This window comes from Ectothiorhodospira variabilis (assembly GCF_022227625.1).
Taxonomy (GTDB): Bacteria; Pseudomonadota; Gammaproteobacteria; order Ectothiorhodospirales; family Ectothiorhodospiraceae; genus Ectothiorhodospira; species Ectothiorhodospira haloalkaliphila.
The window spans coordinates 113,327-170,997 of the sequence record NZ_JAJNAO010000003.1; the positions used below are offsets into that span (position 1 = coordinate 113,327).

Genomic DNA, 57,671 nt, shown 5'->3' on the forward strand with positions numbered 1-57,671 from the left:
GCTGAGCGAAGCCGGGCGGGCATGGATGGACGCGGGCGCCCCCGGTATCGGCCCGCAGATTTACATAGTAATCTTCCGGGCATCTTTAGTCGACCAGGGGGGATCACCTTGACCCAATCACTCAACGCATTGATCTGGGACGTGGATGGAACGCTGGCGGATACGGAGCGCGACGGGCATCGCGTCGCCTTCAACGAGGCCTTCGCCGAGGCCGGCCTGGACTGGCACTGGTCGGAAGAACGCTACGCGGGGCTGCTGGCCGTGACCGGTGGCAAGGAGCGTATCCGGTATTTCCTGCAACAGGATGCCCCCACATTCGAGCCACCCGAGGACATGGATGCCTTCGTGGCGGATCTGCATGCCCGCAAGACGGCCCGGTTCGCGGCCATGCTGGCCGAGGGCCGCATCCCGTTGCGTCCGGGTGTGGAGCGGTTGCTCCAGGAGGCGCGTTCATCGGGGGTGAGGCTGGCCATTGCCACGACCACTTCGCCGGCCAATGTGGAGGGCTTGTTGCGGGCCAATCTCGGTGAGGCCGCCATTGGCTGGTTTCAGGTGATCGGCGCCGGGGATGTGGTGCCGGACAAGAAGCCGGCCCCGGATATCTATCATCATGTGCTGGAGGGGCTGGATCTGTCGCCTGCCGAATGCCTGGCCATCGAGGATTCGGGGCATGGCATCGCCGCTGCCCGGGGGGCCGGTATCGGGACGGTGGTGACGGTCAATGGGTATACGGCCGATGAGGATTTTACCGGCGCGCTGGCGGTGCTGGATCATCTGGGCGAGCCAGGGCAGCCGTGTCGGGTGTTGCGGGGGGAGGGCCCTGATCAGGGCACGGTCACCCTGGCCTGGCTCCAGGCCCTGCATGCGCGGGGAGCAGGCCAGGGGTGAGGTCGGCTGTTCCCTGTCGTAGTGCCCGTGGGGGCGGCCCTCGGCTGCGAAGGGCGGGGTCACCGGCCATGCGTCCAGGCCAGAGACCGGAGTGGACCTCGGGGGGAGCGGATTCCTTACAGCGGGACGCCGTGAATACGTCCATGTAGGCTCTGCAGCCGCTTCCTGCGGCTGAAGCCCGCTTACAGGAACCCGCTCCCCCCGAGGTCCGGACACAGCGGCGTTCTTTTCGAAAAAAAACCTGAGTAACTCACACTCCCTGTGGGAGCGGCCCTCGGCCGCGAAGGGCGCCCCAAAACAGACGCCACCAATGCATCCGGACCTCGGTGGGGCCGTGCTCCTGTCGGCGGGTGTGCGCCGCAGGGAAGCGGCGCTCAAGTCTACAGGGAGGTATTCACGACGTCCCGCGGACAGGAGTACGGCCTCACCGAGGTCCACCACGATGCCAAACCCCGGGAGGGTGCCGCTCGGCGAAGCCCTTCGCGGCCGAGGGTCGCTCCCACGGAGACTATGTTTCCTGGACTGTCTCCACACGGCACTGGATTTCGCCTTGGCTCAGCCGGGCCCGCAGGCGCTGGTCGGGCTGGACCTGGGTGGACGACCGGATCACCTGGCCGGATTCATCCGTCAGGATGCTGTAGCCCCGGGCCAGGGTGGCCAGGGGGCTGACGGTGTGCAGGGTGCGGGCGTTGCCGGTCAGGCGGGTGTTCAGGCGTTCCAGGCGCAGGTCCATGGCACGGTGCAGGCGCTGCGAGAGCTGCGCGCAGCGCTCCTGTCCGGCCAGCACGCGGGCCGCCGGCGAGGTGCGTTGCAGGCGCGACCAGAGCACACGCAGCCGGGTTCGATGATCCCGCTGCCGGCGCACCATGGCGTGGTGCAGCCGCTGTTCCAGCTCATCCAGGCGCTGGCTGCGATCCTGCAGGCGGCGCTCCGGATGCTGCTGGCGCAGGTGGCGATCCAGGCCCTGCAGTTGCAGGCGCAGTGCATGGAGTCGACGCCCCATGCGCTCCTGCAGCAGGGCCCGGGCATGGGCCACCCGTCGCAGCAGATCATCGCCATTGGGGCTGACCAGTTCGGCGGCCGCCGAGGGGGTGGCCGCCCGCAGGTCGGCGGCAAAATCGGCAATGGTCACGTCGGTCTCGTGCCCCACGCCGCTGACCACCGGCAGGGGGCAGGCGCGGATGGCGCGGGCCACCGATTCCTCGTTGAAGGCCCACAGGTCCTCCAGGGAGCCGCCGCCCCGGGCCAGGATGAGTACATCGCAATCTCCCTGGCAAGCCGCCTGTTCCAGGGCCCGGACGATGGCCGGCGCGGCCTCGGTGCCCTGCACCGGCACGGGGAACACCAGCACAGGCAGGGCCGGGAAGCGGCGCCTGAGCACCGAGAGGATGTCGCGGATGGCGGCGCCGGAAGGGGAGGTGATCACGCCCACGCGCCGGGGAAAGGTGGGGATGGGCCGGCGGGTGGCCGGGTCGAACAGGCCTTCGGCCTCGAGTTTCCGGCGCAGTGCCTCGAAGGCGCGGCGCAGGGCGCCATCCCCGGATTCCTCCATGTGCTCGACGATGAGCTGGTAGTCCCCCCGGGGTGCGTACAGGCTCACCCGTGCCCGGGCCAGCACCTGGGTGCCATCGGCGGGACGAAACCCCAGCAGACGGGCGCGATTGCGAAACAGGGCGCAGCGGACCTGGGCGCCACTGTCCTTCAGCGAGAAGTAAAGGTGCCCCGAGGCGGGGCGGGCCAGGTTGGAGAGTTCCCCTTCCACCCAGACCAGCGGAAAGCCGCTCTCCAGTTGCTGGCGGACGGCTTCGTTCAGATCCGAGACGGTGAGGATTTCAGGCATGGCGGGAAAGATACAAGAGTGGTGCTCAGGTTTACCACCCCTGGCCGCGTCCTTATAATGGGAAGATTAACCACCGCGTCCCCTCCCGAGAATCATCATGCGCATCGTCCAGGAAGCCCTCACCTTCGACGACGTCCTTCTGCTACCCGCTCACTCAAGGGTATTGCCCAAGGAAGTCGATCTCAGCACGCGGTTAACCCGCGGCATCACCCTGAACATTCCCCTGGTATCGGCCGCCATGGACACGGTCACCGAGGCCCGACTGGCCATCGCCATTGCCCAGGAAGGCGGCATCGGCATCGTTCACAAGAACATGAGCATCCAGGCCCAGGCGCATCAGGTGCGCATCGTCAAGAAATACGAGAGTGGCGTGATCGTCGATCCCATTATCGTGGCGCCGGATACCAGCATCCGCGACGTGCTGGCCATTACCCGTGCCAATGACATCTCCGGTGTGCCGGTGGTCAGTGGCAAGGACCTGGTGGGCATTGTCACCAGCCGCGACCTGCGTTTTGAAACCCGCATGGATGCCCCCGTCTCCCAGATCATGACCCCCAAGGAACGCCTGGTCACCGTGCGCGAGGGTGCCGATCGGGAGGAAGTCCAGCATCTGCTGCACGAGCACCGTATCGAGAAGGTACTGGTGGTGAACGACGACTTCCACCTGCGCGGCATGATCACCGTGAAGGATATCCAGAAATCCACCGACTTCCCCATTGCCTGCAAGGACGAACAGGGGCGTCTGCGGGTGGGGGCTGCCCTGGGCGTGGGGGCCGGCACCGAGGAGCGCTGCGAGGCGCTGGTGGATGCGGGCGTGGACGTGGTGATCGTGGACACGGCTCACGGCCATTCTCAGGGTGTGCTGGATCGTGTGGCCTGGGTCAAGAAGCACTTCCCGCATGTGCAGGTGGTGGGCGGCAACATCGCCACCGGTGAGGCTGCCCTGGCGCTGGTGGATGCGGGTGCCGATGCCGTCAAGGTGGGCATTGGCCCCGGCTCCATCTGCACCACGCGTATCGTTGCGGGTGTGGGGGTGCCCCAGGTTACGGCCATCGACAACGTTCGCCAGGCCCTCAAGGATACGGATGTGCCGCTCATTGCCGACGGCGGCGTGCGCTTCTCCGGCGACTTTGCCAAGGCCATGGCCGCCGGCGCCCACTCGGTGATGCTGGGCAGCCTGTTTGCCGGCACGGAGGAGGCCCCTGGCGAAGTGGAGCTCTACCAGGGCCGTTCCTACAAGTCTTACCGGGGCATGGGGTCTCTGGGTGCCATGCAGCAGGGGTCCTCGGATCGTTATTTCCAGGACAACGAGGGCAACGCCAACGTGGACAAGCTGGTGCCGGAGGGGATCGAGGGCCGGGTGCCCTACAAGGGCAGCATTGTGGCCATCATTCATCAACTGGTGGGTGGGTTGCGTTCTTCCATGGGCTATGTGGGTTGCACCAGCATCGACGAGATGCGCACGCGCCCCGGCTTTGTGCGGGTGACTGCTGCGGGGATGCGTGAGAGCCATGTGCACGACGTGGCGATCACCAAGGAAGCCCCCAACTACCGGATGGATTGATTCATGACCGCTGCCGATATCCACGCCTACCGCATTCTCATTATTGATTTTGGTTCCCAGTACACCCAGCTCATCGCGCGACGCATTCGCGAGGCTGGGGTGTATTCCGAGATCCACCCCTGGGACATGGACGAGGCGGCCATCCGGGACTTCGCCCCCACGGGCATCATCCTCTCCGGCGGCCCCGAGTCGGTGCACGAGAGCGATCCGCCCGGGGTGCCTCAATGCGTGTTCGAGCTGGGGGTGCCGGTGCTGGGCATCTGCTATGGCATGCAGACCATGGCCGCCCAGCTGGGCGGATGCGTGGAAGGGTCGGACCACCGGGAGTTTGGTTATGCCCAGGTGCGCGCCCACGGCCATACCCCCCTGCTCACCGATATCGAGGATCACACCACCCCGGAAGGCTTCGGGATGCTGGATGTGTGGATGTCCCATGGCGACCGGGTCACGCAGATGCCCGAGGGCTTCAAGCTCATGGCCTCCACCGAGGCGGCTCCCATTGCCGGCATGGCCGATGAGGTCCGGGGCTTCTATGGCGTGCAGTTCCACCCGGAGGTCACCCATACCACCCAAGGGCCGCGCATCCTGTCGCGCTTCGTGCACGACATCTGCGGCTGCGAGAACCTCTGGACTGCCGGCAACATCATCGAGGACATGACCGCCCGCGTGCGTGAGCAGGTGGGCGATGATCATGTGGTGCTGGGTCTCTCCGGCGGCGTGGACTCCTCGGTGGTGGGGGCCCTGTTGCACAAGGCCATTGGCGATCAGCTCACCTGCGTATTCGTGGATACGGGCCTGCTCCGTCATCAGGAGGGTGACCAGGTGATGGCCACCTTCGCCCGGCACATGGGCGTGCGTGTGATCCGCGTCGATGCAGAAGATCGATTCCTCTCCGCCCTGGAAGGCGAGGCGGATCCGGAAGAAAAGCGCCGCATCATCGGCCGCCTGTTTGTGGAGGTCTTCGACGAGGAGGCCAGCAAGCTCACCAACGCCCGCTGGCTGGCCCAGGGCACCATCTACCCGGATGTGATCGAGTCTGCCGGCTCCAAGACCGGCAAGGCCCATGTGATCAAGTCCCACCACAATGTGGGCGGACTGCCCGAGACCATGAAGATGGGGCTGGTGGAGCCCCTGCGCGAACTGTTCAAGGACGAGGTGCGTCGCATCGGCGTGGAACTGGGTCTGCCCACGGAGATGGTCTACCGTCACCCCTTCCCGGGGCCTGGGCTTGGGGTACGTATCCTGGGGCAGGTGAAAAAGGAATATGCCGACCTGCTGCGCCGGGCCGATCACATCTTCATCGAGGAACTGCGCGCCGCCGGCCTGTACGACAAGGTGTCCCAGGCCTTTGCCGTGTTCCTGCCGGTGAAGTCGGTGGGCGTGATGGGCGACGGTCGCCGCTACGACTACGTGGTGGCCCTGCGTGCCGTGGAGACCATCGATTTCATGACCGCCCGCTGGGCCCATCTGCCCTACGATTTCCTGGACAAGGTCTCGCGCCGCATCATCAACGAGATCAAGGGCATCTCCCGGGTCACCTACGACATCTCCGGCAAGCCGCCGGCGACCATCGAGTGGGAGTGATCACCCGCCATTCCTTGCACCATCCGCCTACGGGACGTGCTGGAGCGCATGACCGATGCCGAGCTAGCATTGCAGCCGGGCGAGATCGCCGACCAGGAGCGTGAACGCCGACGACGCAAGCCGTGTTCAACCTCATGGCCATGGCAGTTTTCGTGGTATTGGTTCTGATTGTTTTAGTAAAAATTTGTAGATAAAGGAGTTTATGTGCTTGTTTTCAATCGAGGCTCAAGGGACTACGCTGGTAGCCTCAGCCAAGCGTGAACTGCCTGATGGGTCCTGGTGGCAGCGGCAGATCCACCCATCCTCGACGCTATAGGCCTGTGTTTGTCTTGAACCACGAGACCTGTTGCCAACGGGGTTTCCCGGGGTGGGATTTGGATTTCCGGGTGGTTTTGACCCTCAATCCGTGTCAAAATTGACGAATACGGTGCGAATCTATTGGCTGCCGTTTGTCGGAGAGGCACGAGTTTAGATGGCGCGTAGCGACCTGATCATCAATCTTGTTAAGGCGAGCGTACGAGGTGACGTCGCCGATGCACGCGCTGTCGCGGAGGCGATTGCAGCTGACGAGCGGTCCAAGAAGCATTCCGGCGTAGCGGATCGCATTTCACGTGCGCTCGACACGCCTCAGCCTCCCCAGCGAAATGGCCAGGCTCATACGCCCGGCATCCGGGTCCGTGACGGTTCCGGTGGCGTCCAGCGCAGCGAACCTCGCCGGCCCTTGTCCTCCCTCTATTTGGACGAGTCCATCTATAAGGCTTGTGACGAACTGATCGAAGAGCAGCGCCGGGCAGATGTATTACGGGCATACGGTCTTGAGCCCCGGCATCGACTGCTTCTGGCGGGGCCGCCCGGAAACGGCAAGACATCGCTGGCTGAGGCGATAGCTTACGAGTTGGCTCTGCCGCTTTTTACGGTTCGCTATGACGCGGTTGTTACGAGCTATCTAGGCGAAACGGCACAGCGCTTGCGACGACTGTTTGACTTCGTGCGAACGGAGCCGTGCGTGCTCTTCTTCGATGAGTTTGACGCCATCGGCAAGGAACGTGGCGATATTCATGAGACTGGCGAGATCAAGCGGGTTATCACGACACTCCTGCTTCAAATCGATGATCTGCCATCGTATTGCGTGCTTGTGGGCGCAACGAACCACCCAGAACTTTTGGACCGCGCCACATGGCGTCGATTTGAACTCCGCCTGAGCCTGAACGCCCCCTCATCCAAGCAAATGATCAAATATTTCCATGATCAGCTCAATGAGTTTGAAGGGCAGCCCGGATATACAGCCAAGCGCTTGTGCGAGTCTGTTGCTCCTGTCAGTTTTTCAGAAGCTGAGGCGTTTTTCCTGGATGTCAGGCGAAGAATAGCCTTAGCGCAGGGGGCGCGGGAGCTTCGATCGATCTTGGACGATCGTGTCAAAGCATTTCGATCCCACTCCAGGGCAAGAATTGAAGGGGCCATAGATGGCGGAAAGACCGATCCTTCGGTTTCCTGATCCGGTCAATGCCGTTCGCCCTACAGGGAGCCCCCGCACCCTGCCGAAGCCGGCCGGCCCCGGCAGGGTGCGGCAAGGGGAGCGATTTCAGGCCACGTTTGACAGGTTAAGCGTCGCGCTCAGAAGCGACGACCCTCTTGTTGCCCTGCGACAAGACCCCGCTGGCATTGCTCCCGAGCGTGCGCTCGTTTTCGTGACGGCTGGCAGCGTCTCAAATTTCGCCAAGGTGGCACGGGAGGCCGGGCTGGAAGTCTTCTCCGAGGAAAAGTTAGAGGACATTGAAGATTACCCGGAAGGCTTCCATCCGGCAGGCGATTCGACAACGCTTGCGCGCACATTGTATGCGACCATCCCGACCGTTGAGTCATTCCAGCAGATGTTGTCGTTGTGGAGAGCCCATCAGCGTGGGGAAGATGCACCCTACGGCGCAGCGCCTTGGTGGAATGTGTTCAACTTGCTCCTCGAATTGCGCCCCTGGGGGCCGCAAGACCGACTTGGCGGCGACTCAAGGGCCATCATCGAAGATCGTCTTGCCTTCAGACCGGACGACGATCTGATCTCGATCGAGTTTGAAATCTGGCCAACTGCGAGCAACGCAAAACGAGCCAGCTGGCGCGGAGAATTGGAACAGCGCGTCACCGCGCGGGCAGGATCGATCCTGGATCGCAGTTCCATTGCCGAAGACGGCTTCGTCTATGAGGCGCTTCTTGTCGAATTGCCCTGTCACGTAGTGCGGGAAATGCTGGCCAATCCTGCTGATTTCAACGGGCTGGCGACCCTTGAAGGCGTCCAGTTCATCCTGCCGCAGACGATCGGCCAAGCGCTACCGGACGGCTCAGACACTGTAGGAGAGGACCGCGTCATCCAGGGCGCTTTCGATCCAGATGCGCCAATACGCGCAGCGCTTTTGGACGGTACGCCCGTGGCTGCTCATCGCGCACTAGACGGCGGCGTTGTCATTGAAGACATGCACGAATTGGTCAGGCTCTCGCCGGTGGCGCAGCGCTACCACGCTACTGCGATGGCTTCGCTGATCTTGCGCGGGGATCTTCAAGCAGATGGTGCGCCTCTGACAGATACGCGGCTGATCAGCGTACCCGTATTGATCGATCAGCAGAAGGGCGCCGAGACTGCGAGCAATCGCCTCTTTGTTGATGTGGTACACACGACACTGATGCGGTTGATTGGCACCGACGAGCCCGCTGCCCCTGACGTTTTTGTCGTCAATTTCTCCATCGGTGTCTGTGACAGTCACTTCTCCGGTCGCATCAGCGCGCTCGCGCGGCTGATGGACTGGTGGGCCGCTAAAGAAGGGCTCTTGTTTGTGATTTCGGCGGGTAATGTCGGTCACCTTACCCTTCCAGGAACTAGGATGATGGACGTCGAAAATGCTGCCGTTGCCGTCCGGCGCGCAGCAGCCCGAGGCGCAATGCGCGACGGCATTTTCGATCGCACCCTTCTGGCCCCGGCAGAATCCCTGAACGCTCTTACAGTCGGCGCATTGTCGCTTGATTTCGCCAATGACGTGCCGCCGCAGCAAGCCGGCATTTTGAAGCTGGAGGAGGACGGTGAGTTCGTGCCGCAGATGACCAGCGCACTCGGGCTGGGTTCCCTGCGGTCTATAAAACCCGATCTCTTAGAGGCGGGTGGCTGCCTGGAGTTGCGCGCCATGCCTCAAGGGGCCGATGTCAGCTTGCGGGCGGTAGAGCGATCTCGGCGCACCGGGTTAGTCGCAGCATCACCGCCAGGGCAAAATGCCACGCAGAAGTCGCGCGGCACGAGCCCTGCTGCTGCCTTGGTTACCCGTTCCCTTTTGCGTGCCGCCGAGGCCCTCACGGGAGAAGGTGGCCCCTATCAGGGGTTAGAACTGACTCGCCGCCAGAACGCACTGCTGACCCGTGCGTTGGCTGTCAATGCGGCCAAATGGCCTCAGGATGCGCACGATCTCTATAACGAGGAGAGGGCCCGGCTTGGCAATGGCCAACACGCCCGGGCAAAAGAGGAGGTTTGTCGCCACTTCGGTCATGGCTATCTCGACAATGCCATGATGTGGGGATCGCCGGAAACTGGCGTGACGATGGTCGGCTTGGGATTGATCCGCAAGGATCGTGCACAGATCTTCAGGATGCCCGTACCGCCATCGTTGTCGGGAGAGAGGCTTCCACGCTCCATGCGCGTTACCTTAGCTTGGTTCTCACCGGTCAATCCTTCGCGCGCTCAGTACCGGCTTGCTGCGTTGGAAGCCGCAGCGTTCAACGAGGCCGATGAAGACGACGGCAGATGGGGCTTCGATATGACCTCCGATGGTCTTGATGCAAACATAATCAAACGTGGGTCTGTGTGGTCCAGGCGGCTGAAAAACAGAATCCAGACTATCCCGGAGTTCGACGAAGACGTTGATATCCCGATCCGTGTGCAGTGTCGTGATGCATCCGGTGGCGGGTTGAGTCAAGATGAGGACATCATGTTCGCGATAGTAGTGACCCTTCAGGTAGAAGCCGAAATCCAGTTCGACATCCATCAGGAAGTCGAGCAGGCGTTGCGGGTCCGCCTCGGCCAGGCACGGGCCTGACTCGCGCCCGTCGTACAGTGCTATTGGCGCGTCCGGCATTGCCTTTCCGTTAGCTGAGTGGGCGACCTTTGCGAATGAAGTGCCTTAAGTAGATCGTGGTAGTTTTCATGGTATCGCAGGTTCGATCGCTCGCAATGTTCTGATATGGAATGTGTTTTTATTATTATCGATAATCGAGTGGGGAAAATACGTCTTTCAGGGACTATCGGTAGCAATCGGAAGAATGTGTCCCTATCGGCTGTTTGGAAAAGTTGCGGGATGGTCAGGGGAGCGTTTTCTGTAACCCAAGGTTGTCACTTGACAACCTTGGGTGTCATCCCCATATTGGAGACAAGGAATGCCTCGCTCATCACATCCGAAGAAGGAAATTGAAGCCGCGCTCAAGTATGCAGAAGAGGAGGGCTGGCGAGTCGAGGTGGGTGGTAGTCATGCTTGGGGCAAGATCTACTGCCCCTACAATGACGATGAATGCCGCTGTGGTGAGTTCTGTATCACCAGTGTGTGGAGTACGCCGAGAAATACCGGCAGTCACGCACGGGCGCTGCGCAGGGTGGTGGACAAGTGCTCCACTCACCAGCGCCGGGGTGATATGGAGTCGGAGGAGTGAGCTATGGAATATATTTTTACGCTGAAATACCAATTGGCTGACCACGACAGCGATTTGGACGCACTCGTCGAACGGTTGGGCGCTGCTGGTTGTGATGATGCCCTCGTCGGTGTGGGGCAGCCTGGCCGCTTGGCGCTGGAATTCTCCCGCGAGGCAGATAGCGCCGAGGAGGCGGTGCGCACTGCCCTGGCCGATGTCAAAAACGCCGTTCCTTCCGCGCGTCTGATTGAGGCTTCCCCGGACCTTGTCGGTTTGACGGATGTGGCCGATATTGTGGGAGTTTCCCGGCAGGCGATGCGCAAGCTCATGGTTGCCCACCGGGGGGCGTTCCCCATACCGGTTCACGAAGGTAGCGCCTCAATCTGGCATCTGGCGGAGGTGCTGAATTGGCTGAAGGCGCGAGGGGGCTACCAGATTGATACTGGCATACTGGAAGTTGCGCGAGTGGCGTTGGAAGTGAACATCACCAAGGAGGCAATCCGGCACCCGACGATGATCACACGAAGATCCGGCTGATCTGCTGCATGGCGGTCGGGTCTTCGTCCCAGGGTAGGGTGGGGTCTTCCGGGGTGGCGCCCAGGCGGCGCAGGGAGGCCACCTTCATGCGGTCCACCGAGGCCAGCCGGTGGCGGGTGGACTGGTAGCTCTCGATGTTGGCGGCCTGGACGATATCCACGTAGTCGATGGGTTTGTCATCCCCCGGGTCACGCCCCAGGTTGTCGTGCTCTGCGGCCACGTCGATCAGTTCCTGCTCGAAGTTCCAGGCCTTGAGCACCGCCTTGCCTACCGCCATGTGCAGCGAGGCGATGATCAGGTTTAGATGCTTCTCGTTCTCCACGATCACATCCACATTCTTGGCCTTGTTCAGGATGGGGATCACGCCCACGTCGTGGATCAGGCCGGCCAGCATGGCCTCTTCCTGGTCCAGGTGCCGGTAGCGACGAGCCAGCAGGGTACTGACCACGGCCACTTCCACGCTATGCTCCCAGAGGGTTTCCATGCGCTGACGAATACCCCGGTGACCGGTGCTGAACACATCCCGCATGGCCAGTGACAACAGTACGTTCTTGGTCTTCTCCAGCCCCAGCCGGGTGATGGAAGACTTGATGGTGGCGCAGCGGGTCAGCCCCCGGTAAAGGGGGCTGTTGGCATAGCGGATCAGGCGCGCCGCCATGGCGGTATCCCGGGCCACCACCGAGGTGACGTCGTCAATGGAACTGTCGTCGCGGTTGATCGTGAACAGCGCCTGGATGGATACATCCGGCAGGGTGGGAATCTGGATACCATTTCCCTGGAGATCTGCGCGAAGATCCGCCACGAATTCGTCGACGATCTCTTTGGAATCGAGATTTCTTTTCACGGGGCGTGTGGACGAGTGAGTGAGTGGATGCAGTATGACATATCAGACCGAGACTAAGGAGCGCAGGCATGGATCCCGATGATGCCCACTGGATGCATCAGGCCCTGGAACTGGCACGGCGGGCGGCCGACAACGGCGAGGTGCCGGTGGGGGCCCTGGTGGTTCGTGGCGGCGAATGCCTCGGTCGTGGTGGCAACCAGCCCATCGGCCTGGCCGATCCCACAGCCCATGCGGAGATCCTGGCCCTGCGCGAGGCCGCCCGGCGGGAAGGGAACTATCGCCTGCCCGGTAGCACGCTCTATGTCACCCTGGAACCCTGCGGCATGTGCATTGGTGCCATGATCCATGCCCGTGTGGAGCGGGTGGTCTTCGGGGCCCATGACCCCAAGACCGGGGCTGCCGGCAGTGCTGCCGATCTGGTCAACCTGCCCATGCACAATCATCGTTTGCAGGTGACCGGCGGTGTGCTCTCCCAGGCCTGCGGCGACCTGTTGCGGGATTTCTTTCGCTCGCGACGCGGGCGGCGCCTATAGCGCCGGGGGCAGGATCTCCAGAGGTGCAACGCCCCGGCGCGGTGGCAGTGGTGCCGGCTCCCCCGGCGCGTCATCCCGGGTGTCCAGCCAGGTGAGGATGTCGTAGAAGCTGCGCACATTCTGCACGTACTGCACCGGCTCCCAGCCACGGGCATACCCGTAGCGGGTCTGCCGGTACCAATCGGGCTGACTGAGCAGAGGCAGGTGCTCCATCACGTCCATCCAGCGATTCGGGTCCCGCCCCTGGGAGCGGGTGATCCGTCGGGCATCGTGCAGATGTCCCAGGCCCACGTTATAGGCAGCCAGGGCCATCCAGGTGCGATCCGGTTCATGAATGTCATCGGGCAGGCGCCCGCGCAGGCTGGTGAAATACTCCGCGCCCCCGAAGACCGAGTCGCGGGGGTCGGTGCGGTCCTGTATCCCCAGCTGACCGGCGGTGGCACGCGTCAGCATCATCAGACCGCGCACGCCGGTGTAGGAAACTGCCCGTGGGTCCCAGTGGGATTCCTGGTAACTGATGGCGGCCAGCAGCCGCCAGTCCATATCATGGACCTCGGCGGCCTCACGGAAGAGAGGCTCGAAACGCTCCAGTCGATTCCGGATGCGACGCATGAAGGTCAGCACGCCGGCATAATCCAGCATCTCCACGTGCCCGAAATACCGTTCCAGTATCTGCTCCAGGCGCCCATCCTCCGTGATCTGTTCGAAGAAGACCTCGGCCTCCCTGAGCAGTGTGGAGTCCGCGTCGCGCTTGAAGGCCCAGGCCAGTGGCCTGGGTTCCGACAGTTCCAGCGCTACCCTCAGTTCCGGGAAGAAGCGTAATGTGGCCGCCAGTTCCATGGAGTCCACCACCGTGAGCTCAGCCTCGCCCTCCCACACCTGGCGCAGGAGATCTTCCGGAGTGGTGTCCGCCACCTCTTCCCACTCAAGCCACGGGTAGGACTGCTGCAACTGCGCCAGCGTGGTTACGTGACTGCTGCCGGCCACCACCAGGATGGTTCGCCCTTCCAGATCGGCCAGGGATTGGGGGCGATCGGTGCCGCTGCGGTAGATCAGCTGTTCTGTCACCTGCATGTAGCTGGGCCCGAAGCGTACCTGGCTCAGGCGCGGGCGGGTGATGGTGATCCCGGCCGCGGCCATGTCGGCGCGCCCGGCGTTCACCATGGGCAGGATGGACTCGAAGCGATCCGGCACCAGGATGCGCAGCTCCACCCCCAGATGCTCGGCAAACGCCGAGGCCAGGTCATATTCGAAGCCGCTGGTGCCGTTGGCCCAGGGTTGATAGGTGGTATTGCCCAGGCGCGTGGCCACCACCAGTTCGCCCCTGGCCAGCACACGGTCCAGCTCGGTCACGGGCCGCGCCAGGACAAACAGCAGGGTGAGGGTCACCAGCAGCAGGAAGGCGACAATCTCCATGCGCTGTGCCAGGGTCAATGCGGGGCGTCGGCGTCTCAAGGGCTTAAAAAGACATGGGCGGATGGGCTATAATGCCTGACTTCGCCAAGACCGTCAGGAGAGGTGCCGGAGCGGTCGAACGGGGCGGTCTCGAAAACCGTTGTACGCGCGAGCGTACCGAGGGTTCGAATCCCTCCCTCTCCGCCATAAGTTGTGCCCAAGCCCCTGTCCCAGGGGCTTTTTGCTTTCCATCACCGGAAGTACACGATGACCTCGCCCACTCCCTTTACCTCCCGGGTGACCCGCGTCAGCTGTCGCGCTAGGGCCCGCGCCCCTTCCAGGGTTTCGAAGTTCTCGGGGGAGAGGTGCAGTTCCAGATGGATGCGACCATCCAGATAGTGCAGCACCACGTTTTCCATGGGCAGTGCGCCGGGGACGGATTGCCACTGCAGGTTCAGCTGTCGCATCAATTCGGATCGGCAGGGCAGGTGGCTGCTGGGGGCGTGTGTCCGGTCATCCTCCGGGTCCACATGCACCAGCACCTCGCGCAATTCGGGACGTGACTGCCGCAGGGTCTTGGCCACGGATTCGCTGATGCGATGGCCCTCGGAGACGCTGATCCTTGGGCCCACCATGATGTGCACATCGGCCAGTAGCGCACTGCCCATACGCCGGGTTCGCAGTTCATGAACGCCATGGATACCGTCCAGGTGCCTGACCGAATCCAGCATCTGTTGTTGTTCTTCCGGCCCGACGCCGGTGTCGATCAACTCGCTCACGCTGTTCCAGATCAGCTTGGCGCCCATCAAGCTGATCAGCAGGGCCACCAGCACGGCGGCCACGGCATCCATGAAGGCGAAGCCTGCCAGGGTGGCCCCAATGCCCACCAGCACCACCAGTGACGAGACCACGTCGGAGCGGTGGTGCCAGGCATTGGCATGGAGCAGGCTGGAGTCGATGCGCCGCGCCGCCCGCACGGTGTAATGGTAAAGCCCCTCCTTGGAGATGATGGCCAGGGCCGCCAGGGCCAGGGCCGCAGGGGCCGGGCTGAGCAACTCCTCCGGCGATTGCAGGCGCCGGAAGGCATCCAGGGCGATGCCCAGGGCGACACCGATGAGGGCCAACCCCACAATCACGGTGGCCAGTGTCTCGATGCGGGCATGTCCGTAGGGGTGGTTGTCGTCCGCCGGGGCATTGGCCTTGCGGGCGGCAAACAGTACCATGAAGTCACTGAGCAGGTCCGACAGGGTATGTACGCCATCGGCGATCAATGCCTGAGACTGTGCAAGAAAACCGCCCACCACCTGAGCCGTAGCCAGGGAGGCATTGGTGGCGGCCCCCACGAGGGTCACGCGGCGCGTGGTGCGGTACCTTTCCTCGCTGGGATGGGTATCTGACATGGGGCTCCGTGGGACATCATGGGCCATGGCTGGCGGGAGCCGCTGGCCCGCATCGCCCCGGTGGATCTCCCGGGAAGTGTATCCCCCATGATAACCCGATTATATCGGGCGATGGTATTCCGGGGGATTCTTGGATGCCGTAGAGTGATGGGATGCGTAAAAGACTCCACCCAAGCGCCGGCAACGTGGTACTGGTTTACGCCCTGATCGCGGGACTATGGATCATCACCTCAGGCTGGCTACTGGATCTGGCCCTTGATGACGGGACAGTGCAGGTTCGTCTGGAGATCGCCAAGGGCCTGCTCTTCGTGCTGGTCACGTCCGTACTGCTGTATGGATTGTTGCGTTCCTGGGCCCATCGCCTTGAGGATAGCGAGCGTCTCATGAACATGGCCGCCGGCCTGGCCCATGTGGGCGGCTGGCAGGTGGACCTGCAAACCGGCGTGGTGCACTGGTCGCGGGAGGTCTGCCGCATCCACGATATGCCCCCTGGCACCCGGGTCAAAGTGGAAGACGGTATCGCGTTCTATGCCCCGGCCTACCGGGACAGGATTCGCCAGGTATTCCGGGCATGCGCCGAGGAAGGCATCCCTTACGACGAGGAGATGCAGATCCTCACCCGCGAGGGCAAGCCCGTCTGGGTGCGCACCATTGGCCGGGCCGTGCGCGACGAGCAGGGGCGGATCACTCGGGTTCAAGGAGCCTTTCAGGACATCAGCGCCCGCAAGCGCGATGAGGCGAAACTGCGCCAATGGGCCACGGTGTTCGAATCCAGTGACGAGGGCATGATCATCACCGATGATCGCGCCCGCATCCTGATGGTGAACGCTTCCTTTACCCGGATCACCGGTTATGGCCCCAAGGAGGTGGTGGGGCGCAATCCCAACATGCTCAGTTCCGGTCGCCATACCCGGCTTTTCTTCCGTCGCATGTGGGATACCATCAGCCTGACGGGCGGGTGGCGGGGCGAGTTGTGGAATCGTCGCAAGAACGGCGAGCTTTATCCCCAATGGTCCACCATCAATGCCGTTCGCGATGCCGAGGGTCGGTTGACCCATTTCGTGAGCGTCTTTTCCGATATTTCCGACCTCAAGAGCTCTCAGGAGCAGATCGAACGGCTGGCCCACCGGGATGCCCTGACCAACCTGCCCAATCGACTGTTGTTCCGCACCCGCCTGGAACAGGCCCTTATCCGCGCCCGCTCCCATGCCTCGCAGGTGTCGGTGTTGCTGCTTGATCTGGATGGCTTCAAGCACATCAATGATAGCCTGGGCATCCGCATGGGCGATCAACTGCTCTCCAGCCTGGCCGAACGTTTCACCGCTATTTTGCAGCGTGGCGAGACCCTGGCGCGCATGGGCAGTGATGAATTCGCCATCCTGGTGGAGCAGGGGGCGGATGAGGAAGCCCGGGTGGAGCAGGTGGCCGAGGCGATCATTCAGGCGGTGCAGCGCCCCGTGAAGATTCGCAACAACGATGTCTTCATCACTGCCAGCATTGGTATCGCCAGCTTCCCTCGGGACGGCCGCGAACAGGATCAACTGCTGCAGCACAGCGATGCGGCCATGCATCATGCCAAGCAGGCGGGCGGTAATACCTATGCCCAATACAGTCGGGATTTCACCGATTACGCTCGGGATCGCGTGCTTCTGGCAGCCGATCTGCGTCAGGCGCTGGAGCGCAACGAGCTGGTATTGCACTATCAGCCCCAGGTGGATCTGATCAGCGGGGAGGTGGTGGGCCTTGAGGCCCTGGTCCGCTGGGAGCACCCGACCCAGGGCATGATTTCGCCGGGTCGCTTCATCCCCATGGCCGAGGATACCGGCCTGATCCTGCCCCTTGGGCGCTGGGTGCTGCGCCAGGCCTGTGTGCAGGCCAGGGCTTGGCGGGAGGCCGGGCTCGATTTTGGCACCGTGGCCGTGAACGTGTCGGGAGTGCAGGTGCAGCGCAGCGATTTCGTGGAGACCGTGGGTGCGGTGTTGCGGGAGACCGGGGTGGACCCGGCGCTGCTGGAACTGGAAATCACGGAAAGCTTCGTGATGGACCGCCGTCAGGGCTCCGAGGAGTTATTGCGCCAACTCAAGTCCCTGGGCGTCTTCCTGGCAGTGGATGACTTTGGCACCGGCTATTCCTCATTGTCCTACCTCAAGTCACTGCCGTTCGATGCCCTGAAAATCGATCAGAGCTTCATTTGCGGCATTTCCCTGAACCCCCACGATGCAGCCATTGCCAGTGCCATCACCACGTTGGGTGGGCACCTGAACATGGAAGTGCTGGCCGAGGGGGTGGAAACGCGGGAGCAGCAGGAGGCCCTGCTGGCCCTCGGCTGCCACCGGGCGCAGGGGTATCGCTTCAGTCACCCGGTGGCCGCCAAGGCCATTCCGGAGATACTGCGCCGTGCAACGCTGATGCCGGACGACGCAAAGATCCCCCATCACTGACGAGCCAGGAACCCGGGGTCGGGAGGGCTTCTGGCGGTCAGTCCGTGATGGCCTTATAGTGGGGGAGTCCATCCACTTCGGCCCATGGGGTCAGTCCACCATGCCATCCGATCAGACCCCAGACGAGACCCACGAGACCCAAGAGCCCCAGGATGCCCCCCAGGAGGATGCTGGGGAGGTGCTTGAGGGCGCTGGGCCAACGCAGGATTTCGCTGGCCATGTGGTGGGTATTGGTGCCTCTGCCGGAGGGCTCGAGGCTCTGGAGCGTTTGTTCGAGTCCATGCCTGACGGAACGGGCGCGGCCTTTGTGGTGGTTCAGCACCTCTCCCCCGACCACAAGAGCCTGATGGCCAACCTGCTGGCCCGCCATACCAGCATGCCGGTGATCACGGTTCGTGATGCCATGGAACTGGAACCGGAGACCATCTACCTGATCCCGCCCGGCAATCTGATGACCATTGCCGAGGGCCACTTGCGCCTCAGCCCCAAGAACCCCCGGGCCCTGTCCCTGCCCATTGATCTGTTCTTTTCCTCCCTGGCCAAGGAGTTCGGTCACCGCTCCATCGGTGTCATCCTGTCGGGTACCGGGTCTGACGGTACCCGGGGCTCCGTGGCCATCAACGACGCCGGTGGACTGCTGCTGGCCCAGGATCCGGAGAGTGCCAAGTTCGACGGCATGCCACGCAGCATCATCGCCACGGGTCTGGTGGACGAGGTGCTGCCCCCGGACACCCTGGGCGAACGGATCCGCGATCATATCGAGCAAAAGCCCGACACCCAGGTGACGCCGCCTCCCAAGACCACCTCCGACCTGGATTCGGGTTCGGCCCTGGAGGGAATCTTCCATTTGCTGCACAACCACGGCGGGGTCAACTTCCGGGACTACAAGCCGGCCACGGTGCTGCGCCGGATAGAGCGGCGCATGCAGGTACGCCATGTGCCGGATTTCGAACACTACCTGGAATTGCTGGAGGGGGATTCGGGAGAGGTGTCGGTATTGCGGCGGGAGATCCTCATCCCGGTGACCAATTTCTTCCGCGACCCGGAGGCCTTCGACACCCTGGCCAGCAAAGCGGTGGAGAATATTGTCAGCCAGTCCGGCAACAACCATTCCATCCGTGTGTGGGTGGCGGGTACGTCCACCGGCGAGGAGGCCTATTCCATTGCCATCCTGTTTGCCGAGGCCTTCGAGCGGGCCCACCGCTGGCCGGACCTGAAGATCTTCGCCACCGACGTGGAGCAAAAAAACGTGGATGCCGCCAGTGCTGGCACGTTTTCCGAGGCCATCATGGCAGAGGTGTCCCCGGAGCGGCTGGAGCGCTTCTTCATCAAGCGGGGCAGCCACTTCGTGGTCAAGCCGGAACTGCGTCAGACCCTGGTCTTTGCCCGCCATAACCTGGTGGAGGATCCCCCCTTCACGCGCATGGACATGGTGTCCTGCCGCAACGTGCTGATCTACTTCCTGCCCGCCACCCAGGAGCGGGCCCTGCGGCGGTTGCAGTATGCCCTCGCACCAGGCGGTTACATGTTTCTGGGCAGCAGTGAATCCCTGGGCGAACTCAGCCCGGATTTCACGCCGGTCAGCAGCAAGTACAAGCTGTTTCAGATGCTGCGCAGCGCCCCGCTGCCCATGGAGTCACACCATGCCAGCATCCCGCCGATCAAGAGGGGCACGCATGCGCCCGTGGGGCGCCAAAGCAAGGCGTTTCGCTCCCGGGATGCCTCGGCCATTGAGTCCGCGCAGCAGGTCTTGCTGCAGGAGCACGCCCCGCCCAGCATCCTGCTGTCGGAGTCGCTGGAACTCATCCATGTGTTTGGGGAGGCTCAGCAATTCCTGCATTTCCCCTCCGGTAGCATCACCCTGGAGATCTCCAAGCTACTGCCCTCGGGAATCGTTCCCGTGGCCCAGGCCCTGCTGCGTCGGGCATCCAAGAGCGGCGAGGTGATCCGCTCCGAGGCCAGCACCTTCAAGATGCCCGATGGCAGCACCGAGCGCCTGCGCCTGAATGTGCGCCGTCTGGACGGGGATGAGCGCAGCAGTACCTTCCTGTTGCTGTCCTTCGAATCCCAGGATGCCGTGATCCCGGAGGGGAGCGACAACGAAACCCAGTCCCTGGACATGAGCGTGGAGGCTGTGGATCGTATCAACTCCCTGGAGCAGGAACTGGGGGCCACCCGGGAGAGCCTGCAGGCCACCATTGAGGAACTGGAGGCCTCCAACGAGGAACTGCAGGCCACCAACGAAGAAATGATGGCGGCCAACGAAGAGTTGCAAAGCTCCAATGAGGAGCTGCAATCGGTGAACGAGGAGCTGTACACCGTCAATGCGGAGAATCAGGAGAAAATCCAGATCCTCAATCGCCTCAACGCGGACATGGACAGCATGGCCAAGGCAGCCTCCATCGCCACCTTGTTCCTGGATGAATCCATGCACATCACCCGTTTCACCCCCGAGGCGCAGCAGATCTTCAAGATCCGTGACGGGGATGTGGGGCGACGCATCGACGACTTTACCCACAACTTGATGTACCCCGGGCTCATGGATGACTTGCGCGAAAGCCTGCGGGAAGGGCGCATGAACGAACATGAGGTGTGTTCGGAATCGGGCAATTACTATCTGGTGCGCATCCTGCCTTACACCCTGCAGGGAGCCGCCTCCCGGGGGGCAGTGATCACCCTGGTGGACATCACCTCGGTACGGGATGTGGTGCGCCTGCAGGCAGTACTGGATTCTCAGACCCATCAGGTGGCGGTGCTGGACAGCAGTGGCATGATCCAGATCGTCAACAAGGCCTGGCGAGAGGCCTCCAGGGCACAGGCGAAGGATCCCATGGTGGCGGCTGGTCCGGGGGATAATTTCCTCGAGTCCTGCTATGCGCGCAGCGCCCAGTCGAGTGAGAAAGAGGAGTACGCCGTGAAGGCAGAGCGGGGCCTGCGCCAGGTGCTCAAGGGAGCTAGCGAGGGGTTTGGCCTGGAGTATCGTTATCCGGGTTCGGATCCTGCCCGCTGGTTCCTGTTGCAGGTGGGCAAGGTGCACCACCCGGAGGGTGGAGCCATCGTCAGCCGTCTGGAGATCACTGACTGGATGGCTGGTCCGAAGTGATGGTTGGGCAGTCCCAGTGGAAAACGAGTTGATTCGGGGGCACGGGGCGGCTGAAGAGAAAGCCCTGGGCCAGGTCGCAGCCTTCCTTGAGGAGGAACTGGACCTGCTCCTTCTGCTCCACCCCCTCGGCCAGGGTTTCCAGGCCCAGGCTGCGCCCCAGGCCGATGATGGCGCGTGTGATGGCCTCGCCATTGGTGTCCAGACCGATGTCCTGGATAAAGGAGCGGTCGATTTTCAGCCGGTCCAGGGGCAGGCGCTTGAGGTAGGACAGGGACGAGTATCCGGTGCCGAAGTCGTCCACCGAGAGCTTGACCCCCATCATCTTGAGTTTCTGTAATACGGACTGCGCCTTCTCCGGTGCCCGCATGATCAGGGATTCGGTCACCTCCAGTTCCAGGCACTCCGCAGGCAGGTTGTATTCCGCCAGGCAGTCGCGCACCGTGCTCACCAGCATGTCCCGCTCCAGTTGTTGCACGGAGAGGTTCACTGCCACGCAACTGACGTCCCGGCCTTCGTCTCGCCAGACCCGCATCTGCCGGCAGGCCTCACGTAGCACCCAGGCGCTGATCTCGCCGATCACACCCATCTCTTCGGCCAGCGGGATGAAATGTCCGGGTGACACCAGCCCCAGCGTGGGGTGTTCCCAGCGGGCGAGGGCCTCCACCCCAAGCAATGACCCATCCTTCAGCCTGACCTGGGGCTGATAATGCACCCGTAGTTCATTCCGCGCCGCGGCACCACGCAGGGCGGATTCCATCTTCAGTCGATCCATGACGCCTTCCGAAAGGCTCGGGGCAAAAAACTCATAGGCGTTACGCCCCTGAGTCTTGGCCTCGTACATGGCCAGGTCAGCATTCTTGAGCAGTGCGTCGGCGTCCACCCCGTCGTCCGGATAGGTGGCCACGCCGATGCTGGCGGTAATCACCAGTTCATGGCCCTCCAGCAACATGGGGGCCTCCAGCACATTCAGTAACTTTTCACACAGGGTGTTGATTTCCTGAACGTTGATCTCATCTTCCAGCAGCAGCACAAACTCATCCCCGCCCAGCCGGCTCAGGGTGTCCGAGGCACGCACGGTGTTCTTCATGCGCTGGGCCACAGTCTGCAGGAGCAGATCCCCCAGGTTATGGCCCAGGGTGTCGTTGATGGTCTTGAAGCGGTCCAGGTCCAGGAAGAGCAGGGTGAGTGTGGACTTTTTGCGCTCTGCCCGACGCAGGGCATGCTTCAGGCGGTCCCGCAGCAGGGCCCGGTTGGCCAGTCCGGTGAGTGGGTCGTAATGGGCCATGAACTCCAGTTGCTGCTGAGCCTCCTTGATCTGGCCAATGTCGCTGAATACCCCCACATAGTGGATGATTTCGCCATCATCGTTGCGCACGGCGCTGATGGTGAGCCATTCCGGGTAGATCTCGCCGTTCTTGCGTCGATTCCATATCTCGCCACGCCAATGGCCCAGTTGCAGCAGGTTGCGCCACAAACGCTGGTAGAAGCTGGCATCCTGTCGCCCCGAATGCAGCAGGGCTGGTGTCTGGCCCAGGGCGTCCTCTTCCGTGTAGCCGGAGATGCGTGTGAAGGCCGGGTTCACAGCCACGATGCGCCCCTGCATGTCCGTGACCATGATGCCTTCATCGGCAGCCTGAAAGACCCGGTCGGCCAGCCGCAGGCGTTCTTCGGCGCGGTTGCGTTCGGTGATGTCATGCACCACCGAGTGCAGCAGTTCCCGTCCTTCCACCTGAATCCTGCCGCTGTATACCTCCACCTGGCGTCTTTCGCCCGTGGCCAGACGATGCACGAAACGGAAATGCCTATGCCCGCCGCGCTGGACCCGGGCCATTTCTGCCTGAGTTTCCTTGTCTGACAGGGCGTTGATGTCGCTGATGCGGTGGTTACGCATCTCCTCGCGGGTCCAGCCATAGAACTGGCAGGCCCCAGGATTGGCGTCCACGATTTGCCCATCCTCCGGGTCCACCAGGAGCATGATGGAATGAGTGTTCTCGAACAGACTGCGGTACCGGGCCTCGCTCTCGCTCAGGGCTGCCTCCGTGGCACGGCGCTTCTTTTCCAACTCCAGGTGTTGCAGGGCGTAGGAGAAGTCCTCGGTGATGTCCTGGACCAGCCGGTCTATTTGGGGGGTGAAGCCTGCCTGGGTGTCGGAGAAGAAGCTGGCCACGCCCACCAGACGATGGTCGCGGATCAGCGGGTAATGCCCGAAGGTCTGGATCCGGTTGGCCTGTGCCCACTGGCGCCATTGGGGCGGCGTGTCCGGATCTTCCCGGTTGGCGTAAACGTAAGGCTGCCGGTTGATCAGTTCCCAGGCCTCGTCAAGGGGCATGGTCTCTATCTGTTCGGGCTTGAGGCCCTTGCAGGCACGGGGCTGGGGAGGGTTCTCGCCGTTGCGCAGGCTGATGACGCAGGCGGTGAAGCCACCGTGTTCCACGGCAATGCGCGCCAGGTTGTCCAGCAAGGGTTGTTCGTCCTCGATGCGAACGATGGCCTGATTGACCGCACTGAGGGTGGCATACAGCAAGCTGACCTGAGCCACCTCCAATTCTGCGCGCTTGCGGTCGGTGATGTCCCGGTTGATGCCCCGGCGCCCCTGATAGCTGCCATCTTCGGCGATGACAGGCTGGCATTCGTGTTCGATCCAGCGGATTTCGCCATCCAGATGGCGCAGCCGGAACTCCATGAGCTCATGGGGCAGCTGATCCCGGCACTCCTGGATGTCTTGCTCATGCTGCTGCCAGCGTTGCCGGTCCTCGGGCTCAAGGAGGCGGGCAAACAGCCCCGGGTCCTCCATGAAGGCCTCGGGAGGATGACCGCTGACGGCCAGACACCCGGGGGAGACATAGCGATACCGCTCTTCGGGGCCATACCAGTAGTCCCACACCGGTGAGTAATCGGCCAGGACGCGGTACCGGGCCTCGCTCTCGCTCAGTTCCTGGTGAGCATGCCGCAGTTCCGCCTCGTGACGCAGGTGCTCGGTGAGATCCACCACGGCACATACGAATTCATTCTCCCCTCCCTGACGCCCCGGCAGGCGGGCTACATGCAACTCGCCGCGAAAGGTATCGCCCTCGGTGCGCACGAAGGTGAAGCCTTCGCAGAAGGCCTTGCCCTGTTCCCCAGCCTGGATGAGGATCCGGCTCAGATCCCCCTCGTTATCATGATGGACCAGCCGGCGCAGAAAGTGGTGCCGCAGATGGGAGTGGCGCAGCCCGAACAGGTGGGCCGCCTGGTGGTTGGACTCCAGGATCAATCCGGTCCGATCCACCACCAGGGCCGCCACGGGGATGCCGGAGAAGAAGGCGGAGTAGCGCCCCATGGAACGCTCGGCCAGCAGCTGGGCCTCACGCAACTCGGCGTTTTGCACCTCCAGTTCGGCCTGGTAGATGCGCAGGTGCTCGGTGACCTCGGCCAGGTCGATATGGCCCTTGTCAAAAAGATCCTGGGAAAGATCAAAGTCGCCGGCGCGCAGGGCCTGCTCGGCCCGGGCGCGAATCGCCGCGTCAATCTTCTTGGTGGGTTTGTTGCGGGACATAGGCGCCGGTCACGGGTTCACCGGTGTTGAGTGTGCTACCGTTAGGCCCTGTGAATACACTGGCAAGGCCACTGTTTTGTGAGCTGGTTCACGTCTTGCTGATCCGCATGATACTTCATTTGTGAAATCCTCGCCCATCCCCGGGCCTCAGGCCGATCCAACAGTATGAACAACACTCAGTCTGAAATAATCGATTCCTTGCCGGTGATTGATCCACGTCGGTTTCGGGATGCTCTGGGTCGCTTTGCCACCGGCATCACGGTGATCACCTGTCTCGATCCACAGGGAGAGGTGCCCAACGGGTTCACGGCCAATTCCTTCAGTTCCCTGTCGCTGGATCCGCCGCTGGTGCTGTTCAGCCTGCGCCGCGATGCGGGATGTCTGGCCGCCTTCGAGCGTGCCAGGGCCTTTGCCGTGAATGTGCTCGCGGAGGATCATCAGGGCCTCTCGAACCGGTTTGCGGGCAAGGAGGCAGGACGCTGGGAGGGCCTGGAGTTCGAGGCCGGGCAAACCGGCGCACCGCTGCTGCCGGGAATGCTGGCGCAGTTTGAATGCCGCACCGAGATGATTCATGACGGCGGCGATCACCGTATCTTCGTGGGCCGGGTGTTGCGACTGACCATGCCCCGCGAGGGTGAGCCGCTGGTCTACTATCAGGGCGATTACCGTTTTTTGGCCAGGGATTAACCGGGTCCGGAAGGATGTGCCCGTCGCATGGGCGCGGGCCGTTTCGGGAGGCTCTCCAGCATGACCACCACTGGCCCCGGGCGACCGAAATAGTAACCCTGGTGGGTGTGGCAGCCATGCCGGCTCAGCCATTCCCAATGCTCCCGGGTTTCCACCCCCTCGGCGATCACCCTCAGGCCCAGCGTGCCTGCCAGGGCCACAATGGTGCGGGCAATGGCGGCATCGTTGGGGTCGGTGAGCACGTCACGAACGAATGACTGGTCGATCTTCACATCGTCCAGGGGCAGCTGCTTGAGATAGCTCAGGGAGGAATAGCCGGTGCCGAAGTCGTCCAGGGCGAACGAGATGCCCCGGGCCCGCAGTTGCCGCATCTTGCTGATCACGTCCTCCACGTCTTCCACCAGCAGGCTTTCGGTGATCTCCAGCTTGAGGCGACGCGGGTCTGCACCGGTCGTGTTCAGGGCGCGCAATACTCCGGGCACGAATTCCGGATGCCGGAACTGGCGGGCGCTCACATTGGCCGCGAGCTTCAGGTGCTTCAGGCGAGGGTCCCGGGCCCATTCGGCCAGTTGGGCGCAGGCCGCCTCCAGCACCCACTGTCCGATGGGCAGGATCAGCCCGGTATCCTCCGCCAGGGCGATGAACTCGCCGGGCGGCACCAGACCCCGCTGCGGGTGTTGCCAGCGCAGCAGGGCCTCGGCGCCCGTCAGTGTACCGTCGTCGTCCACCAGTGCCTGGTAATGCAGTACGAACTGTTCCTCCGCGAGTGCCCGGCGCAGATCAGCCTCCAGGGCGGCCCGGGCCGTCACCGACGCCTGCATGCCCGGGTCGAACAGCCGCTGCGTGTTACGACCTGCCGCCTTGGCCTGGTACATGGCCAGATCAGCCCGTTTCATGAGTTCGTCCGCGCTCATCAGCTCCCGATGGAACAGTGTGATGCCCACACTGGCCGTACTGTGATGCTCCTGCCCATCCAGCAGATAAGGATGGTTCAGGGTGGCCAGAATCTTGTCGGCGACGATCTCCGCCTGTTGCGTGGCCTCATGAGGGTGGTGGCTGAGCCTGCGCAGCATGACCACGAACTCATCACCCCCAAGACGGGCCACGGTGTCGCTCTCGTGCACGCAGCCGCTGATGCGCCTGGCCGCCTGCATGAGCAACAGATCTCCCTGGTCATGGCCCAGGGTATCGTTGAGGATCTTGAAGTTATCCAGGTCAATGAACAGCAGGGCCCCGTGATGGTGCCCCTGGTGGCAGTGCTGCACCGCCTCCTGAAGATGCTGGGCGAGCAGGCGACGGTTGGGCAACTGGGTCAGTGGATCGAAAAAGGCCAGCGTCTTGATCTCGTCCTCGGCCTGCTTGCGGGCGGTGATGTCCCGAGCGATCCCCTGAAAACCGACAATCTGCCCGGTTTCATCCCGGGAGGGCAGGGCGCTGGAGTTATGCCATCGCCAACTCCCGTCCTGATGCCTGACCCGGTACTCGATGTCCTGGGCATGATGACCGTGGCGCATGACATGGCTGAACGCCTGGTGGCAGATGGAGAGATCCTCGGGATGAACGAACTCCGAGAAATGGCGCTCCACGACACTCTGCGGGTCGTGCCCCATGAGCGTCTTCCAGCTGGGAGAGACAAACTCGATGTGGCCGTCGGGTGAGAACAGGTAGAGGATGTCGTAGCTGTTTTCCACCAGAAAGCGGTATTTTTCCTCGGAGCGCCGCAGGTCCGTCTCCGTGCGCTTACGCGCCGTGATCTCCTCACTCAGGGCCTGATTGGCCTGTTTCAACGAGCGATGGCTGTGCTGGAGTTGCGTGTCGTAACGAACGGTGCTCAGATAGCCACGCAGGACCAGCAGACCGAGGCCGGCAACGGTCAGCCAGGCGATGCCCAGGGTCCACAGCTTTTGCCACCAGGCGGCCATGAGGGTCTGCTTCGCCTCGCCCACCACCACCAGGAAGGGCAGGTCCCGCACCAGCTGCGCCGTGTAGGAACGATGCACTCCGTCCACCGGAGAGACGATGCTGAAATGGACAGTATCCGTGGCCTGGTGGAGCAGGGGTCGGAGTGCTCCAGCTTCCACGGGCTGACCCAGTTGGGCATCGAAGTCAGGAACCGTATCCCGGGGACGACGTGCCAGTAATCTTCCCTCGTGATCGAGAATCGTCAGGCTGCTGCCGCGCGTGAGTTCGGTGCGCTCCAGCCAGTGGTCGAAAAATCCCAGGTCCAGGCGCACCCCCAGGAGTCCGGCAAATCCGCCGTTGGCGTCACGCAGGGCCTGGGCATGGGCAACCAGAAAGCCATTGGCCTCGCTGGAGAAGAAGGCCTGGGATACCTGGCGCTCAAGGCTCGGATCATCGCGAAGGGCCTGGAAATGGGCCTGATCACTGATGTCATGGCCCACCCCCCGGGCAGCGCGGGAGGTATGCGTCATCACACCCTCACGGTCGAACAGGGCAATGGCATGGGCGTGAGGGAGGAGTTGCAAATGCCGGTCGAGCCACTGATTCGTCCGCGCATGGGCTTCCGGATCGTTGTCCTCGCTTGCCAGGCTTTCGGGACGAATCTCGCCTGCCATGCTGCGCAGCAGCGCCCCGCTGGTCTCAAAGGCCGCATACAACCACTCGCTCACCAGGATGCTGGTGGCGTGGGTGCGTTGTTGGGCGGCTGCCATCTCCTTCTCCCGGGAGGTGGTGAGATCCCAGGTGATGGCCAGGGCCAGCACCAGACACAAGCCCAGGTACGCGGCCCAGGCCTTGAGGCTGATGCGTGGCGGAAGACCATTGCTGGGTGACGGGCCTTGATTCATCGGGGGTCTTGGCGGAGGCATCGGGATGGGGCCCGAGCATCATTCCAGGGTCAGCTCGGCGGGCGCGTGTCTTCGCCATTTATATCATTTACCATGCAGGCACACTCACGATCAGGATGGAAACATGCAGATCTTCCGACCGATGGCGATTGCCGCCTTCACCTTGATGATGCCCCTGAGCAGCCTGGCGGACCAGCCCAACCTGCAACCGGGAGAGTGGGAATTCACCTCCATCAGCAGCACCATGGGGCATGAGGCCCCGGAGGAGGATGCTCATACGGAACGAGGTTGTATCACGGAAAACGATATCGCCGAGGGTGCTCGTTTCCTGATCGCCGATCAGGGGTGCGAAATCACGGATATGGAGTCGACACCTGCCAACCTGGCCTACAGCATGATCTGCGAGGAGGATGGCGATGTGGTGGAGATGCGAGCCACCTTCGAGTTCATGAGCGACAGCCTCACCGGTCGTATCACCTCCTATCTGGATACGTCCATCGGCAAGATCCCCATGCACACGGAGGTGAAGGGGCAGCGTCTCGGGGAGTGTGACTGAATCTCGGCTCATGCATCACGGGTGCATCACGGCGGTCAATCACCCAGATGATCAAAGACGCGTAACAAGCCCTTCTCCCCCCCGTGGGGGAGAAGGTGGCGTCTGTAGCTGACAGGGTTCTTTCGCGTCAAACCTCGTCCCGGTGACCCGTCTCCCCATACACCCGCTGCGCCGCCCGGATGGCATGGCCCCGCTCGATGGGTGCATTCATCTCCGTGAGCACGGCCTCCAGGGCGTGCAGGCACAGCAGCACGTTTCGCTGGTTGCAACCAAAGCCCATCAGGCCGATGCGCCAGATCTTCCCGGCCAGTGGCCCCAGGCCTGCACCGATTTCCAGACCGTAGCGCTCCAGTAGTTGAGTGCGCACAGCGGCCTCGTCCACGCCTTCGGGCACCTTCACGGCATTGAGCTGGGGCAGGCGGTGGGGCTCGTCCACCAGCAGGCTCAGGCCCATGGCCTCCAGGCCGGCCTTCAGCGCCTCGTGATGATGGCGATGACGCGCCCAGGCCTCTTCCAGGCCTTCCTCGCGCAACAGCACCAGGCACTCGTGCAGGGCATACAGGGCATTGATGGGGGCGGTGTGGTGATAGGCCCGCTTGGCGTTGCCCGAGCCCCAGTAGCCCATGATCAGGTTCAGGTCCAGGAACCAGCTCTGCACCGGGTGCTTGCGGTTACGGATGCGCTCCACGGCACGGGGGCTGAAGCTCACCGGTGACAGGCCGGGGGTGCAGGAGAGGCATTTCTGGGTGCCGGAGTAGATGGCGTCCACGCCCCAGTCGTCCACCCGCACCTCGCTGCCGCCCAGGCCGGTCACGGTATCCACGATCACCAGGCAATTCCGGGCATGGGCCACCTGGGAGAGGGTTTTCACATCGGAGCACACCCCGGTGGAGGTCTCGGCGTGGACAAAGGCCACCAGGCGGGCGTCCGGGTGGGCGGCCAGGGTGTTTTCCAGCTTCTGCGGATCCACCGGTTGGCCCCATTCCTCTTCCACCACGATGGGGGTGCCGCCGCAGCGGATCACGTTTTCCTTCATGCGCATGCCGAACACGCCGTTGATGCACACCACCACCTCATCACCCGGCTCCACCAGGTTGGCAAAGCAGGTTTCCATGCCGGCCGAACCCGGGGCGGAAACAGGCAGGGTAAGCTCGTTTTCCGTCTGGAAGGCGTACTGCAGCAGCACCTTCATCTGATCCATCATGCCCACGAAAGCGGGGTCCAGATGGCCGATGATCGGCCGGCTCATGGCGGCCAGGACCCGGGGATTGATATCGGAGGGACCGGGGCCCATCAAGGTGCGCACGGGGGGGTGGAAGGAGGGATAGGTCATCATGGTTAGGGTCTGCTGAATGGGTGGATTTCTTTAAGCGTATGAAAAAATTATGGAAGTATAAGGCGGTGAACCGGATGAGAGAAGGGTGCGCGGATCTCAGCCTTGCGTGATTCCATCCATCAACTGAACCCAGTGTCGCACCGGCGTGCCCGTCCCCGACTGCAGATGCATGTGACACCCGATATTCGCCGTGGCAATCACCTCCGGAGCCTCCCGCTCCAGATTCGTCAGCTTGCGCTGCTGCAGCTGCCGTGACAATGCCCGCTGCAGAATGGAATAGGTCCCGGCCGACCCACAGCACAGATGCACATCCCGCACTGCCACCAACTCAAAACCTGCCGCCCGCAGCAGCGCCTCCACCCGACCGCTCAGCTTCATGCCATGCTGCAAAGAGCAGGGCGGATGAAAGGCCACCCGCCGGCCATCGGCGTCCACCCCCAGGCGCCGAACATCCTCCGGCGTCACCACCTCGCAGGGATCACGTGCCAGTTCCGCCACCCGCCGGGCCCTGTCCCGATACGCCGGATCCGCCGCCAGCAGATGGCCGTAATCCTTCACCTGCACGCCGCAACCGCTGGCAGTGACCAGGATGGCCTCCAGGCCCGCCTCAATCTGTGGCCACCAGGCATCGATGTTGCGCCGTGCCCGTTCCCGGGCGGCCTGCTCGTCATTCAGGTGCATCTCCACGGCCCCGCAACACCCCCCGCCGCCACGGACAACACTCACCCCCAGGCGATCCAGCACCCGGGCCAGGGCCGCGTCGATATCCGGCTGCAGGCCGGGCTGCACGCACCCCTCCAGGGTGAGCATGCGTCGCTCGTGCCGCGTCTCCGGCCAGGGGCCCTGGACGGCCCGCGGGGGCACCCAGTGACGGAAGGGAGGCGGCAGCACGGGCCGCAGGCCCTGACCGGCACGCAGCAACCCATTGAACAGGCGGCGCCGGGGCAGCACATGGCGCAGGGTGGCTCGCTGCAGGCGTTCATGCCAGGGGCGAGAGACCTGCTGTTCCACCTGGGCACGGCCCACCTCCACCAGATGCCGGTAATCCACCCCGGAGGGGCAGGTGGTCATGCAGTTGAGGCAGGTGAGGCAGCGATCCAGATGGGTCTGGGTGCGACGGCTGGGTGTCTGCCCTTCCAGTACCTGCTTGATCAGGTAGATGCGCCCCCGGGGGCCGTCCCGCTCATCCCCCAGCAACTGATAGGTAGGGCAGGTGGCATTGCAAAAGCCGCAGTGCACGCAGTTGCGCAGGATGCCGTCCACTTCCTCGCCGGTCGGCGTTTCCTTGATGAAGTCCACCAGTCGGGTCTGCATGTCACACCTCCGGGTACAGGCGGCCGGGGTTGAGGATTCCGTGCGGATCAAAGGCAGCCTTGAGTTGTCGATGCAATTGCAGCAACGGCGGCGCCAGGGGGTGGAATGGCTCGATGCGACCGCCATGGCCGCGGAATACGGTGGCATGCCCGCCCTGTGCCTGGGTGGCCTGGCGGATGGCATCGGCCGGGCCCTGGGACCGGAACCAGCGCAGGGCACCCCCCCAGTCCAGCAGACACTGCTCCGGCACCAGATCGGCCGGCGCCCCCGGGGGCAGGCTCAGACGCCACAGGGGAGCGCCCGATCCCTGGAAGAACGGATGGGTCTGCTCGCGAATGCCCTCCCAGAAGGCCTCCGCATTCTCCATCGCATCCCCGCCGATCGCCTGCGCGGCCTGCTCCACGCCCTGGCGAGCGCCGCACAGGCGTACATGGAGGGTATCGTCCAGATGGCAGGCGGCGGAGAGGGGGAGTGGACGGTTGCCCCAGCCGAGCAGGGAGTCCAGGGCCCGGATAGCGCTGGCGGGCTGTACGATGGTGAGGCTGTGGGCGGGCCGCGGCAACACCTTGACCGAAACCTCCAGCAGCACCCCCAGGGTGCCCAGGCTGCCGGCCATCACCCGGGAGACGTCGTAACCAGCCACGTTCTTCATCACCTGCCCGCCAAAATGCAGGACCTCGCCCAGGCCGTTGATCATGCGCACACCCAGTACAGCGTCACGCACGGCGCCGGCGTAGGGGCGTCGTGGCCCCGACAGTCCGCTGGCCACCGTGCCCCCCAGGGTGGCTTCCGGGCCAAAGGCGGGTGGTTCGAAGGGCAGCATCTGGCCATTGGCCTGCAGAAGTTGCTGGATCTCGCTCAAGGGCGTGCCAGCACGGGCCGTGAGTACCAGTTCAGTGGGCTCGTAGTCGATGATGCCACGGTGTGGGGTCATATCCAGAGGGTCGCCGGATACGGCGCGCCCGTAGAAGGATTTGGTCATGCCGCCCCGGATCTCCAGGGGTCGCCCCTGCCGGGCTGCGTCGGCAATCAATTCACTGAGGGTTTGCGTCAAATCCTGATCGGTCATGTGCTCCCCTGAGAGGTGGGCCTGGATGCGGTGGGAAAGCTGTTCAACGCCCATTGCGGGTGGATCTGCAGGATACTGAGCTTGGCGTGGGGCATCTGTTTACCATAGGCGGCGCCGGTATCCAGATAATAGATGTTCTCCCGACGCATGGCCTCCTGGACGGGGGTATGCCCCACCACCAGCAGGGCCAGGCCCTCCACGGGCGTGATGGCTTCATCCTTGAGTACCTGGCCGATACGCTTGCGGGACCAGGTGGCGTATTCACGGGTTCGCTGGTCCCGCTCCAGCTGTTCCAGGAACGCCATCCAGTTGAGCCGGGGCGGGACGTCGGCATGCACAATTCCCACCTGGCCGGGTTCGGTATCCGCCTCCAGGGCGAAGGGCAGGGCGCGCAGCCGGCGGCGGAAGCGGTCCTGGGTGATGGGGTCCACATCCATCCACCACTCGCCACCATTGAGCGTCACCCAGCTGGTGGCCAGATCCCGGTCGACTTCCGATTCCAGCAGCAGGCGCTCGTGATTGCCCTGCACGGCGAAGAACCAGGGCTGCTCGAGAAACTCCAGGGCCCGGTGGGATTCGGGACCCCGGTCGATCAGATCCCCTACCGAGATCATCCGGTCCTGGTGCCGATCGAAGCCCAGTTCGTCCATGGCCCGCTCCAGTGCGGAGAACATGCCATGCAGATCCCCCACCACGAAATCCCGTCCTCCGGTGTTCCTTTCCAGCCGCTTGAACGCACTTCCCATGCCGTCAGACCCCTGATTTTGTATGGCTTTGCCCCGCTGGCCAGGGGTGGCCGTGGGCGGGGGCGCGGGTTATGATCATCGACCTAGCAAGGGGGCTTTGCCAAGCATTTTCATGTCAATCGACTTCACTCACAGCACATTGCCCTGTTTTCTGGACTTCGAGGCCTCATCCCTCACCCGGGGCAGTTATCCTGTCCAGGTGGCCTGGTCTGACGGGGCAGGGCGCCTGGAGTGCTGGCTGATCCGTCCTGCCCCCGAGTGGAACGATTGGTGCGATCAGGCGGAGGAGATGCATGGCATCAGCCGCGACATGATCGAGGAGGGCGGCTGTGACATCACCTGGCTGTGTCGGCGCATGAACCGTGCCCTGGCCGGCAAGGTGGTCTTCACCGATGGTGTGCATCTGGACCGATTCTGGTTGCAGCGCCTGTTTGTGGCCGGCAGCTTCATGCCCCGTTTTCGACTGGGGGATGTGTTCAAGTTGCTGGAACCCCGCCTGCCAGCCCCCGAGTACCGGGCCCCGGATCTGCTGCAGTGCCTGATGACCCAGGCCCGGCGGGATACCCCGGGTTTCGCCCATCAGGCCGACAGCGATGTACGCTATCTGCTCAACCTGTGGCGGCGGGTGCGCAATCACCATCCCGCTGTTTCCTGCCCGAATCCCGGGCGGCGCGTCCTTCCCGCTGTGCCCACCGAGGGCTTCAATGCACATCAGCAGACCGTCGGCTCTTCCCTGGCTGGCGAGCCGCGCTGAATCAGCCCCGGGCGCGTCGGCGCTGCAGGGCGATGATCCCCCCCAGAAGCAATAGCGCGGGGAGGTAGAACCACTCCGGTGCAGGACGGTCCGCCGGTACCATCACTTCAGTCACGTTCCAGCCGGATTCCAGGCGCATGCGCTCGGCCGGGCTGCCGAAGGATACGAAGCTGATGCTCACCTGATCCCCCAGGGTCATCAGCCCCAGGCCCGCATCGGCCAGGCGCTCATCACCCGGCCCGGGATCCCCCATGGGCAGCATCACCACCCGTTGCACCTCCCTGCCATCCATGTCCATGCCCTCCACAGCGAAGCGCAACTGTCCGCCCTGGGGCGTCGCCTTGGCGATCTCCTGGATTTCTCCGGGGGGCAGGCGGTCATAGCGCGGCTCGATACGGTCCATGAGCAGGTTGGGAGCGAACAGTACCAGGGAGATGCCCAGCAGCAGGATGGATTCGTGAATCCGGCTGCGGGTGACCAGCCAGCCCTGGGTGGCGGCAGCGAAGACCAGGATGCCCACCAACGCCCCGAAGACCGTGAGCAGCAGTTGCCACAGGCTGTCCACGCCGATGAGCAGCAACTGGGTGTTGAAGACGAACAGGAACGGCAGGGTCACCGTGCGCAGGCTGTAGATGAAGGCCTGCACCCCGGTGCGGATCGGGTCGGCCCGGGAGACGGCCGCCGCCGCAAAGGAGGCCAGGCCCACCGGGGGCGTCACGTCGGCCATGATGCCGAAGTAGAAGACGAACAGATGCGCGGCGATCAATGGGATCAGCAGCCCGTGCTGGGAGCCCAGCTCCACGATCACCGGGGCCATGAGGGTGGCGACAATGATGTAGTTGGCGGTGGTGGGCAGGCCCAGTCCCAGCACCAGGCAGATCAGGCCGGTGAGCAGCAGCATGAGCAGCAGATTGCCGCCGGAGAGGAACTCCACCATGTCGGTCATGGCCAGCCCGATCCCGGTCATGGCCACGGTACCCACGATGATGCCGGCGGCCGCTGTGGCCACGCCGATGCCCACCATGTTGCGGGCACCTTTCACCATGCCGTCGGCCAGTTCGTGGCCGCCACGCAGCAGGGCCCTGAGATAGCTTCGGGCGGCCGGGTCGTCGGGGGGTACATCGTTGGCGAAGGCCTGCTGCCCCCGGAACAGCACGATCAGCGGTCGCTGGGTGAGCATGATGAAGATCATGAAGGCCACGGCCCAGAAGGCCGACAGCCCCGGCGAGAGCCGCTCCACCACCAGGCACCACACCAGCACCACCACCGGCAGCAGGAAGTGCAGGCCGCCCTGGATGGTGGATCGGGGATCGGGTAGTTCCATATGATCATCGTCCACCATCTGCACGGCCGGGGCGCGACAGGCCGTCCACAGCAGGCCCAGGTAGGCGGCCAGGACCAGCACCCCGATGATGTAGGGTGAGGCATCGCCGCTCACGGTCTTGATCCAGCCCAGGCCGTAATAGGTGGCCCCGGCCAGCACGAACAGCCCCGAGAGGGTCAGCCCCCAGCCCAGGAGACGCCCGGTGACCGTGGAAGCCACCCGCCGGGGCAGGCCCTCCATACCGGCCTTGAGGGCTTCGAGATGGACAATGTAGAACAGGGCGATATAGGCGATCACCGCGGGCAGAAAGGCATGCCGGATCACCTCCACATAGGAGATACCCACGTATTCCACCATGAGAAAGGCCGCGGCCCCCATCACTGGCGGCATCAGCTGGCCGTTCACGGAACTGCTCACCTCCACCGCGCCGGCCTTGTAGGCCGGAAAGCCCACCCGTTTCATCAGCGGGATGGTGAAGGTGCCGGTGGTGACCACATTGGCAATGGATGAGCCCGACACCACCCCCGTCATTCCCGAGGCGACCACCGCCGCCTTGGCGGGCCCACCGCGCAGGTGCCCCAGCAGGGAGAAGGCCACACGGATGAAATAGCCGCCGGCCCCGGCCTTTTCCAGCAGGGCGCCGAACAGCACGAACAGGAAGACAAAGCTGGTGGACACCCCCAGGGCGATCCCGAACACCCCTTCGGTGGAGAGCCACTGCTGTGACATGGCCCGGGCGAAGGAGGCGCCGCGATGTGCGATCAGATCCGGCATCCAGGGCCCGGCGAAGGTATACACCAGGAAGATCACGGCAATCACCATCAGCGCCGGCCCCAGCACTCGCCGGGTGGCCTCCAGCAGCAGGGCCATGCCGATCCCGGCGACGATCAGATCGGGGATCGTGGGCGCCCCTGGCCGCTGCGCCAGTGCATCATGGAACAGAAACAGATACCCGGCACACAGCGCCGCCGCCATCGCCAGCACCCAGTCCGCCACCGGCACCCGATCCAGCGCCGCCGGCCGCAGCAATGGCCAGGCCGCCAGCAGCACCCCGGCACCAACGGCGGCAAACACCCCCGCCCGCGGCAGCTCATGCCAGACCTGATACCCGGCCAGCCCCCAGAGCCCCAGCCCCACCAGAATGAAGAAATACCCCGCCAGCGGCCGCATCCGCGCCATGGGGTTGACGGCCGGGAAGGCCAGGAAGGCCAGCAGCACGGCGAAGGCCAGGTGAATCGACCGCGCCTTGGTCTCGGAGACGATGAAAATATCGAACCAGTAGGGCAGGGGGGAGGCAATCCAGATCTGAAACAGCGACCAGGCCAGCGCCACCGCAAAGATAAGCCCCCGCGTCACCTTCCCCGGCGACCGCGCCCCGGTCTCCACCTGCCCGGCCAGCATGCCCTGATGATCCGTCTGCATTCAGTCAACGCCTTTCTGATGAACGCTCCTTGATGGAGCCAAGCGAATGACAGCCCCTCTCTCCCGGGAGAGAGGGAAATGACCTCCCCTACCGGCGCAGTGCCCCACCGGCCACCTTGTCGATCACTCCATTGACGAACTTGTGGCCCTGGTCTGCGCCGAACTTCTTCGCCAGCGCCACGGCCTCGTTGATGGCTACGCGGGTGGGCACGTCCGGGCAGTGATGCAGCTCGAAGGTGGCCAGGCGCAGGATGGAACGCTCCACCGGGTCCACCTGGGCCACCGGGCGGTCCAGGAAAGGAGCGATCAACTGGTCCACCGCGTCCACATTTTCAGTCACCCCTAGCAGCACATGGCGGAAGTGCTCCCAATCCGCCCGCTCCATCTCCGGGTCCCCCTGGAAATCGGCCAGGATGTCCTTGGGGTGGTAATCGGTGAGTTGCCATTGATACAACGCCTGCATCGCCAGCCGACGGGCGTGGCGACGGGCATGAGTCAGGCGCCGGTGTTGCAAGGCATCGGGATTCATGCGCGCAGCGACCGGACCAGGCTGATCATCTCCAGGGCGCTCATGGCGGCATCGGCGCCCTTGTTGCCCGCCTTGGTGCCGGCCCGTTCGATGGCCTGCTCGATGGTGTCGGTGGTCAGCACACCAAAGCTGATGGGCAGGGCATGCTCCAGCTGGATCTGGGCCAGGCCCTTGGCGGCCTCTCCGGCCACATAGTCGAAATGAGGGGTGGAGCCGCGGATCACGCAGCCCAGGGCGATCACGGCATCGTAGCTTCCGGACTGGGCCATCACCTTCACTGCCAGGGGCAGTTCATAGGCGCCGGGCACCCGCACCACGGTGAGGTTCTGGTCCGGCACCCCATGGCGACTCAGCGTATCCTGCGCCCCTTCCAGCAGACGCTCGACGATGAAGGAATTGAAGCGGGACAGCACCAGGCCGATCCGGGCCTCGGAAGCGGCGGTGAAGGTGCCTTCGATGGTGTGCAGGTTTGCAGTCATGACAGGGGTGTTCCGTTAGCGTTCGTTGACATATTCCACCACCTCGAGGCCGAAGCCACCGAGTCCGTGGAAACGTTTGGGTGCGGAGAGCAGGCGCATCCGGCTCACGCCCAGATCCTTGAGGATCTGAGCGCCAATGCCATGGGTGCGCAGTTCGGCGGGTTCGTGGTCGTCCTGCCCGGGCGAGCGGTCGGGGCCGCCGGTCAGGGCCATCTCCCGCAGCCGGCGCACCATCTCCCGGTTGTTCACGGGCTTGTGGATGATCACCGCCACGCCACGGCCCTCGCGGGCGATGCGTTCCAGGGCACCGCGCAACGGCCAGCCGCAGCGATCGCCCCGGTAGGCCAGGGTATCGCACAGACTGCCGCCCAGGTGCACCCGCACCAGGGTGTCGTGATCGCCGCCCACGTCGCCCTTGACCATGGCGTAGTGCAGCCCCTTGTGCAGGGCATCTTCATAGGCCACCAGGCGAAACTCGCCGAATTCGGTGGGGAAGGGGCATTCAGCCACCCGCTCGACGCTGCGCTCGTTCTCGATGCGATAGCGGATCAGGTGCTCGATGGTGCCCATCTTCAGGTTGTGCTCCTCGGCAAAGCGCTCCAGATCCGGACGCCGCGCCATGGAACCGTCTTCGTTGAGGATCTCCACGATCACCGCCGCCGGCTCGAAGCCCGCCAGGCGCGCCAGGTCGCAGCCGGCCTCGGTATGACCGGCGCGCACCAGCACGCCACCGGGCTGGGCCATCAGCGGGAAGATGTGGCCGGGCTGGACCAGGTCCCCGGCGGCGGCATCGGGTGCCACGGCGGTGCGCACCGTATGGGCCCGATCATAGGCCGAGATACCCGTGGTCACCCCCTCGGCGGCCTCGATGGACACCGTGAAATTGGTGCCGTGCTTGTCGTTGGTGTCTCCCACCATCAGCGGCAGACGCAACTGACGGCAGCGCTCCCGGGTGAGGGTGAGACAGATCAGACCGCGGCCGAAGCGGGCCATGAAGTTGATGTCCTCCGGGCGCACCCGGGAGGCCACCATGAGCAGATCGCCCTCGTTCTCACGATCCTCGTCGTCGACGATGATCACCATCCGCCCCTGGCGCAGGTCCTCGATGATTTCTTCAGTGCTATTGAATGACATGGTTCGGCCGGTATTTGAATCCAGGGGGATGAGTGGGCCGCATGGCCCAGGGGCATGACGGGTGACTAGAGTTGCTGACGGCGTTCGGCGACGAACCCCAGAATCAGGAAGGCCCCCGCCACAGTGGGCGCAAGCCAGAGGGTATCCACCATCATCAATCCCTGTGCCACCCAGGGGGCCAGGAAGACGGCGATGGCACCAAAGCCGAACACGCACATCAGCACGAAGACAAGCAAACGGAACACCAGGGGATAAGGACGGACCACCGCCTTGACCGCCCTCAGGATATCCTGTCCGTAGACCACCAGCAGCGTGGCCACCAGCGCCAGGGCGATCTGGGTGGTGTAACCACGCATCCAGAGGCCGGCCTGCAATAAGGTGTCGTTGATCCAGTCCATTATGGTCCCGATTGAAAATCCGCCAATGCGAAAGGAGCCTTATTTCAGAAAGCCATGTTCAGCCAGAAATGCCTCGCTGATGCCGTGTTTGGACTGGGCGGCCTTGTCTCCCAGCAGCAGGCGTTCCAGGTAGCGGGCAATGATATCCACTTCGATGTTCACGCGGGTACCCACGCGATAGCCGTTGATGATGGTCTCCTGCTGGGTATGGGGCACGATGTTCACGGTGAACACGGCGCCTTCCACGGTGTTCACCGTCAGACTCACGCCATCGATGCAGACCGACCCCTTGGGGGCGATGTAACGGGCCAGCTCATCCGGCACCCGCACATGATACCGCCAGGAACGCGCCTCCTGCTCCACGGTCGTCACCTCGCCCAGACCGTCCACATGACCGCTGACCAGATGGCCGCCCAGTCGGGTGGTGGGGGTGAGGGCCTTCTCCAGGTTCACCGGGTCGCCGATGCCCAGCGCCCCCAGGGAGGTTTTGGACAGGGTCTCCCGGGAGACATCCGCCTCGAAGCCATCGCCGGGCAGGGCCACCGCCGTCAGGCACACGCCGTTCACGGCGATGCTGTCGCCCAGTTGCACGTCGGTCAGGTCCAGCTTGCCGGTGCGTAGGGTCAGGCGGCAGTCGCCACCCCGGTCCTGCGTGGCGGCCAGGCTACCCACGGACTGGATGATACCTGTAAACATGGAAGGGGTCTCCGGGTCGATCTCAAGGGGCTAAGATACAGGATTATCCATCCAGGGATCACGCTGCCGAAGGGCGCGCCGTCACCCGCCAGTCCTGGCCCACCGCGCGGATATCGCGGATCTCCAATGGAACCCGCCCGGCCATCCGCTGGATGGGCAGGTCCAACAGGCCGCGTGCGTCGCTGCCCATGAGATGGGGCGCCAGATACACGACCAGCTCATCCACATACCCCGCCTGCATCAGGGCCCCCGACAACCGCGGCCCTGCCTCCACATGCACCTCGTTGACCTCCTGCGCCGCCAGTGCCGCGAGCACGGCACTCAGATCCAGGTGACCCCCGGCCCGGGGAACACCCTGCACCCGGGCACCCGTGCCGGCCAACTGCGCCTGCAGTTCCTCCATCCGGTGCTCGGTGGTGAACACCTGCACCGGCGCCGCATCCTGGAACAGGCGTGCGGCGGCGGACAGCTGGCCCTGTCGGTCCAGCACGACCCGAAGGGGCTGCTTCACGACACCATCCACACCCAGTTCAGCGGCGGCGATGCGCACGTTCAGTCGCGGGTCATCGGCCAGCACCGTGCCCATGCCGGTGAGCAGGGCCGAGGCCCGGGCCCGCAGACGCTGCACATCCTGGCGTGCCGCCTCACCGGTGATCCACTGGCTCTCCCCGGAGGCCATGGCGGTACGCCCGTCCAGACTGGCCGCCAGCTTCACGCGCACCCAGGGGCGCCGGCGCTGCATGCGACTGATGAACCCCGGATTGAGGTCATGGGCCGCCTCGGCCATCAGCCCATGGGCCACGCCCACCCCCGCCTGGCGCAGGCGTTCCAGGCCCTGACCGGACACCAGCGGGTTGGGGTCCTCCATGGCCACCACCACCCGGCCCACGCCGGCCGCCAGCAGGGCATCCACGCAGGGTGGGGTGCGCCCATGATGATTGCAGGGTTCCAGGGTCACGTAGACCGTGCTGCCCCGCGCCTGCTCGCCGGCCGCGCGCAAGGCTCGCACCTCGGCGTGGGCCTCGCCGGCGCGGATATGGTAGCCCTCGCCCACCACCTGCGCGCCGCGCACCACCACGCAGCCCACCCGCGGGTTGGGGTCGGTGGTGTACAGGCCCTTGGCCGCCAACTGCAGGGCGCGGGCCATGAAGCGATGATCGTCGGGAGAGAAATCAGTCATGGTGGGATTCGGGCGGAGGCAGACTCAGTCCTTGTTGCCCTGGGGATCCTTTTCCAGGCGTTCGACCACTTCGCGAAAGGCCTGCACATCGGCAAAGCTCAGATACACCGAGGCAAAACGGATATAGGCCACCTGGTCCAGCCCCTGCAGTTCCTCCATCACCCATTCGCCAATACGTTGGGCCGGAAGTTCCCTCTCACCCTGGCTCATGGCCTTGTGCTTGATGCGGGTGAGGGCGGCCTCCACCCGATCCGTGGGGACGGGGCGTTTTTCCAGGGCGTGCATCATCCCGGCGCGCAGCTTGCCCTCGTTGAAGGGCTCGCGACCGCCATCGCGCTTGACCACCCGGGGCAGGTTCAACTCCGCCCCTTCAAAGGTGGTGAAGCGATCACCGCAGGCCGCGCATTCCCGACGGCGACGCACCTGCTCGCCTTCGCCGGCCAGCCGTGAATCCACCACCCGGGTATCCGGGGCACCGCAGTAGGGACACTTCATGTTGCGACCTCCTCGCCCCTCACCCCAACCCCTCTCCCGGGGGGAGAGGGGCTTGTGATGCGCGAGCGTTAGCTGGCGTACACCGGCAGGCGCTTGCACACATCCAGCACTCGGGCCTTGACCTGCTCGATGACCGAATCATTGTTCAGATCGTCCAGCACATCGCAGATCCAGCCGGCCAGCTCACGGGATTCCTTCTCGCCAAACCCACGGGTGGTGATGGCAGGGGTGCCGATGCGCAGGCCGCTGGTGACAAACGGGGACTGGGGATCATTGGGCACCGCATTCTTGTTCACGGTGATGTTGGCGCGGCCCAGGGCGGCGTCCGCGTCCTTGCCGGTGATGCCCTTGTCGATCAGGTCCACCAGGAACAGGTGATTGTCGGTGCCACCGGAGACCACCTTGTAGCCGCGCTTGATCATCTCATCGGCCATGGCGCGGGCGTTCTCCACCACCTGCTGCTGGTAGGCCTTGAAGTCCGGCTCCAGGGCCTCCTTGAAGGCCACGGCCTTGCCGGCGATGGCGTGCATCAGCGGGCCACCCTGGGTGCCCGGGAAGACCAGGGAGTTCAGCTTCTTCTCGATCTCCGGATTGCTCTTGGCCAGGATGATGCCGCCGCGCGGGCCGCGAAGGGTCTTGTGGGTGGTGGAGGTGGTCACGTCGGCGATCTGCACGGGGCTGGGATACACGCCACCGGCCACCAGACCGGCCACGTGGGCCATGTCCACCAGCAGGTAGGCGCCCACCTTGTCGGCGATGTCGCGGAAACGCTGCCAGTCCACCACGCGGGAATAGGCGGAGAAGCCGGCCACCACCATCTTCGGCTTGTGCTCCAGGGCCAGGCGTTCCACTTCGTCGTAATCGATGTAGCCCTGGTCATCGATGCCGTAGGTGATGGCATTGTAAATCTTGCCGGAGAAGTTCACCTTGGCGCCATGGGTGAGGTGGCCGCCGTGAGCCAGGCTCATGCCCAGCACGGTGTCGCCCGGATTGAGCAGGGCCATGTAAACGGCCGCATTGGCCTGCGAGCCGGAGTGGGGCTGCACGTTGGCGTAGTCGGCGCCGAAAAGTTGCTTGGCGCGATCAATGGCCAGCGTCTCGGCCACGTCGACGTACTCGCAGCCGCCGTAGTAACGTTTGCCGGGGTAGCCTTCCGCGTACTTGTTGGTGAGCACGGAGCCCTGGGCTTCCATGATGCGTGGGCTGGCGTAGTTTTCGGAGGCGATCAGCTCGATATGCTCTTCCTGACGGCGTGATTCGGACTGGATGGCCTGCCACAGCTCATCGTCGTATCCGGCGATACTCATGTGGGTGGAAAACATTCGGTACTCCCCGCAAAGCGGATTGATTAGACTTCGGAAAAAGGCTTGAATGTTAGCGGATTTTGGCGCCAGACGCACGTAAAACCCTGAAAACAGTCACAACCTGGCCCTCACACACTGGAGGACGAAGCATGCGCAAACGGTTGATGAAGAAAGGCTTTACCCTGCTTCTTGCAGGCCTGGCCACCACCCTGGTCAGCAACCCGGTCATGGCCGATCAGCGGTTCCTCACCATCGGCACGGCGGGCGTCACGGGCGTGTATTACCCCACCGGACAGCGCATCTGTCAGCTGGTGAATCGCGACCGCGCGGAGCACGGCATTCGCTGCAATGCCGAGAGCACCGGCGGCTCGGTGTTCAACCTCAATTCCATCCGCGCCGGGGAGATGGATCTGGGCGTGGTGCAGTCCGACTGGCAGCATCATGCCTGGCAGGGTACCGACCGCTTTGCCGATGCCGGCCCCGATGAGAACCTGCGCGCCGTGATGTCCCTGCATCCAGAGCCTTTCACGGTGCTGGTGCGTCAGGACAGCGACATCCAGCATTTCGAGGACATCAAGGGCAAGCGGGTGAACGTGGGCAACCCGGGGTCGGGTCAGCGGGGCACCGTGGAGCGTCTGATGGAGGCCTATGGCTGGACCATGGATGATTTCTCCCTGGCCTCGGAACTGCCCTCACGGGAGCAGGGTCAGGCCCTGTGTGACAATCGCATCGATGTGGTCCTGTTCACCGTGGGTCACCCGTCCTCCGCCATCCAGGAGCCCATCGCCACCTGCGGCGCCCGTCTGGTGCCGGTGAGCGGCGAGGTGGTCGATGGGCTGGTGGATGACACACCGTATTACTTCAGCGCCACCATCCCGGCGGGCATGTATCCCGGCCAGGAGAATGACGTGGACACCTTCGGTGTGGGCGCCACCCTGGTGTCGTCCACGGCCACCACCGAGCAGGCGGTGTATACCCTGGTGAAGGCGGTCTTCGACAACTTCGAGACCTTCAAGGGCATGCACCCGGCCTTCGGGGTGCTGGAGAAGGAGAGCATGGTGCAGCAGGGGTTGTCGGCGCCGTTGCATGAGGGGGCCAAGCGGTATTATCGGGAGGTGGGGCTGCTGGAGGAGTGAATGCCCTCCGCACCCTCACCCCAACCCCTCTCCCGCCAGCGGGAGAGGGGCTCAAGTCCAGAAAAGCCCCTGCCAGCGGGCGAGGGGCTCAAGTTCAGAAAAGCTCCTGCCAGCGGGTGAGGGGCTTCAAGCGGCTTCACAGTGAAAGAATTCAACCTCATCCAACGCCACTTCACCCCCGTCAACACATCCCCCGACACCCTCCTGGGCGTCGGTGACGATGCCGCCATCATCCAGCCGCCCGCCCACCAGCACCTGGCCGTGTGCGTGGACACTCTGGTTGCCGGCGTGCATTTCCCCAAGGACACCCACCCCCGGGACATCGGCCACAAGGCCCTGGCCGTCAACCTCAGCGACCTGGCCGCCATGGCCGCCACCCCTCGCTGGGCCACGCTGGCACTCACCCTGCCCGAACACGACGACACCTGGCTTACAGCCTTCGCCGACGGCTTCCACACCCTGGCCCGAGAACACGCCGTTGATCTCATCGGCGGCGACACCACCCGCGGACCGCTCACCATCACCGTCCAGGTCATGGGCCATGTCCCCCCGGATCAGGCCTTGCGCCGCGACGGCGCCCGGCCCGGCGACCACATCCTGGTCACCGGCACCCTGGGCGACGCCGCCCTGGCCCTGGCGCAATGGGACCACCCGAACCCGGACCCCACCCTGCGCGCCCGCCTCACCCGACCCACCCCCCGCATCGCCGCCGGACACATCCTGCGCGGCCGCGCCCATGCCGGTATCGACATCTCCGACGGCCTGGTCCAGGATCTGGGGCATGTGCTCAAGGCCTCGGGCATGGGCGCCACCCTTCAGGCCGGCGCACTGCCGCTCTCCGAGGCCTTCCGTCATGCCATGGGGGATGGCACGAACTGGCAATACCCCCTGGCCGGCGGCGACGACTACGAACTGCTGTTCACCCTGAGGGAGGCGGATGTGGAACCCATCCGTGAACAACTGGCAGGGCAGGGCTGCCCGGCCACCGTCATTGGCCGCATCGAAGCCGACCCCGGCCTGCGGGTGTTGGGCCCCGATGGCGCATCCCTCACCCTCGAACAGGGTGGCTACTCTCATTTCGGCAACTGAAAACACCGACCCACATCATGCCCAACAAATCCACACAAACACCCCCGGCCCGCCAGATCCTCCGCGACCCGGTGCACTTCCTGGCCTTCGGCTTCGGCAGCGGCCTATCTCCCAAAGCCCCCGGCACAGCAGGCACGGTGGCGGCCATCCCCATCTTCCTGCTCCTGCAGGGGCTGCCCCTGTGGGCCTACCTGCTCATCACCGCCCTGGTGGTGGCCGTGGGCATCTGGATCTGCGGCGAGAGCTCCCGACGCCTGGGGGTACACGACCACCCTGGCATCGTCTGGGACGAGATTGCCGGCTTTCTCATCACCATGATCGCCGCCCCGGCCGGGTGGATCTGGATCCTCGTGGGGTTCGTCCTGTTCCGCCTGTTCGACATCCTCAAGCCCTGGCCCATCGGCTGGCTGGACAAGCACCTGGAAGGCGGCACCGGCATCATGCTGGACGATGTGCTGGCGGGTATCTATGCCCTGATCGTGTTGCAAGCCCTGGCCTGGTGGTTGATCTGAGTCGATTCCCGAATACCATGAAGCATCCCCTTCTGGGAGCAGCGTCGGTCGCCTGCTGATCTCCGGCGGCAGGGATCAATGAAGAGCCACCTGTGGGAGCGGCCCTCGGCCGCGAATGGCTGAGTCCTCGTTTGCAGCCCCAGATCAGAGATCGGAGTGGACCTCGGGGGGACCGGGTTCCTTCCAGCGGGACGCCGTGAATACATCCATGTAGGCTCTGCAGCCGCTTCCTGCGGCTGAAGCCCGCTTACAGGAACCCGCTCCCCCCGAGGTCCGGACACATCGGAGTTTTTTTCGAAAGGCCATTCGCGGCCGAGGGCCGCTCCCACAGGGGGCAGGGTGGGCGTCGTCGGCGCCGATTTCGGCAGCCAATCCAACAGGGGCCAGCGGCAGTTGACAGGAGTGCGCGGCGGCGTGGCGCGCTATAATTTCCTCATGAGAACTTACCTTTCCCGTTTCGCTTTGGTCACCCTGGTGACCGGTCTGCTGTTCCTGTTGGCATCGCCGGGCGCGGCCGCACTGGATATTCAGGTGGTGGGGGTGTTTGGTGAGCAAGCGGTGATGGAGGTGGACGGCGAGCGCCGCGTGCTGCAGGTGGGGGAGGTGAGTCCAGAGGGCGTTACCCTGCGGGCGGCGGATAGTCGCAGTGGTACGGTCACCGTGGAGGTGAATGGGCGCACGACGCAGATCGGGATCGGCGCGGGTCGCGCGGGGGGCAGTTTTCAGCCACGTGTTTCAGGATCGGCTCGCGTGTATCCCAATTCCCAGGGGGCACTGACCACCGCGGGGGCGGTGAATGGTCATGCGCTGACCTTTCTGGTGGATACGGGGGCCTCGGCGGTGGTGCTGAATGCGCCCGAGGCGCGGCGGCTGGGGGTGAATTATGCGCGCGGCACGCTCACGCCGGTGCAGACGGCGTCGGGGACGGAGTTTGCCTACCGGGTCACGCTGGATCGTGTGCGGGTGGGAGGGATCGAGCAGCGCAATGTGCCGGCGCTGGTGCTGCAGGGGCGGGAGCCGCCCGTTGCCCTGTTGGGGATGAGTTTTCTGGGGCGGGTGGACATGCGTAATGAGGGGAGTGCGCTGGTGCTGGAGGGGCGGTACTGAGACCCCTCACCCCAACCCCTCTCCCCGGCGGGGAGAGGGGCTCAAGGCTGCAATCAAGCTGTCTGCGCCTGTCCCCACCGGCTCGCCAGCCGCTCGTGAATCGCCAGCAGCGCCGGGATGACCACCAGCACCAGCACTGTCGCGAAGGCCAGGCCAAAGACGATGGACACCGCCATGGGCACCAGGAACTGGGCCTGTACGGAGCGTTCGAACAGCAGCGGCATCAGGCCGGCGATGGTGGTGAACGAGGTGAGCACCACTGCGCGCAGGCGTTGGCAGGAGGCCTCGATGATGGCCTCATCCTGGGCCAGGCCCTCGCCACGCAATGATTGATAGAAACTCACCAGGATGATGGAGTTGTTCACCACGATGCCCGTCAGGCCGAACAGGCCGAACAGGGACAGGATGGTGAGCTCCATGCCCAGCACCCAGTGACCCACCAGGGCGCCCAGCAGGCCAAAGGGAATGATGGCCATCACCACCAGGGGCCAGCCGTAGGAGCCGAACACCCAGGCCAGCGTCAGGTAGATCAGGGCCAGGGCGAAGATCAGGCCCGTGCGCATGTCGCCCAGGGTGTCCGCCTGATCCGCAGCGCGCCCCTCGAAGGACCACTCCACCCCATGACGCTGGGTGAGCTCGGGCAGGACGTCTTCAGCCAGCTGTTCACGAATGCGCCCGGCATTGTTCACCGAACGATCCACCTCGGCCGAGACGGCAATGGCCAGCCGGGTCTCGGCACGGCGCAGGGTCTCGAAGCCCTGGCGGGGACTCAACTGCGCCACGGTGTCCAGGGGAGCCATGCCCCCATCGGGCAGGATGACGGCGAAACGATCCAGGGTGACCGTATGATGCCGTTCGTTATCCGGTAACAGCACCCGCACCTCGATCTCCTCCAGGCCCTCCTGGTAGATCTGGGCCAGGTGACCATCGAAGGCTGCCCGCAACTGCTGGCCGAGTGATTCCGTGGTCAGGCCCTGGGCCAGGCCTTCCGGGGTGAGCCGGTAGATGAGCTGTTCACGCCCGAAGGGCATGTTGTCTTCTACCGCGAACACGCCGGGGAAGTCATTGAGGGTTTCTGCCAGATCCAGGCCTGCAGCCTTGACCCGGTCGGGATCATCCCCTGTCAAACGCACATCCACGTCCCGCCCTGGCGGCCCGGCCTGACGCTCGGTGACGCTGAACATCTCCATGCCCGCCGGTTCGCGGATGCGGGACTGCCATTCGCGGATGAACTGGGTGTTGCGCACCTCACGCTGGTCGGGTGAGATGAGTTCCACGAGGATGGAGCCGAACTGATCGCCGGACGGGGCCTGATCGGCCCCTCCGCCTTCCACCCCCTTGCCGGCGCGGACCACCACGTTGCGCACCAGATCGCCGCCCAGGGCCTCTTCGGTGGCGTAGAGCTCTTCTTCCATGTGTTTCAGGAAACCGTCCACCCGCTGTGGCGGGGTGCCTGCCACGAAATGGGCCGAGGCGTTGATCACCGTGCCTTCCGGGGAAGGGAAGAAGGTGAACCCCAAGCGGCCTCCGGCCAGCAGACCCACCGCCAGGATGAGTACCGCCACGCCGCCAGCCAGGGTGAGGCCTGCATTGTTCACGGACCCGGTCACCAGGCGTCGGAATGGGCCCTCGCGGAAGGCCTCAAAGCGTTGATCGAAGCCCGCCCGGAAGGACCCCGGACGCGGTGGCTGGACCTTCTCCAGGCTGTTCTTCAGGTGGTAGGGAAGCACCAGGAAGCTGATCAGCAGGGTGGCCAGGATCACGCAGATCACCACCAGCGGGATGTCGAACAGGATATTGCCGATGATGCCGCCGATGAGCATCAGTGGCAGGAAGGCGGCCACGGTGGTGAGCGAGGCGGAGATCACCGGGGCCAGCATGCGCCTTGCCCCGCGTTCGGCGGCCTGATCGGCCTTCATGCCCCGTTGATACTGGGTGTAGGCGTGTTCGCTGACGACAATGGCATTGTCGACGATGATCCCCAGGGACATGATGAAGCCGAACAGGGAGATCATGTTGATGCTGCCGCCCAGGGCCCACAGGGCCAGGAAGGCGGCAGTGAAGGACACGGGGATGCTCAGGGCCACCCGCAGTGCCAGGCGGCCATTGAGGAACAGGAAGAGGATGCCCAGTACCAGCAGCAGGCCACCGGCCCCGTTCTTGAGGAGCAGCCCGATGCGTTCCATCAGGGGCTCGTAGAATTGGTCGTAGACGTGGATGTCCACATCCGGGGGCAGGGTGGGTTCCACCTCTGCCAGCCAGTCCTGAATGACCGCGGCGGCTTCCAGGGCATCGTCCTGTTCGGTGCGTTGCAGGGCCAGTTCCACGGCGGGTTTGCCCTGATAGCGGATGAAGGTTTGATTGTCCCGGGGGCGGCGCTCGATCTCGGCCACGTCGCCCAGCAGGATCAACCCGCCCTCGGTCTCCGAGCGCAAGGGCAGGCGCGCGAAATCCATGGCCTCGCGGCCCTGTTCCAGGCTGCGCAGTTGTCGGGCAGTGTCGTCGCGGCCCACGATGCCGGCGGGAAGATCCCGGGAAAGGTCATCCACGCGCTCCCCCACCTGGTTCAAGGACATGCCCAGGTCCAGCAGCTGAGCGGTAGGCACCTGGATGGCCATCTGCTCCTCGGGCAGGCCGGTGAACTCCACCCGGGCAATCCCTGCATCCAGCAGTTGGCGTTCCAGGTCTCGCACCATTGGTCGCAGTTCCCGCAGATCATCGGGGCCGGTGATCAGCAGCCGGGCGATGGGCTCATACCGGATCACCCGTGTGACCACCGGGGTTTCGGCGGCGTCTGGAAGGTTGCGTTGCTGGGCCACCCGGTCCTTGACCTGGTCGGTGGCCAGGGTCATGTCGGTGCCTGACTCGAACTCGAGGGTGATGGCGGCGACACCCAGGGATGAGGTGGAGGTGAGGTTGCGCAGACCGTCCACGGTGCGCAGTTCCTGCTCCAGGGGGATGGTGATGCCCTGCTGCACGTCCTCGGCGCTGGCACCGGTCCAGGTGACCTGCACGGTGACAAAGTCCAGCGCAAAGGTGGGGAAGAACTGGGTATTGAGCTTGAGCAGGGCCCAGGACCCGGACAGCAGCATCAGCACCACCAGCAGATTGGCGGCCACGGGATGACGCAGGAAGAAACCGATCACACCTCGGGAACGGGTCATGGGTTACTCGCCCTCGACGCTGACGCGCAGCCCGTCCATGGCATTGGGCAGGCGGGTGACGATGATCCGATCGCCAGTGGACAGTTCGGGGCTGGCCACCAGCACTCTTTCCCGACCGGAGGCGTCGGTCCATTCGCCGATGCGTTCCACGCCGATACGACGCATGCGGTCCTCCTCCAGGCGATAGATGCGGTCCAGACCGTACAGGGCCTCGAAGGGCAGGGCGATCACGTCCGTTTGCGCCGGCAGGGAGAGGCGCACGGTCATGAAGCGGCCCAGGGGGATCTCCCCGGCGCCTGAGTGGACCCGGAAGATGCCTTCCACGCCTGCACCACCTGCGGGGCTTTCGCCGGCGAGTCGGGCGAGGGTGAGGGAGACTTCCAGACCGTCCACCTGACCCATGGCTTGGGGCGCATCGTGCGCCTCAAGCGCCGCCCGCACGCGCGGCATGTAGGTGGCGGGGATGCGGGCGCGCACCTCCAGGGCTTCCAGGTCATAGAGGGCCACGAGGGCATCCCCCACGCGCACCCGGTCTCCCGGTGCCACCTGCACCTGGGAGATGCGGGCGTCGAAGGGGGCGGTGAGGCGGCTGCGCTCCAGATCCAGCCTGGCCTGTTCCAGCAATGATTCGGCGCGGCGGGCGCGGGCCTTGATTTGCTCACGCTGGGCTTCGAAGTCTTCCACTGCCAGTCGGCGGTTGGCCACGGCCAGGGCCTGTTGCTCCAGGGTGCGCTGGGCATCCTCCACAGCGGTGGGGGAGCCCACGTTACGTCGTTGCAGGTCCTCGGCGCGCTCCACGGAACGTCGGGCCAGTGCCAGCAGGGTCTGTTCCCGCTTCAGGGCTTCCTGGTTCCTTGCATGACTGCGTTCCAGGGCACGCAACTGGGCCTGCAGATCATCCAGGTCGGCCTGTCGCTGGTCCACCAGCAGGCTCAGTTCGCGCGTGTCCAGTTCCACCAGGGTGTCGCCGGCCTCAACCCGCCGCCCTTCCTCCGCGGGCACCTGGGTCACGTCGGCCTCCACCGCAGCCCGGAGGCTGGCGGCCCTTGGCGAGGTGACGTGGCCGTACAGGGTGAGTTGTGGCGATAGCGTCTGCAGTTCGATTTCCTGCACATCCACACGCCAGGCCCGCTCAGCCACCTCCCGGGGAGGCTGTTCCGGGCGGGTGATCAGGAGCAGGATGAAGCCAAGGATGCCCAGGGCAAGGAGGATGAGGGGCAGGAAGCGGCGAACCGGTTGGGGTAGCTTCATTGGGAGTGAGGGAGTCCTTGTTGGGCGTGCGACCGGATCCGGCGTGGCCGCGGTGGTTTTGGAATCATTCTACTCATGGACGGGGAGGCGATGCCAAGGAAACCGTCAAAACCCTAACGTCCCAGCGGCAGGAAGACCGGCATGCCATCCACTTCACCGACGGCCAGGGGCTGGCTGTACAGCTTCTCCAGCGCCTTTGGCACCAACATGTCCCGAGTGGTTCCCCAGCAGGCCTCACCGGTGGGGTACATGAGCAGCAGGTGATCGCAGTAGCGGGCAGCCAGGTTCACGTCATGCATGGTGAGGATCGCCCCGCGCCCCTGGGTCACCATCCCGCGGACGATATCCAGTACCTCCACCTGGTGATGCAGGTCCAGGTGATTGGTGGGTTCGTCCAGCAAAAATACCTGGGGGTCCTGGGTGAGCGCGGTGGCGATGGCCAGTCGCTGTCGCTCGCCTCCGGACAGCGTGGCGATGGGGCGTTCCTCCATGCCGGTGAGGTCAACCCGGGCCAGGGCCGCCTGTGCCGCGGCGTAGTCTTCCGCCGATTCCAGTTCCCAGGCGCGCAGATAAGGGTGACGGCCGATGAGGGCGGTTTCCAGCACCGATGCGGGGAAACCATCCTGACGATCCTGAAAGACCATTCCCAGATGCCGGGCGATCTGGCGCCTGGGCAGTTGGTGGATGGGTTTGCCCTCCAGCCGCAGGCTTCCACGACGCGCCGGGCGCAGTCCTGCCAGGGTGTGCAACAGGGTGCTCTTGCCCACCCCGTTGGGGCCCAGCACGCCCCAGCATTCTCCGGCCCCCACACCCAGGTTGAGGGGCGCGCCGTCCGGGCGGCCGGGGATGTCGACGACCAGGTCGACCAGTTCCAGCAGGGGGGATGCCATGGTCACCTGCTCCTGTGCAGAAGATAGAGGAACACCGGCACCCCCAGCATTGCCGTGATCACCCCTACCGGCAACTGCTGTGGTGCGATGATGGTGCGCGCCAGGGTGTCTGCCAGGGTGAGCAGGATGCCTCCCGCCAGGGCCGAGGCGGGCAGGATGATGCGCTGGTCATTGCCCAGCACCAGGCGCAGCATATGAGGCACCACCAGGCCGACAAAGCCGATGCTGCCCGCCACTGTCACCGCCGTTGCGGTGACCAGGGCGGCCACAATATAGATGGTCCATTCCAGTGGCCGCACCGCCACTCCCAGCGCCGCAGCTTGCATGGGTCCGCGGGCCAGCACGTTGAGGCTGCGCCCCAGGGGCATGGCGGCCAGCACCACCAGCACCAGCACTGTCCAGGCCGGCCAGATGCTGTGAGCGTGGGACAGGTCCCCCATCAACCAGTACAGCATCCCGGGGAGTTCCTCGGTGGGGCTGACCGCCAGCATGAAACTAATGAAGGCCCCCCAGCCGGCGGCCACCACCACGCCGGTGAGCAGCAGGCGGGTGGGCGTCCAGCTGCCGGTACCATGGGCCAGGCCGAAGACGATCAGGGTGGAGATCATGGCGCCGATGAAGGCCGAGCCGGAGACCACCACGGTGCCCAGCCCCGCCAGCATGGCCAGCAGGGCGCCCACCGCCGCCCCGCCCGACAGGCCCAGTACGTAGGGGTCGGCCAGGGGGTTGCGCAACAGGACCTGCATCAGGGCGCCGGCCACCGCCAGCAGTCCGCCGGTGGCAAAGGCGGCCAGGGTACGGGGCAGGCGCAGCTCCAGGATCAGGGTGCGATGCAGGGGCTCGCCGCCGCCGGTCAGCACCGCCAGGGTCTCGGCAGGGGTGAGCGGCACGCTCCCCACGGCCACGGCCGTCATTACGGCGGCCAGCGAGCCCCCCAGCAGGATGGTCAGGATGAACGCCAGGCGCGTCACTCATCGCCCTCCGGGCGACGTTCGCGGGCGGTTTCAAGGAAATCGCAGATCATCCGGGTGCCTTCCAGGATGCGCGGCGTGGGGCGCTGGATCAGGGACGGGGGGATGAAGAAGAGATTGTCCCGCTGCACGGCGGTCATGTCGGACCAGCGGCGCCAGTCCTCCACCCATTGTGGGTTGTCCTCGCCCATGCCGCCGCCGATGATGGTTTCGGGGTTGGCGGCGAGGACGACCTCGCGATCCAGGCGCGGCACCTTGGTATCCAGGTGGCCGAAGATGTTCTGGCCGCCGCAGAGGCGGATGGCCTGGGAGATGAGGTGTTCGTCATTGAGGGTCATCAGCGGGCGATCCCATACCTGGTAGAAGACGCTGACGGGGGGTTGTTCGCCATAGCGGTCTTCGAGTTCGGTGAGGGTGCGGCGCACCTGGGCACCCGCCTCTTCGCCACCCGTGGTGTGCCCGGTGAGATGTCCCAGGCGCTCCAGCCCGGAGGCCAGTTGTTCGAAGGTTTGCGGATTACTGAAGTAGAGGGGGTAGTTCAGGGCTTCCAGGCGTTCCAGCTGGGCCCGCACGTTGCCGCTCTCCCAGGCCACCACCAGGTCCGGTTCCAGGGCCAGGATGGATTCCAGATCCAGTTGTTTGTAGCTGCCCACCCGGGGGATGTCCTCGGCGGCTTCAGGGTAGTCGCTGTAGTTGACGGCCCCAACGATCTGATCACCGGCCCCCAGGGCAAAAAGGTTTTCAGTGATGTGCGGAGCGAGGCTGATGATGCGTTTGGCTGGTGCCTCCAGGTGCACCTCCCGGCCCTTGTCATCGGTGACCGTCACGGGCTGCGCGTGAGCGTTTGTGATTGCTGGAGCGCTTGTAAGAAGGGCGCAAATGGCGGCTATTTGTGCCCATTTGCGGGGAATTGGAGGTGTATGGCTTATGTGGTTGGGGTGTCTCATGGTGTTGGGGTCGGGCGCTTGAAAGGAGGGCATCATAACAGCGATGCGGGTGCTGACCACCTGCATGATCCTCCGCGCCCACCGGTATCCAACCCTCCCAGCGCCCGCCTCCTGTAGGAGCGGCCCTCGGCCGCGAATGGGTCTGATACCTCCTGTGTGCCTGGGTTTTGCACCGTGCCCAAAGGCCTTCCTCCCATGCGCCTGGGCTTTGCTGCATGCCTGGGGTCTGCCTCCAGGGTGCCTGGGCTTTGCAGTATGCCTGGGGTCTGCCTCCAGGGTGCCTGGGCTTTGCGCCGTGCCCAGGGTCTGCCTCCGGGGTGCATTTCTTGCGGCGGGACGCCGTGAATACGTCCCTGTAGGCTTGACCGCCGCATCCATGCGGCGAACACCCGCCTCCAGAAACCCACCCCGGAGGCAGACCGGACGCGTTGGGGCTTGCGTTCGGGGGGGGGCTCCCAGGCTTGAATGGAGCCTTGTGGGAGCGGCCCTCGGCCGCGAATGGGCGCGCCTCAGGTGCATGGATGTCCATCTGCCCTGACAGTAACCCCTGCGGCCCGCATTGGAATATCCACAATCGTTTGCGTATGATACCGCCTCGCTTCAGGTGCCAGATGATTGACATCCGTCTGGTGAAACGGGAAGCCGGTATGTCTGCCAGATTCAGCAGACCAGTCCGGCGCTGCCCCCGCAACGGTAGGCGAGACGAGGGTTTCTGCATGTCAGCGCAGCAACCCCGGCAAGGCGTGAAGCCACTGCGCGCAAGCGTGGGAAGGTGCCTTGACCCGGTCAAAGATGACCCGTCCGCGAGCCCGGAGACCGGCCTGATGCGTTCACGCGGCATTGCGGAGGGCTTTGCGCGGCTCGTCTTCTCGGGTCTCATTCCGGTGGATCTGGCTTTCCGGTGCGCCTTGCACCGATGGGTCTGATTGATCCGCTGCTCTCCTCGTGCCGCACCCTGGCCCATACACAGGTGCGCGGGCGGCGCACCGGAGAGCACATACTCATGCAAACCCGATCCTTCCTGCCGGCAGCCGTTCTGCTGGCCATTCCTTCCCTCGCTACTGCCCAGGAACAGGTGGCCCAACTGGACCCCATCCTGGTCACCCCCACCCGCACAGCCCAGACCACCGACCAGACCCTGGCCTCCGTGACCGTGATCGAGCGGGAGGAGATCGAGCGGTTGCAGCCGAAGGAGTTTGTGGATTTGTTGAGGGGGCGGGCGGGTATTGGCCTGACCCAGAACGGGCCTTTTGGCAAGACCACCAGTCTTTTCATGCGTGGGACTAACTCGGATCACACTTTGTTGCTGGTTGATGGGGTGCGGATGGGATCAGCAACCACGGGGCAAGCTGCGTGGCAATATTTACCTCCTGCAGAGATTGAGCGCGTAGAGATTGTCCGTGGACCACGAACCAGTCTTTATGGGTCGGATGCTATCGGTGGAGTTATTCAGGTGTTTACCAAGGAAGGGGATGGTCCCGCGAAACTTCGGGCACATCTGGGTGCAGGCTCTTTCAATACCAGGGAGATGGGTGCGGGCCTGTCCGGTTCCACGGGAAGTACTCGCTACAATCTCTCAGTCAGTCATTTATCCACTGATGGCATCAATGTGCAAGACGAGACCGCCGATGATCGCCGGGATGGTTATGAGAATAGCTCCGTGTCGGCCCGCTTGTCTCATGAGTTGAAAAACGGCTTTGAGATTTTCGGCTCTCTGCTACATGCGGAAGGTGAGAGTGATTTTGACAGTGGTGGGTCGGGTGATAGGCAGGAATTCAGACAGCACGCCTCACAATTTGGCGTGCGTGGGCAATTGGCGGACATTTGGTACAGTACTTTTTCAGTTGCCCATAGTCGAGATGAGTTGGAAACATTTAGCGACTGGCCTAGTAAGTTTGAGACATCGAGGAATCTTTTTAATTGGCAAAATGATGTGGCTCTCGCGGAGCGCCACATGCTCACGTTAGGTATGGATTACCAAAATGACCGTGTCAATGTCTCCAGCGACTATTCGGAAACTCGCAGAGATAATGTCGGATTGTACGCGCAATGGCAGGTGGAGTTGGGTAGGTATGATCTGGCATGGAGCCTGAGGCACGATGATAATGAGACCTTTGGCCACGAAACCACCGGCCAAATTGCTTGGGGAATGCAATTACAGGAGCAATGGAGCTTGCGTGCCAGTTATGGCACTGCATTCAAAGCACCGACATTCAATGAGCTTTACAATCCAATGCTGAGTTGGGATCCTCCGTTCGAGCCCTACGGCAATCCTGATCTCGACGCAGAAAAGTCGGAAAGCCTAGAAGTTGGGTTGAATTATGCGTCAGGCCTTTTTTTCGGCGATTTAGCTATTTTTTATACCGAGGTGGAGAATTTGATTTCCGGGTGGCCGGCTCAGAATACTGATGAGGCAAGAATTCGCGGAATGGAGCTTGAGTTCGGTATTCTTCAAGAGGATTGGAGTGCGCTGGCGGCCTTAACTCACCTGGACCATGAGGATCGTGAGACGGGCAATAGATTGCAGCGGCGCCCCGAAACTACAGCACGTGTGGATCTGGATCGGTTCTGGGGTGACTTTACGCTGGGTGCGACAGTGGCGGCTGAAGGTTCCCGGTACAATGATCCTCTCAATAACGAACGGCTGGGTGGCTTTGCATTGCTTGATCTGCGAGCGTCTTATCGCATCACTCCCGAATGGCGACTCAGCGGCAAGATCCAGAATGCGCTGGACAAGCACTACGAAACGGTAAAGGGGTACAACCAACCCGGCCGCGCCTTCTTCGTCACGTTAAACTACCAGCAACAGTGACCTCCGCCGCCCCTCATCCCCGGCCCTTCTCCCCCGAGGGGAGAAGGGAGTTGGTGGAGTTTCCCCTCAAGGGGTTGGGGTGAGGGCGACGATGTGAATCCACGAGGCCGACCATGACCACTCACCATTGCCCAGCCCTGCTCATCACCGCCACCGGCTCCGGTCAGGGCAAGACCACGGTGACGGCGGCACTGGCCCGCTACCACCGTAACCAGGGTCGGCGGGTGCGGGTATTCAAGGCGGGGCCGGATTTCCTCGACCCCATGATCCACCAGCAGGCCAGCGGACACCCCGTGCACACCCTGGATATGTGGATGACAGGGGAGGAAGACGCCCGGCAACGTCTGTATGAAGCAGCGGGCGAGTCGGATCTGATCCTGGTGGAGGGCGTGATGGGCCTGTTCGACGGGCGACCTTCCAGCGCGGACATCGCCGCCCGGTTCGGCATCCCGGTGATGCCGGCCATCAACGGCGCGGCCATGGCCCAGACCTTTGGTGCCCTGGCCCATGGTCTTTCCACCTTTCGCTCCGACGTGCCCTTTGCCGGTGTGCTGGCCAATCGCATCAGTGGTGAACGACATTACGGCATGCTCATGGAATGCCTGCCCGAGTACCTCATCGCCTTTGGTTATCTGCCCAAGTCCGCCGATGCCGCGTTGCCCAGTCGGCATCTGGGCCTGGTGCAGGCCGAAGAGATCGCGGATCTCGATGCGCGACTCGAGGCCGCCGCGGCGCAACTGGTGTGGAAGCCGGAGGGGCTGCCCCCGCCGGTGGCCTTTGAGCCGGGTCATGCCGCGCCGGTGCCGCGATCCCTGGAGGGTCGGCGCATTGCCATCGCCCGGGATCAGGCCTTTGCCTTCATTTATCCCGCCAATCTGGAGTTGCTGGAACGGATGGGGGCCAGTCTGCGGTTCTTCTCTCCGGTGGCCGGGCAAGGCTTGCCCGAGGCGGATGCGGTTTATCTGCCTGGGGGGTATCCGGAGCTGCATATGCAGGCCCTGGCGGCCAATGCCGGATTGAAGCGGGACCTGGCCGATCATGTGCAGGCCGGACGACCGCTGCTGGCCGAGTGTGGTGGGATGCTCTATTTGCTGGACCGGCTGGAGGACAAGGAGGGGCAGGGCGCGGAGATGGCTGGCCTGCTGACGGGGACTGCGCGGATGCAGGGGAGGCTGGCGTCGTTGGGTCCCCAGGAGGTGACTTTGCCTGAGGGTGTCCTGAGGGGGCATACCTTCCATCACTCGG

The 57,671-nt window shown here is 63.9% G+C and carries 43 protein-coding genes, 1 tRNA gene and 1 riboswitch (1 of these 45 cut by a window edge); of the genes, 20 read left to right on the top strand and 24 right to left on the bottom strand.

Annotated features, from left to right (window positions below; genetic code table 11):
- Window positions 1–108 precede the first annotated feature (108 nt).
- Complete coding sequence (locus LPW30_RS05400; protein ID WP_239680268.1) at window positions 109–888, top strand: HAD family hydrolase; 780 nt, start codon at window positions 109–111, stop codon at window positions 886–888.
- Between the two features lie 508 nt (window positions 889–1,396).
- Here the strand turns inward: LPW30_RS05400 and xseA are convergent.
- A complete protein-coding gene (gene xseA, locus LPW30_RS05405) occupies window positions 1,397–2,728 on the bottom strand; it encodes an exodeoxyribonuclease VII large subunit (protein ID WP_239680269.1) in 1,332 nt (443 codons plus the stop codon).
- Window positions 2,729–2,825: 97 nt separating this feature from the next.
- On the opposite strand from xseA, the gene guaB reads away from it, so the two are divergent.
- From guaB to LPW30_RS05435, 6 genes are all read left to right on the top strand, one after another.
- A complete protein-coding gene (guaB, locus tag LPW30_RS05410) occupies window positions 2,826–4,292 on the top strand; it encodes an IMP dehydrogenase (RefSeq protein ID WP_025281310.1) in 1,467 nt (488 codons plus the stop codon).
- A 3-nt stretch (window positions 4,293–4,295) separates the two neighbouring features.
- On the top strand, window positions 4,296–5,876 hold the full coding sequence (gene guaA, locus LPW30_RS05415) for a glutamine-hydrolyzing GMP synthase (RefSeq protein ID WP_239680270.1): 1,581 nt from the start codon (window positions 4,296–4,298) through the stop codon (window positions 5,874–5,876).
- Window positions 5,877–6,348: 472 nt separating this feature from the next.
- Complete coding sequence (locus tag LPW30_RS05420; RefSeq protein ID WP_239680271.1) at window positions 6,349–7,371, top strand: AAA family ATPase; 1,023 nt, start codon at window positions 6,349–6,351, stop codon at window positions 7,369–7,371.
- Window positions 7,340–9,943 (top strand): S8 family serine peptidase, encoded by a 2,604-nt coding sequence (locus LPW30_RS05425; protein ID WP_239680272.1) that lies wholly within the window; start codon window positions 7,340–7,342, stop codon window positions 9,941–9,943. Before LPW30_RS05420 ends, LPW30_RS05425 begins: the two co-directional genes overlap by 32 nt.
- Window positions 9,944–10,280: 337 nt before the next feature.
- Window positions 10,281–10,550 carry a hypothetical protein gene (locus LPW30_RS05430; RefSeq protein WP_239680273.1) on the top strand — a complete coding sequence of 90 codons (270 nt, stop codon included), beginning with the start codon at window positions 10,281–10,283 and terminating at the stop codon, window positions 10,548–10,550.
- A 3-nt stretch (window positions 10,551–10,553) separates the two neighbouring features.
- Window positions 10,554–11,066 carry a helix-turn-helix transcriptional regulator gene (locus LPW30_RS05435; protein ID WP_239680274.1) on the top strand — a complete coding sequence of 171 codons (513 nt, stop codon included), beginning with the start codon at window positions 10,554–10,556 and terminating at the stop codon, window positions 11,064–11,066.
- On the opposite strand, the gene LPW30_RS05440 is transcribed toward LPW30_RS05435, so the two are convergent.
- Entirely contained in the window at window positions 11,047–11,910 is an 864-nt protein-coding gene (locus LPW30_RS05440; protein WP_239680275.1) for an HDOD domain-containing protein, read from the bottom strand. The two genes, LPW30_RS05435 and LPW30_RS05440, sit on opposite strands and share 20 nt — an antisense overlap.
- 68 nt (window positions 11,911–11,978) lie before the next feature.
- Between LPW30_RS05440 and tadA the strand changes: the two genes are divergently transcribed.
- Window positions 11,979–12,443, top strand: a complete 465-nt coding sequence (gene tadA, locus LPW30_RS05445) for a tRNA adenosine(34) deaminase TadA (protein WP_025281619.1) — start codon at window positions 11,979–11,981, stop codon at window positions 12,441–12,443.
- Here the strand turns inward: tadA and mltF are convergent.
- A complete protein-coding gene (gene mltF, locus LPW30_RS05450; protein ID WP_239680276.1) occupies window positions 12,438–13,898 on the bottom strand; it encodes a membrane-bound lytic murein transglycosylase MltF in 1,461 nt (486 codons plus the stop codon). The two genes, tadA and mltF, sit on opposite strands and share 6 nt — an antisense overlap.
- A 57-nt stretch (window positions 13,899–13,955) precedes the next feature.
- Here mltF and LPW30_RS05455 point away from each other — a divergent pair.
- Window positions 13,956–14,045, top strand: a tRNA-Ser gene (locus LPW30_RS05455).
- Window positions 14,046–14,089: 44 nt separating this feature from the next.
- Here the strand turns inward: LPW30_RS05455 and LPW30_RS05460 are convergent.
- Window positions 14,090–15,238, bottom strand: coding sequence for a cation diffusion facilitator family transporter (locus LPW30_RS05460; protein WP_239680277.1), 1,149 nt, complete (start codon window positions 15,236–15,238; stop codon window positions 14,090–14,092).
- Window positions 15,239–15,390: 152 nt separating this feature from the next.
- On the opposite strand from LPW30_RS05460, the gene LPW30_RS05465 reads away from it, so the two are divergent.
- A complete protein-coding gene (locus tag LPW30_RS05465) occupies window positions 15,391–17,679 on the top strand; it encodes a putative bifunctional diguanylate cyclase/phosphodiesterase (RefSeq protein ID WP_239680278.1) in 2,289 nt (762 codons plus the stop codon).
- A 100-nt stretch (window positions 17,680–17,779) separates the two neighbouring features.
- Window positions 17,780–20,782, top strand: coding sequence for a chemotaxis protein CheB (locus LPW30_RS05470; protein WP_239680279.1), 3,003 nt, complete (start codon window positions 17,780–17,782; stop codon window positions 20,780–20,782).
- Here the strand turns inward: LPW30_RS05470 and LPW30_RS05475 are convergent.
- Window positions 20,754–24,317 carry an EAL domain-containing protein gene (locus LPW30_RS05475; protein WP_239680280.1) on the bottom strand — a complete coding sequence of 1,188 codons (3,564 nt, stop codon included), beginning with the start codon at window positions 24,315–24,317 and terminating at the stop codon, window positions 20,754–20,756. The two genes, LPW30_RS05470 and LPW30_RS05475, sit on opposite strands and share 29 nt — an antisense overlap.
- A gap of 165 nt (window positions 24,318–24,482) precedes the next feature.
- On the opposite strand from LPW30_RS05475, the gene LPW30_RS05480 reads away from it, so the two are divergent.
- Window positions 24,483–25,004: a flavin reductase family protein gene (locus LPW30_RS05480; protein WP_239680281.1), complete on the top strand. Its 522-nt coding sequence runs from the start codon at window positions 24,483–24,485 to the stop codon at window positions 25,002–25,004.
- On the opposite strand, the gene LPW30_RS05485 is transcribed toward LPW30_RS05480, so the two are convergent.
- Complete coding sequence (locus LPW30_RS05485; protein WP_239680282.1) at window positions 25,001–27,811, bottom strand: bifunctional diguanylate cyclase/phosphodiesterase; 2,811 nt, start codon at window positions 27,809–27,811, stop codon at window positions 25,001–25,003. The two genes, LPW30_RS05480 and LPW30_RS05485, sit on opposite strands and share 4 nt — an antisense overlap.
- Before the next feature lie 124 nt (window positions 27,812–27,935).
- Here LPW30_RS05485 and LPW30_RS05490 point away from each other — a divergent pair, with 124 nt between their 5' ends.
- Window positions 27,936–28,367 carry a DUF3617 domain-containing protein gene (locus tag LPW30_RS05490; protein WP_025281626.1) on the top strand — a complete coding sequence of 144 codons (432 nt, stop codon included), beginning with the start codon at window positions 27,936–27,938 and terminating at the stop codon, window positions 28,365–28,367.
- A gap of 127 nt (window positions 28,368–28,494) precedes the next feature.
- On the opposite strand, the gene LPW30_RS05495 is transcribed toward LPW30_RS05490, so the two are convergent.
- The 4 genes from LPW30_RS05495 to LPW30_RS05510 form a co-directional block, all read right to left on the bottom strand.
- The gene (locus LPW30_RS05495) at window positions 28,495–29,700 is read right to left on the bottom strand and encodes a pyridoxal-phosphate-dependent aminotransferase family protein (RefSeq protein WP_025281627.1); all 1,206 of its coding nucleotides are present in this window, start codon (window positions 29,698–29,700) and stop codon (window positions 28,495–28,497) included.
- Between the two features lie 99 nt (window positions 29,701–29,799).
- A complete protein-coding gene (glcF, locus tag LPW30_RS05500; RefSeq protein WP_239680283.1) occupies window positions 29,800–31,017 on the bottom strand; it encodes a glycolate oxidase subunit GlcF in 1,218 nt (405 codons plus the stop codon).
- 1 nt (window position 31,018) lies between these two features.
- Window positions 31,019–32,086: a glycolate oxidase subunit GlcE gene (glcE, locus tag LPW30_RS05505; protein ID WP_239680284.1), complete on the bottom strand. Its 1,068-nt coding sequence runs from the start codon at window positions 32,084–32,086 to the stop codon at window positions 31,019–31,021.
- Entirely contained in the window at window positions 32,083–32,832 is a 750-nt protein-coding gene (locus tag LPW30_RS05510) for a metallophosphoesterase (protein ID WP_025281630.1), read from the bottom strand. The genes glcE and LPW30_RS05510 overlap by 4 nt, the downstream gene beginning before the upstream one ends.
- Before the next feature lie 112 nt (window positions 32,833–32,944).
- Between LPW30_RS05510 and LPW30_RS05515 the strand changes: the two genes are divergently transcribed.
- Window positions 32,945–33,586, top strand: a complete 642-nt coding sequence (locus LPW30_RS05515; protein ID WP_239680285.1) for a 3'-5' exonuclease family protein — start codon at window positions 32,945–32,947, stop codon at window positions 33,584–33,586.
- Window position 33,587: 1 nt separating this feature from the next.
- On the opposite strand, the gene LPW30_RS05520 is transcribed toward LPW30_RS05515, so the two are convergent.
- The 9 genes from LPW30_RS05520 to glyA all read right to left on the bottom strand — a co-directional run bounded on the left by LPW30_RS05520 (window position 33,588) and on the right by glyA (window position 42,565).
- Window positions 33,588–36,332 (bottom strand): TRAP transporter permease, encoded by a 2,745-nt coding sequence (locus LPW30_RS05520; protein WP_239680286.1) that lies wholly within the window; start codon window positions 36,330–36,332, stop codon window positions 33,588–33,590.
- 88 nt (window positions 36,333–36,420) lie between these two features.
- Window positions 36,421–36,861 (bottom strand): transcription antitermination factor NusB, encoded by a 441-nt coding sequence (gene nusB, locus LPW30_RS05525; protein ID WP_239680287.1) that lies wholly within the window; start codon window positions 36,859–36,861, stop codon window positions 36,421–36,423.
- A complete protein-coding gene (gene ribH, locus LPW30_RS05530) occupies window positions 36,858–37,340 on the bottom strand; it encodes a 6,7-dimethyl-8-ribityllumazine synthase (protein ID WP_025281633.1) in 483 nt (160 codons plus the stop codon). Before ribH ends, nusB begins: the two co-directional genes overlap by 4 nt.
- A gap of 15 nt (window positions 37,341–37,355) precedes the next feature.
- Window positions 37,356–38,474, bottom strand: a complete 1,119-nt coding sequence (gene ribBA, locus LPW30_RS05535) for a bifunctional 3,4-dihydroxy-2-butanone-4-phosphate synthase/GTP cyclohydrolase II (protein ID WP_239680288.1) — start codon at window positions 38,472–38,474, stop codon at window positions 37,356–37,358.
- A gap of 65 nt (window positions 38,475–38,539) precedes the next feature.
- On the bottom strand, window positions 38,540–38,872 hold the full coding sequence (locus LPW30_RS05540) for a DUF3392 domain-containing protein (RefSeq protein ID WP_239680289.1): 333 nt from the start codon (window positions 38,870–38,872) through the stop codon (window positions 38,540–38,542).
- A gap of 39 nt (window positions 38,873–38,911) precedes the next feature.
- Window positions 38,912–39,568, bottom strand: coding sequence for a riboflavin synthase (locus LPW30_RS05545; RefSeq protein WP_239680290.1), 657 nt, complete (start codon window positions 39,566–39,568; stop codon window positions 38,912–38,914).
- A gap of 58 nt (window positions 39,569–39,626) precedes the next feature.
- Window positions 39,627–40,748, bottom strand: a complete 1,122-nt coding sequence (ribD, locus tag LPW30_RS05550) for a bifunctional diaminohydroxyphosphoribosylaminopyrimidine deaminase/5-amino-6-(5-phosphoribosylamino)uracil reductase RibD (RefSeq protein WP_239680291.1) — start codon at window positions 40,746–40,748, stop codon at window positions 39,627–39,629.
- 24 nt (window positions 40,749–40,772) lie between these two features.
- Window positions 40,773–41,243: a transcriptional regulator NrdR gene (gene nrdR / locus LPW30_RS05555; RefSeq protein WP_025281638.1), complete on the bottom strand. Its 471-nt coding sequence runs from the start codon at window positions 41,241–41,243 to the stop codon at window positions 40,773–40,775.
- Window positions 41,244–41,311: 68 nt separating this feature from the next.
- Complete coding sequence (gene glyA, locus LPW30_RS05560) at window positions 41,312–42,565, bottom strand: serine hydroxymethyltransferase (RefSeq protein WP_274520595.1); 1,254 nt, start codon at window positions 42,563–42,565, stop codon at window positions 41,312–41,314.
- Between the two features lie 131 nt (window positions 42,566–42,696).
- On the opposite strand from glyA, the gene LPW30_RS05565 reads away from it, so the two are divergent.
- The 4 genes from LPW30_RS05565 (at window position 42,697) to LPW30_RS05580 (ending at window position 46,391) form a co-directional block, all read left to right on the top strand.
- Window positions 42,697–43,683 (top strand): TAXI family TRAP transporter solute-binding subunit, encoded by a 987-nt coding sequence (locus tag LPW30_RS05565; protein WP_239680292.1) that lies wholly within the window; start codon window positions 42,697–42,699, stop codon window positions 43,681–43,683.
- A gap of 141 nt (window positions 43,684–43,824) precedes the next feature.
- Window positions 43,825–44,772 (top strand): thiamine-phosphate kinase, encoded by a 948-nt coding sequence (thiL, locus tag LPW30_RS05570; protein ID WP_239680293.1) that lies wholly within the window; start codon window positions 43,825–43,827, stop codon window positions 44,770–44,772.
- A 17-nt stretch (window positions 44,773–44,789) separates the two neighbouring features.
- Entirely contained in the window at window positions 44,790–45,284 is a 495-nt protein-coding gene (locus LPW30_RS05575; protein ID WP_239680294.1) for a phosphatidylglycerophosphatase A family protein, read from the top strand.
- Window positions 45,285–45,719: 435 nt separating this feature from the next.
- The gene (locus LPW30_RS05580; RefSeq protein WP_239680295.1) at window positions 45,720–46,391 is read left to right on the top strand and encodes a retropepsin-like aspartic protease family protein; all 672 of its coding nucleotides are present in this window, start codon (window positions 45,720–45,722) and stop codon (window positions 46,389–46,391) included.
- 53 nt (window positions 46,392–46,444) lie between these two features.
- Here the strand turns inward: LPW30_RS05580 and LPW30_RS05585 are convergent, their stop codons facing one another.
- The 5 genes from LPW30_RS05585 to LPW30_RS05605 all read right to left on the bottom strand — a co-directional run bounded on the left by LPW30_RS05585 (window position 46,445) and on the right by LPW30_RS05605 (window position 53,614).
- Entirely contained in the window at window positions 46,445–49,555 is a 3,111-nt protein-coding gene (locus LPW30_RS05585) for an efflux RND transporter permease subunit (protein ID WP_239680296.1), read from the bottom strand.
- A gap of 3 nt (window positions 49,556–49,558) precedes the next feature.
- Entirely contained in the window at window positions 49,559–50,806 is a 1,248-nt protein-coding gene (locus tag LPW30_RS05590; protein WP_239680297.1) for an efflux RND transporter periplasmic adaptor subunit, read from the bottom strand.
- 113 nt (window positions 50,807–50,919) lie between these two features.
- Window positions 50,920–51,696, bottom strand: coding sequence for an ABC transporter ATP-binding protein (locus LPW30_RS05595; RefSeq protein WP_025281645.1), 777 nt, complete (start codon window positions 51,694–51,696; stop codon window positions 50,920–50,922).
- A gap of 2 nt (window positions 51,697–51,698) precedes the next feature.
- Window positions 51,699–52,667 carry a FecCD family ABC transporter permease gene (locus LPW30_RS05600; protein WP_025281646.1) on the bottom strand — a complete coding sequence of 323 codons (969 nt, stop codon included), beginning with the start codon at window positions 52,665–52,667 and terminating at the stop codon, window positions 51,699–51,701.
- Window positions 52,664–53,614, bottom strand: a complete 951-nt coding sequence (locus tag LPW30_RS05605) for a cobalamin-binding protein (RefSeq protein WP_239680298.1) — start codon at window positions 53,612–53,614, stop codon at window positions 52,664–52,666. The genes LPW30_RS05600 and LPW30_RS05605 overlap by 4 nt, the downstream gene beginning before the upstream one ends.
- 585 nt (window positions 53,615–54,199) lie before the next feature.
- A riboswitch (cobalamin riboswitch) is annotated at window positions 54,200–54,453 on the top strand.
- A gap of 164 nt (window positions 54,454–54,617) precedes the next feature.
- Here LPW30_RS05605 and LPW30_RS05610 point away from each other — a divergent pair.
- Together LPW30_RS05610 and LPW30_RS05615 are read left to right on the top strand one after the other, a co-directional pair.
- Window positions 54,618–56,426 carry a TonB-dependent receptor domain-containing protein gene (locus LPW30_RS05610; protein WP_239680299.1) on the top strand — a complete coding sequence of 603 codons (1,809 nt, stop codon included), beginning with the start codon at window positions 54,618–54,620 and terminating at the stop codon, window positions 56,424–56,426.
- A gap of 113 nt (window positions 56,427–56,539) precedes the next feature.
- Window positions 56,540–57,671 carry the 5' portion of a cobyrinic acid a,c-diamide synthase CobB gene (locus LPW30_RS05615; protein WP_239680300.1) on the top strand. Its footprint extends 158 nt past the window's final position, so only the first 1,132 of its 1,290 coding nucleotides appear in the window; it begins with the start codon at window positions 56,540–56,542; its stop codon lies beyond the right edge, outside the window.

Bases quoted from the DNA above. Each gene is read 5' to 3' on its own strand.
- xseA (WP_239680269.1), bottom strand. From the start codon at position 2,728: ATGCCTGAAATCCTCACCGTCTCGGATCTGAACGAAGCCGTCCGCCAG.
- guaB (WP_025281310.1), top strand. From the start codon at position 2,826: ATGCGCATCGTCCAGGAAGCCCTCACCTTCGACGACGTCCTTCTGCTA.
- guaA (WP_239680270.1), top strand. From the start codon at position 4,296: ATGACCGCTGCCGATATCCACGCCTACCGCATTCTCATTATTGATTTT.
- LPW30_RS05420 (WP_239680271.1), top strand. From the start codon at position 6,349: ATGGCGCGTAGCGACCTGATCATCAATCTTGTTAAGGCGAGCGTACGA.
- LPW30_RS05425 (WP_239680272.1), top strand. From the start codon at position 7,340: ATGGCGGAAAGACCGATCCTTCGGTTTCCTGATCCGGTCAATGCCGTT.
- LPW30_RS05430 (WP_239680273.1), top strand. From the start codon at position 10,281: ATGCCTCGCTCATCACATCCGAAGAAGGAAATTGAAGCCGCGCTCAAG.
- LPW30_RS05435 (WP_239680274.1), top strand. From the start codon at position 10,554: ATGGAATATATTTTTACGCTGAAATACCAATTGGCTGACCACGACAGC.
- tadA (WP_025281619.1), top strand. From the start codon at position 11,979: ATGGATCCCGATGATGCCCACTGGATGCATCAGGCCCTGGAACTGGCA.
- LPW30_RS05460 (WP_239680277.1), bottom strand. From the start codon at position 15,238: ATGTCAGATACCCATCCCAGCGAGGAAAGGTACCGCACCACGCGCCGC.
- LPW30_RS05465 (WP_239680278.1), top strand. From the start codon at position 15,391: ATGCGTAAAAGACTCCACCCAAGCGCCGGCAACGTGGTACTGGTTTAC.
- LPW30_RS05470 (WP_239680279.1), top strand. From the start codon at position 17,780: ATGCCATCCGATCAGACCCCAGACGAGACCCACGAGACCCAAGAGCCC.
- LPW30_RS05475 (WP_239680280.1), bottom strand. From the start codon at position 24,317: ATGTCCCGCAACAAACCCACCAAGAAGATTGACGCGGCGATTCGCGCC.
- LPW30_RS05480 (WP_239680281.1), top strand. From the start codon at position 24,483: ATGAACAACACTCAGTCTGAAATAATCGATTCCTTGCCGGTGATTGAT.
- LPW30_RS05485 (WP_239680282.1), bottom strand. From the start codon at position 27,811: ATGAATCAAGGCCCGTCACCCAGCAATGGTCTTCCGCCACGCATCAGC.
- LPW30_RS05490 (WP_025281626.1), top strand. From the start codon at position 27,936: ATGCAGATCTTCCGACCGATGGCGATTGCCGCCTTCACCTTGATGATG.
- LPW30_RS05495 (WP_025281627.1), bottom strand. From the start codon at position 29,700: ATGACCTATCCCTCCTTCCACCCCCCCGTGCGCACCTTGATGGGCCCC.
- glcF (WP_239680283.1), bottom strand. From the start codon at position 31,017: ATGCAGACCCGACTGGTGGACTTCATCAAGGAAACGCCGACCGGCGAG.
- glcE (WP_239680284.1), bottom strand. From the start codon at position 32,086: ATGACCGATCAGGATTTGACGCAAACCCTCAGTGAATTGATTGCCGAC.
- LPW30_RS05510 (WP_025281630.1), bottom strand. From the start codon at position 32,832: ATGGGAAGTGCGTTCAAGCGGCTGGAAAGGAACACCGGAGGACGGGAT.
- LPW30_RS05515 (WP_239680285.1), top strand. From the start codon at position 32,945: ATGTCAATCGACTTCACTCACAGCACATTGCCCTGTTTTCTGGACTTC.
- LPW30_RS05520 (WP_239680286.1), bottom strand. From the start codon at position 36,332: ATGCAGACGGATCATCAGGGCATGCTGGCCGGGCAGGTGGAGACCGGG.
- nusB (WP_239680287.1), bottom strand. From the start codon at position 36,861: ATGAATCCCGATGCCTTGCAACACCGGCGCCTGACTCATGCCCGTCGC.
- ribH (WP_025281633.1), bottom strand. From the start codon at position 37,340: ATGACTGCAAACCTGCACACCATCGAAGGCACCTTCACCGCCGCTTCC.
- ribBA (WP_239680288.1), bottom strand. From the start codon at position 38,474: ATGTCATTCAATAGCACTGAAGAAATCATCGAGGACCTGCGCCAGGGG.
- LPW30_RS05540 (WP_239680289.1), bottom strand. From the start codon at position 38,872: ATGGACTGGATCAACGACACCTTATTGCAGGCCGGCCTCTGGATGCGT.
- LPW30_RS05545 (WP_239680290.1), bottom strand. From the start codon at position 39,568: ATGTTTACAGGTATCATCCAGTCCGTGGGTAGCCTGGCCGCCACGCAG.
- ribD (WP_239680291.1), bottom strand. From the start codon at position 40,748: ATGACTGATTTCTCTCCCGACGATCATCGCTTCATGGCCCGCGCCCTG.
- nrdR (WP_025281638.1), bottom strand. From the start codon at position 41,243: ATGAAGTGTCCCTACTGCGGTGCCCCGGATACCCGGGTGGTGGATTCA.
- glyA (WP_274520595.1), bottom strand. From the start codon at position 42,565: ATGTTTTCCACCCACATGAGTATCGCCGGATACGACGATGAGCTGTGG.
- LPW30_RS05565 (WP_239680292.1), top strand. From the start codon at position 42,697: ATGCGCAAACGGTTGATGAAGAAAGGCTTTACCCTGCTTCTTGCAGGC.
- LPW30_RS05575 (WP_239680294.1), top strand. From the start codon at position 44,790: ATGCCCAACAAATCCACACAAACACCCCCGGCCCGCCAGATCCTCCGC.
- LPW30_RS05580 (WP_239680295.1), top strand. From the start codon at position 45,720: ATGAGAACTTACCTTTCCCGTTTCGCTTTGGTCACCCTGGTGACCGGT.
- LPW30_RS05585 (WP_239680296.1), bottom strand. From the start codon at position 49,555: ATGACCCGTTCCCGAGGTGTGATCGGTTTCTTCCTGCGTCATCCCGTG.
- LPW30_RS05590 (WP_239680297.1), bottom strand. From the start codon at position 50,806: ATGAAGCTACCCCAACCGGTTCGCCGCTTCCTGCCCCTCATCCTCCTT.
- LPW30_RS05595 (WP_025281645.1), bottom strand. From the start codon at position 51,696: ATGGCATCCCCCCTGCTGGAACTGGTCGACCTGGTCGTCGACATCCCC.
- LPW30_RS05605 (WP_239680298.1), bottom strand. From the start codon at position 53,614: ATGAGACACCCCAACCACATAAGCCATACACCTCCAATTCCCCGCAAA.
- LPW30_RS05610 (WP_239680299.1), top strand. From the start codon at position 54,618: ATGCAAACCCGATCCTTCCTGCCGGCAGCCGTTCTGCTGGCCATTCCT.